At 34.8% G+C, this 57,671-nt stretch carries 61 protein-coding genes and 1 pseudogene (2 of these 62 running past the window's edge); 40 read left to right on the plus strand and 22 right to left on the minus strand.

From position 1 onward, the window contains the following. Together ffh and NBT05_RS09675 are read left to right on the plus strand one after the other, a co-directional pair. Positions 1-600, plus strand: the 3' end of a protein-coding gene (ffh, locus tag NBT05_RS09670) for a signal recognition particle protein (protein ID WP_265769662.1). It extends 729 nt beyond the left edge of the window; only the last 600 of its 1,329 coding nucleotides appear in the window; its start codon lies off the left edge, out of view; it ends in the stop codon at positions 598-600. 17 nt (positions 601-617) lie between these two features. Then, complete coding sequence (locus NBT05_RS09675) at positions 618-1,508, plus strand: bifunctional 5,10-methylenetetrahydrofolate dehydrogenase/5,10-methenyltetrahydrofolate cyclohydrolase (RefSeq protein WP_265769663.1); 891 nt, start codon at positions 618-620, stop codon at positions 1,506-1,508. A 428-nt stretch (positions 1,509-1,936) separates the two neighbouring features. Here the strand turns inward: NBT05_RS09675 and NBT05_RS09680 are convergent, their stop codons facing one another. The 3 genes from NBT05_RS09680 to rho form a co-directional block, all read right to left on the minus strand. Further along, on the minus strand, positions 1,937-3,085 hold the full coding sequence (locus tag NBT05_RS09680; RefSeq protein ID WP_265769664.1) for an SH3 domain-containing protein: 1,149 nt from the start codon (positions 3,083-3,085) through the stop codon (positions 1,937-1,939). Between the two features lie 737 nt (positions 3,086-3,822). Further along, positions 3,823-4,509: a peptide-methionine (S)-S-oxide reductase MsrA gene (msrA, locus tag NBT05_RS09685; RefSeq protein ID WP_265769665.1), complete on the minus strand. Its 687-nt coding sequence runs from the start codon at positions 4,507-4,509 to the stop codon at positions 3,823-3,825. A gap of 370 nt (positions 4,510-4,879) precedes the next feature. After that, the gene (gene rho, locus NBT05_RS09690; RefSeq protein ID WP_265769666.1) at positions 4,880-6,532 is read right to left on the minus strand and encodes a transcription termination factor Rho; all 1,653 of its coding nucleotides are present in this window, start codon (positions 6,530-6,532) and stop codon (positions 4,880-4,882) included. Positions 6,533-6,721: 189 nt separating this feature from the next. Between rho and NBT05_RS09695 the strand changes: the two genes are divergently transcribed. Then, the gene (locus NBT05_RS09695; RefSeq protein ID WP_265769667.1) at positions 6,722-7,132 is read left to right on the plus strand and encodes a DUF4293 domain-containing protein; all 411 of its coding nucleotides are present in this window, start codon (positions 6,722-6,724) and stop codon (positions 7,130-7,132) included. Between the two features lie 356 nt (positions 7,133-7,488). Here the strand turns inward: NBT05_RS09695 and NBT05_RS09700 are convergent, their stop codons facing one another. After that, a complete protein-coding gene (locus tag NBT05_RS09700) occupies positions 7,489-7,983 on the minus strand; it encodes a metallophosphoesterase family protein (protein ID WP_265769668.1) in 495 nt (164 codons plus the stop codon). Positions 7,984-8,103: 120 nt separating this feature from the next. On the opposite strand from NBT05_RS09700, the gene truA reads away from it, so the two are divergent. Together truA and NBT05_RS09710 are read left to right on the plus strand one after the other, a co-directional pair. Next, the gene (gene truA / locus NBT05_RS09705; protein ID WP_265769669.1) at positions 8,104-8,847 is read left to right on the plus strand and encodes a tRNA pseudouridine(38-40) synthase TruA; all 744 of its coding nucleotides are present in this window, start codon (positions 8,104-8,106) and stop codon (positions 8,845-8,847) included. A gap of 3 nt (positions 8,848-8,850) precedes the next feature. After that, positions 8,851-10,611, plus strand: a complete 1,761-nt coding sequence (locus NBT05_RS09710) for an ABC transporter ATP-binding protein (protein ID WP_265769670.1) — start codon at positions 8,851-8,853, stop codon at positions 10,609-10,611. An 86-nt stretch (positions 10,612-10,697) separates the two neighbouring features. Here the strand turns inward: NBT05_RS09710 and cdaA are convergent, their stop codons facing one another. Further along, positions 10,698-11,474: a diadenylate cyclase CdaA gene (cdaA, locus tag NBT05_RS09715; RefSeq protein ID WP_265773231.1), complete on the minus strand. Its 777-nt coding sequence runs from the start codon at positions 11,472-11,474 to the stop codon at positions 10,698-10,700. 264 nt (positions 11,475-11,738) lie between these two features. On the opposite strand from cdaA, the gene prmA reads away from it, so the two are divergent. From prmA to NBT05_RS09775, 12 genes are all read left to right on the plus strand, one after another. Then, positions 11,739-12,575, plus strand: a complete 837-nt coding sequence (gene prmA / locus NBT05_RS09720) for a 50S ribosomal protein L11 methyltransferase (protein ID WP_265769671.1) — start codon at positions 11,739-11,741, stop codon at positions 12,573-12,575. A gap of 56 nt (positions 12,576-12,631) precedes the next feature. Then, complete coding sequence (locus NBT05_RS09725) at positions 12,632-12,907, plus strand: ATP-dependent Clp protease adaptor ClpS (RefSeq protein ID WP_265769672.1); 276 nt, start codon at positions 12,632-12,634, stop codon at positions 12,905-12,907. A gap of 1,247 nt (positions 12,908-14,154) precedes the next feature. After that, positions 14,155-15,042, plus strand: a complete 888-nt coding sequence (locus NBT05_RS09730; RefSeq protein ID WP_265769673.1) for a M57 family metalloprotease — start codon at positions 14,155-14,157, stop codon at positions 15,040-15,042. 321 nt (positions 15,043-15,363) lie between these two features. After that, a complete protein-coding gene (gene glp / locus NBT05_RS09735) occupies positions 15,364-16,545 on the plus strand; it encodes a gephyrin-like molybdotransferase Glp (protein ID WP_265769674.1) in 1,182 nt (393 codons plus the stop codon). A gap of 6 nt (positions 16,546-16,551) precedes the next feature. Next, positions 16,552-16,893, plus strand: a complete 342-nt coding sequence (locus tag NBT05_RS09740; protein ID WP_265769675.1) for a winged helix-turn-helix domain-containing protein — start codon at positions 16,552-16,554, stop codon at positions 16,891-16,893. Beyond that, the gene (gene mobA / locus NBT05_RS09745) at positions 16,890-17,477 is read left to right on the plus strand and encodes a molybdenum cofactor guanylyltransferase (protein ID WP_265769676.1); all 588 of its coding nucleotides are present in this window, start codon (positions 16,890-16,892) and stop codon (positions 17,475-17,477) included. The genes NBT05_RS09740 and mobA overlap by 4 nt, the downstream gene beginning before the upstream one ends. Continuing rightward, positions 17,461-17,694 (plus strand): MoaD/ThiS family protein, encoded by a 234-nt coding sequence (locus NBT05_RS09750; protein ID WP_265769677.1) that lies wholly within the window; start codon positions 17,461-17,463, stop codon positions 17,692-17,694. Before mobA ends, NBT05_RS09750 begins: the two co-directional genes overlap by 17 nt. Positions 17,695-17,698: 4 nt before the next feature. Continuing rightward, entirely contained in the window at positions 17,699-18,799 is a 1,101-nt protein-coding gene (locus NBT05_RS09755) for a ThiF family adenylyltransferase (RefSeq protein ID WP_265769678.1), read from the plus strand. After that, on the plus strand, positions 18,783-19,223 hold the full coding sequence (locus NBT05_RS09760; protein WP_265769679.1) for a molybdenum cofactor biosynthesis protein MoaE: 441 nt from the start codon (positions 18,783-18,785) through the stop codon (positions 19,221-19,223). Before NBT05_RS09755 ends, NBT05_RS09760 begins: the two co-directional genes overlap by 17 nt. Before the next feature lie 30 nt (positions 19,224-19,253). Continuing rightward, positions 19,254-20,162, plus strand: coding sequence for a bifunctional molybdenum cofactor biosynthesis protein MoaC/MoaB (moaCB, locus tag NBT05_RS09765; RefSeq protein WP_265769680.1), 909 nt, complete (start codon positions 19,254-19,256; stop codon positions 20,160-20,162). Between the two features lie 6 nt (positions 20,163-20,168). Further along, positions 20,169-21,176 carry a GTP 3',8-cyclase MoaA gene (moaA, locus tag NBT05_RS09770; RefSeq protein WP_265769681.1) on the plus strand — a complete coding sequence of 336 codons (1,008 nt, stop codon included), beginning with the start codon at positions 20,169-20,171 and terminating at the stop codon, positions 21,174-21,176. A gap of 58 nt (positions 21,177-21,234) precedes the next feature. Continuing rightward, a complete protein-coding gene (locus NBT05_RS09775) occupies positions 21,235-22,080 on the plus strand; it encodes a helix-turn-helix domain-containing protein (protein ID WP_265769682.1) in 846 nt (281 codons plus the stop codon). A 113-nt stretch (positions 22,081-22,193) separates the two neighbouring features. Here the strand turns inward: NBT05_RS09775 and NBT05_RS09780 are convergent, their stop codons facing one another. Then, positions 22,194-22,742: a carboxymuconolactone decarboxylase family protein gene (locus tag NBT05_RS09780; RefSeq protein ID WP_265769683.1), complete on the minus strand. Its 549-nt coding sequence runs from the start codon at positions 22,740-22,742 to the stop codon at positions 22,194-22,196. 510 nt (positions 22,743-23,252) lie between these two features. Here NBT05_RS09780 and NBT05_RS09785 point away from each other — a divergent pair. From NBT05_RS09785 to NBT05_RS09825, 9 genes are all read left to right on the plus strand, one after another. After that, entirely contained in the window at positions 23,253-24,515 is a 1,263-nt protein-coding gene (locus NBT05_RS09785; RefSeq protein ID WP_265769684.1) for an inositol-3-phosphate synthase, read from the plus strand. Positions 24,516-24,520: 5 nt separating this feature from the next. Continuing rightward, positions 24,521-25,519, plus strand: a complete 999-nt coding sequence (locus tag NBT05_RS09790) for a hypothetical protein (protein WP_265769685.1) — start codon at positions 24,521-24,523, stop codon at positions 25,517-25,519. Next, on the plus strand, positions 25,507-26,634 hold the full coding sequence (locus tag NBT05_RS09795) for a hypothetical protein (RefSeq protein ID WP_265769686.1): 1,128 nt from the start codon (positions 25,507-25,509) through the stop codon (positions 26,632-26,634). The genes NBT05_RS09790 and NBT05_RS09795 overlap by 13 nt, the downstream gene beginning before the upstream one ends. Further along, positions 26,634-27,629: a Gfo/Idh/MocA family protein gene (locus NBT05_RS09800; RefSeq protein WP_265769687.1), complete on the plus strand. Its 996-nt coding sequence runs from the start codon at positions 26,634-26,636 to the stop codon at positions 27,627-27,629. Before NBT05_RS09795 ends, NBT05_RS09800 begins: the two co-directional genes overlap by 1 nt. Continuing rightward, the gene (locus tag NBT05_RS09805; protein WP_265769688.1) at positions 27,620-28,483 is read left to right on the plus strand and encodes a hypothetical protein; all 864 of its coding nucleotides are present in this window, start codon (positions 27,620-27,622) and stop codon (positions 28,481-28,483) included. The genes NBT05_RS09800 and NBT05_RS09805 overlap by 10 nt, the downstream gene beginning before the upstream one ends. Continuing rightward, positions 28,455-29,912, plus strand: a complete 1,458-nt coding sequence (locus tag NBT05_RS09810; protein WP_265769689.1) for a YcaO-like family protein — start codon at positions 28,455-28,457, stop codon at positions 29,910-29,912. The genes NBT05_RS09805 and NBT05_RS09810 overlap by 29 nt, the downstream gene beginning before the upstream one ends. Positions 29,913-30,242: 330 nt before the next feature. Continuing rightward, positions 30,243-31,091: a sugar phosphate isomerase/epimerase family protein gene (locus tag NBT05_RS09815; protein ID WP_265769690.1), complete on the plus strand. Its 849-nt coding sequence runs from the start codon at positions 30,243-30,245 to the stop codon at positions 31,089-31,091. Continuing rightward, positions 31,088-32,347, plus strand: coding sequence for a glycosyltransferase family 4 protein (locus tag NBT05_RS09820; RefSeq protein ID WP_265769691.1), 1,260 nt, complete (start codon positions 31,088-31,090; stop codon positions 32,345-32,347). Before NBT05_RS09815 ends, NBT05_RS09820 begins: the two co-directional genes overlap by 4 nt. 53 nt (positions 32,348-32,400) lie before the next feature. Continuing rightward, positions 32,401-32,628 (plus strand): hypothetical protein, encoded by a 228-nt coding sequence (locus NBT05_RS09825; protein WP_265769692.1) that lies wholly within the window; start codon positions 32,401-32,403, stop codon positions 32,626-32,628. A gap of 2 nt (positions 32,629-32,630) precedes the next feature. Here NBT05_RS09825 and NBT05_RS09830 read toward each other — a convergent pair whose 3' ends face one another. Beyond that, entirely contained in the window at positions 32,631-32,939 is a 309-nt protein-coding gene (locus tag NBT05_RS09830) for a helix-turn-helix domain-containing protein (RefSeq protein WP_265769693.1), read from the minus strand. A 105-nt stretch (positions 32,940-33,044) separates the two neighbouring features. Beyond that, positions 33,045-33,179 (minus strand): annotated as a pseudogene (locus NBT05_RS09835) (type II toxin-antitoxin system RelE/ParE family toxin); the annotation flags it as partial. A gap of 319 nt (positions 33,180-33,498) precedes the next feature. Between NBT05_RS09835 and NBT05_RS09840 the strand changes: the two are divergent. Continuing rightward, positions 33,499-34,266: a PIG-L deacetylase family protein gene (locus tag NBT05_RS09840; RefSeq protein ID WP_265769694.1), complete on the plus strand. Its 768-nt coding sequence runs from the start codon at positions 33,499-33,501 to the stop codon at positions 34,264-34,266. 14 nt (positions 34,267-34,280) lie between these two features. Here NBT05_RS09840 and NBT05_RS09845 read toward each other — a convergent pair whose 3' ends face one another. From NBT05_RS09845 to NBT05_RS09900, 12 genes are all read right to left on the minus strand, one after another. Continuing rightward, positions 34,281-35,621 (minus strand): DUF2130 domain-containing protein, encoded by a 1,341-nt coding sequence (locus NBT05_RS09845; RefSeq protein ID WP_265769695.1) that lies wholly within the window; start codon positions 35,619-35,621, stop codon positions 34,281-34,283. A 344-nt stretch (positions 35,622-35,965) separates the two neighbouring features. Beyond that, positions 35,966-36,682: a hypothetical protein gene (locus tag NBT05_RS09850; protein WP_265769696.1), complete on the minus strand. Its 717-nt coding sequence runs from the start codon at positions 36,680-36,682 to the stop codon at positions 35,966-35,968. Between the two features lie 96 nt (positions 36,683-36,778). Continuing rightward, on the minus strand, positions 36,779-37,540 hold the full coding sequence (gene trpA / locus NBT05_RS09855; protein ID WP_265769697.1) for a tryptophan synthase subunit alpha: 762 nt from the start codon (positions 37,538-37,540) through the stop codon (positions 36,779-36,781). Between the two features lie 70 nt (positions 37,541-37,610). Continuing rightward, positions 37,611-38,792, minus strand: a complete 1,182-nt coding sequence (trpB, locus tag NBT05_RS09860) for a tryptophan synthase subunit beta (protein ID WP_265769698.1) — start codon at positions 38,790-38,792, stop codon at positions 37,611-37,613. 3 nt (positions 38,793-38,795) lie between these two features. Then, positions 38,796-39,440, minus strand: a complete 645-nt coding sequence (locus tag NBT05_RS09865; RefSeq protein WP_265769699.1) for a hypothetical protein — start codon at positions 39,438-39,440, stop codon at positions 38,796-38,798. Positions 39,441-39,450: 10 nt separating this feature from the next. Next, positions 39,451-40,191 (minus strand): phosphoribosylanthranilate isomerase, encoded by a 741-nt coding sequence (locus tag NBT05_RS09870; RefSeq protein WP_265769700.1) that lies wholly within the window; start codon positions 40,189-40,191, stop codon positions 39,451-39,453. Between the two features lie 45 nt (positions 40,192-40,236). Beyond that, positions 40,237-40,761 carry a hypothetical protein gene (locus tag NBT05_RS09875; RefSeq protein ID WP_265769701.1) on the minus strand — a complete coding sequence of 175 codons (525 nt, stop codon included), beginning with the start codon at positions 40,759-40,761 and terminating at the stop codon, positions 40,237-40,239. Between the two features lie 14 nt (positions 40,762-40,775). Next, positions 40,776-41,558: an indole-3-glycerol phosphate synthase TrpC gene (trpC, locus tag NBT05_RS09880; protein WP_265769702.1), complete on the minus strand. Its 783-nt coding sequence runs from the start codon at positions 41,556-41,558 to the stop codon at positions 40,776-40,778. Continuing rightward, on the minus strand, positions 41,555-42,202 hold the full coding sequence (locus tag NBT05_RS09885) for a GrpB family protein (protein WP_265769703.1): 648 nt from the start codon (positions 42,200-42,202) through the stop codon (positions 41,555-41,557). Before NBT05_RS09885 ends, trpC begins: the two co-directional genes overlap by 4 nt. Positions 42,203-42,371: 169 nt before the next feature. After that, complete coding sequence (trpD, locus tag NBT05_RS09890) at positions 42,372-43,364, minus strand: anthranilate phosphoribosyltransferase (RefSeq protein WP_265769704.1); 993 nt, start codon at positions 43,362-43,364, stop codon at positions 42,372-42,374. Positions 43,365-43,767: 403 nt separating this feature from the next. Beyond that, entirely contained in the window at positions 43,768-44,394 is a 627-nt protein-coding gene (locus NBT05_RS09895; protein WP_265769705.1) for an anthranilate synthase component II, read from the minus strand. Between the two features lie 102 nt (positions 44,395-44,496). Continuing rightward, positions 44,497-45,894, minus strand: coding sequence for an anthranilate synthase component I family protein (locus NBT05_RS09900; RefSeq protein ID WP_265769706.1), 1,398 nt, complete (start codon positions 45,892-45,894; stop codon positions 44,497-44,499). Positions 45,895-46,642: 748 nt separating this feature from the next. Between NBT05_RS09900 and NBT05_RS09905 the strand changes: the two genes are divergently transcribed. From NBT05_RS09905 to NBT05_RS09940, 8 genes are all read left to right on the plus strand, one after another. Further along, entirely contained in the window at positions 46,643-47,164 is a 522-nt protein-coding gene (locus NBT05_RS09905) for a TlpA family protein disulfide reductase (RefSeq protein WP_265769707.1), read from the plus strand. Positions 47,165-47,179: 15 nt separating this feature from the next. After that, complete coding sequence (locus NBT05_RS09910; RefSeq protein ID WP_265769708.1) at positions 47,180-47,809, plus strand: thioredoxin family protein; 630 nt, start codon at positions 47,180-47,182, stop codon at positions 47,807-47,809. Between the two features lie 310 nt (positions 47,810-48,119). Then, entirely contained in the window at positions 48,120-48,434 is a 315-nt protein-coding gene (locus NBT05_RS09915; protein ID WP_265769709.1) for a rhodanese-like domain-containing protein, read from the plus strand. Between the two features lie 7 nt (positions 48,435-48,441). Next, complete coding sequence (locus tag NBT05_RS09920; RefSeq protein WP_265769710.1) at positions 48,442-48,846, plus strand: rhodanese-like domain-containing protein; 405 nt, start codon at positions 48,442-48,444, stop codon at positions 48,844-48,846. Positions 48,847-49,281: 435 nt separating this feature from the next. Continuing rightward, positions 49,282-49,641 carry a DUF1622 domain-containing protein gene (locus NBT05_RS09925; RefSeq protein WP_265769711.1) on the plus strand — a complete coding sequence of 120 codons (360 nt, stop codon included), beginning with the start codon at positions 49,282-49,284 and terminating at the stop codon, positions 49,639-49,641. Positions 49,642-49,703: 62 nt separating this feature from the next. Continuing rightward, a complete protein-coding gene (locus NBT05_RS09930) occupies positions 49,704-50,240 on the plus strand; it encodes a hypothetical protein (protein ID WP_265769712.1) in 537 nt (178 codons plus the stop codon). Between the two features lie 28 nt (positions 50,241-50,268). Next, complete coding sequence (locus NBT05_RS09935; protein WP_265769713.1) at positions 50,269-50,910, plus strand: DUF2490 domain-containing protein; 642 nt, start codon at positions 50,269-50,271, stop codon at positions 50,908-50,910. A 436-nt stretch (positions 50,911-51,346) separates the two neighbouring features. After that, positions 51,347-52,045, plus strand: coding sequence for a type 1 glutamine amidotransferase domain-containing protein (locus NBT05_RS09940; protein WP_265769714.1), 699 nt, complete (start codon positions 51,347-51,349; stop codon positions 52,043-52,045). A 295-nt stretch (positions 52,046-52,340) separates the two neighbouring features. On the opposite strand, the gene NBT05_RS09945 is transcribed toward NBT05_RS09940, so the two are convergent. After that, positions 52,341-53,858, minus strand: coding sequence for a BCCT family transporter (locus NBT05_RS09945; RefSeq protein WP_265769715.1), 1,518 nt, complete (start codon positions 53,856-53,858; stop codon positions 52,341-52,343). 254 nt (positions 53,859-54,112) lie between these two features. Here NBT05_RS09945 and NBT05_RS09950 point away from each other — a divergent pair, with 254 nt between their 5' ends. Further along, positions 54,113-54,397 carry a hypothetical protein gene (locus NBT05_RS09950; protein ID WP_265769716.1) on the plus strand — a complete coding sequence of 95 codons (285 nt, stop codon included), beginning with the start codon at positions 54,113-54,115 and terminating at the stop codon, positions 54,395-54,397. 10 nt (positions 54,398-54,407) lie between these two features. Here the strand turns inward: NBT05_RS09950 and meaB are convergent, their stop codons facing one another. Beyond that, a complete protein-coding gene (meaB, locus tag NBT05_RS09955; RefSeq protein ID WP_265769717.1) occupies positions 54,408-55,475 on the minus strand; it encodes a methylmalonyl Co-A mutase-associated GTPase MeaB in 1,068 nt (355 codons plus the stop codon). Between the two features lie 86 nt (positions 55,476-55,561). On the opposite strand from meaB, the gene NBT05_RS09960 reads away from it, so the two are divergent. From NBT05_RS09960 to NBT05_RS09975, 4 genes are all read left to right on the plus strand, one after another. Next, a complete protein-coding gene (locus tag NBT05_RS09960) occupies positions 55,562-55,987 on the plus strand; it encodes an organic hydroperoxide resistance protein (RefSeq protein WP_265769718.1) in 426 nt (141 codons plus the stop codon). A 320-nt stretch (positions 55,988-56,307) separates the two neighbouring features. Further along, complete coding sequence (locus tag NBT05_RS09965) at positions 56,308-56,799, plus strand: RNA polymerase sigma factor (RefSeq protein WP_265769719.1); 492 nt, start codon at positions 56,308-56,310, stop codon at positions 56,797-56,799. After that, positions 56,783-57,397: a hypothetical protein gene (locus NBT05_RS09970; RefSeq protein ID WP_265769720.1), complete on the plus strand. Its 615-nt coding sequence runs from the start codon at positions 56,783-56,785 to the stop codon at positions 57,395-57,397. Before NBT05_RS09965 ends, NBT05_RS09970 begins: the two co-directional genes overlap by 17 nt. Next, positions 57,369-57,671: the beginning of a hypothetical protein gene (locus NBT05_RS09975; protein WP_265769721.1), read on the plus strand. 1,086 nt of this gene lie beyond the right edge of the window; the window shows 303 of its 1,389 coding nt (coding positions 1-303); its start codon is at positions 57,369-57,371; its stop codon lies beyond the right edge, outside the window. Before NBT05_RS09970 ends, NBT05_RS09975 begins: the two co-directional genes overlap by 29 nt.

Raw genomic sequence — 57,671 nt, forward strand, 5'->3', positions numbered from 1 at the left:
GTTATTTTAACCAAGCTAGATGGGGATACTCGTGGGGGAGCCGCTATTTCTATTAAATCTGTTGTAAATAAACCTATTAAGTTTATAGGTACCGGTGAAAAAATGGAGGCTCTTGATGTTTTCTATCCTTCACGTATGGCTGACCGTATCTTAGGAATGGGGGATGTAGTATCTTTAGTAGAAAGAGCACAGGAACAATTTGATGAAGAAGAAGCTCGAAAACTACAAAAGAAAATTGCCAAAAACCAATTTGGATTTGACGACTTTCTAAAACAAATTCAGCAGGTTAAAAAAATGGGGAATATGAAAGACTTGATCGGAATGATTCCCGGGGCAGGTAAAATGATGAAGGACATTGATATTGATGATGATGCTTTTAAACATATTGAAGCCATCATTCACTCTATGACCCCTGGTGAACGATCCAAACCTCAAATTATCAACTCCAGCCGAAAGAAGCGAATCGGCAAAGGTTCAGGTACTTCTGTACAACAGGTCAACCAGTTGCTAAAACAGTTTGATCAAATGAGTAAAATGATGAAAATGATGCAAGGTGGGGGAGGAAAGCGGATGATGCAAATGATGAACAACATGCGCTAACTATACAAAAAAGATAAATGACAATTTTAGACGGTAGAAAGATAAGTAGTGATATCAAAGAAGAAATCACTCAGGCAGTAAATAAAATGAAGGACAAAGGAGAAAAAGTTCCTCATCTTGCTGCAGTACTGGTAGGAAATGACGGAGCTAGCCTTACTTATGTAGGAAGTAAAGTTAAAGCTTGTGAACAAATTGGTTTTGAATCAACTTTGGTTCAAATGCCTAGTACTACTAGCGAAATAGAATTATTATCTAAAATTAAAGAATTAAACGAAGATCAAGACATTGATGGTTTTATTGTACAGTTGCCATTACCTCCGCAGATAGATACTCAAAAAGTATTGTTAGCAGTAGATCCGGATAAAGATGTGGATGGATTTCATCCTATGAATTTTGGTAAGATGGCATTAGATATGTCTACTTTTATTCCGGCAACACCTTTTGGTATTTTAGAATTATTAGAACGGTATCAAGTGGAGACTAAAGGAAAACATACGGTAGTTATTGGTAGAAGTCATATTGTAGGACGCCCTATGAGTATTTTGATGGGAAGAAAAGGCTGGCCGGGCAATAGTACGGTAACTTTAACCCATAGCCATACTAAAAATATTACTCAGATTATATCACAGGCAGACATTGTAATTTCGGCACTCGGTATTCCTAATTTTCTTAAAGCTGAAATGGTTAAAGATGATGCTATTGTAATTGACGTAGGTATTACCAGGGTTGCGGATGATACAAAAAAACGTGGCTATAAAATTGTTGGAGATGTGGATTACGATGCGGTAAAGAAGAAAGCATCATTTATTACTCCGGTTCCTGGTGGAGTAGGTCCAATGACTATTGCAATGTTGCTTAAAAACACATTACTAGCGAGGGAAAGACATAGAGTAAATCAAGCTCTATAAAATTGTCATTGTAACATAACACTTATACTTCGGAATTAAATTGTTGATAGCTCTAATTATATATTAAATAGTAATGTTGATATATAGCTAAAATAACATTACATGAATTTTCGTGTATCCATGTATTAAATATTAAACTTCGCGTTACCTTATTTTAGTTAAGGCTATGCCTACGTTTTTTGTTTTGACCTTCTATTTTTTTTATAAATTTTCTAAGTTACTTTTACTTATTTAATTAAACCTATATATTTGGATAATTTCTATTATCATCGTACTAATCAAACAAGTGATTTACCTAGAAATAAAAGGTAATAAAAAAGACCGCCTTTTTAGACGGTCTTTTTACGTATATCAGTATTAATTTCTGATACATTAATTATGTAAGATATCTTTTTCTTTTACACTATTACTAAAATAAATTTATAATATTAGAACTTGTTAAAATCCTCAGGAGTAATATTATCCTGATAATCATTACCGTTACCTAAAGTTCCGTTAGGTAAAAGATCTAAAGAAAGGGTGTAACTGGGTAAGTTGATACCTTCTGCCGTTTTCTTAGTATTATAATCTAAAATATCCTGACCTTTTTCATATAGTGGGTTTATTGTAAATACCCCTTTTCCAGGACCATTTTCCCTCCAGTCTTTTCCGTAAGCAATCACACAATAGTACTCTCCTTCAGGAATGTTTCTGATGTATTGAGTAGTATTACTATTAATGTATACTAATCGCACTACTTTATCCTGTGCTTGTGTTTTACCCATACGAATCAACTTAATCATTACATCCGTATTTTTACCAACGTTAATTTTAAGGTAATTGTCAAGCTTATAATTAAATTCACCTTTAAACTTACTAAAGGCTGTAGGTGTAGCACCTGACTTGTAGGTTTTCTTTTTCCATGCTTTGTACTTATCTTCTCTGGTCAATTTACTAGTAGCAGACGGTCTGTTTGTGTTTTCATTACTGCCATAAGACGAGGTAGTCGACTCGATAGGTGCATTTGCAATCTTTCCGCTTCTGGAAGCTCTAAGGTTAGCTTCTTTTAATGCCTTTTCAGTTTCTGCTAATTCAGCTCTTCTTCTACGTTCTGCTGCAGAAATATTTTGATTTGCAGCGGCAGCAGCGGCAGCAGCGGCATCTGCATCAGCTTTCGCCAATGCTTTCAATCGTTCAGCTTCAGCAATAGCTTTTCTAGCAGCTTCTTCTGCTGCTCTTTTAGCACGTTCGGCATCCGCAATTGCTTTTGCAGCAGCAGCAGCAGCAGCAGATTTTTTAGCTTCCGCAGCTTTTGCAGCAGCTTCTGCCTCAGCAATACTAGTATCTTGCTTTAAAAGGTTGGTAAGAACGAATCCGTTCATACTTTTGTACTGTATTGTACTGTACTCTCCGTATCCCGAACTAATAACGTATACTGAAGTTCCTTTTGGTACTTCTGCAATTTCATTATAGTTTGCACCAGGGCCACTACGCACTACCAATTTGGCCTTAGACATCAAATACCTATCTAATTGCGTCTGTGCAAAAGAAGAAAAGGATATCGCCAAAAGTAGAATAAATGTAAAAATTGATCTCATATCTTTTGTGTTTACATAATTAAATTTAATAATCAAATTAGGAATTTATACGACCCGAAAGTAATTTCACATTCGGTTTTATTTGCGCGGTCATTCCTAATTTCAATACTTCTTCAATTTATAATAACGATTTATAGTATATATTATTACAAATCAAATTGTTAAAAGTTAACGCTTAAACCTATACTTAAAACCTCCAACGTTTTTTAAGAGTTTAAGGTTAATCTCTATACAAAAATATAATATTTTAATGTAATTCGCAACATAATTTGAAAAAAAAATACCGAGAGATTATTTTTAAAGAATGATATTTTGTGTATTTCATCGATTAAATTATATGTTACATCTATATTTTAAGATATATTTTAGATTACTATTCGGTTTGAATAATTCTGTGAAAAAGGGGAAAAATGCTAATTTTTTAAAGAAATTTTCTTCTATTTAGAATTTGCTATTTTAGGATGGGGAAATATATTTTTTCTAAGACTATTTTGTTAAATTTTTTAAATAAAAAATTAATAGTTTTCTGTAAAATACTGATTTTTAATTAATTAATCACTAATAAGAATCCGCTATATAATTCTTAATTTAACTAAATTTTAGAATAATAATATCATAAATAGATTAATTTTCCCATCTATTGAATACGTCAAAATGATTTTTTTTTGCAATAATAATAAGAATATAAATGTACGAACTTACTTAGAAAACGTATCCCAATCAACAAAAAGTGTTTATTATTGATGAGAAACCGTATTTTCATTACATTTAATTAAGTTTGGAAATTTTGTTTGAAATTTCTTTAATCTTGGTAGGGATACATTCCGAATATAAGGATTTGAAGGATGATTTTTTTCATAATCCTGATGATATTCTTCGGCTCGCCAAAATTTTTCAAAGGGAGTTATTTCTGCTGCAATATTTTTATCCAGTTTTAAAGTTAAAGCTTGTTTTTTCTCTTTGATAGTATTATATTCTTCTTTATTCTGATAAAAAATTATAGAACGGTATTGTGAGCCATGATCCGGTCCTTGTCCGTTAATTTGAGATACGTTTTGAGAACCAAAGTAAACATCTACCAATTGAGAAAAACTTATTACTTTCGGATTATAAATAACTTCTACGGCTTCTGCGTGTCCGGTTCTACCAGTATTGCTACTTTCATAAGTCGGATTTTCAGTATGTCCGCCAGCGTAACCCGAGATAACTTCTTCTACTCCTTTTACGCTTTCATAGATAGCTTCTACACACCAGAAACAACCACTGGCAAAATAAGCACGTGCCAATCCGTTTTTTGAACTGGTTTGTACCGGTTCTTTATTTTCGGCAAATGATTTTTCTGATTTTTTAATTTGTTGTCCCTGGGTATTACAACTTATTAAAAGAACCAGGAGTAGATACATTATAGTGCTAAATAATTTCATAATTTCTATTTTCTATCATTAGTGTCTGATTAAAATAAACAAAAGTTTAGAAAGCATAGTAAAATAAGATAATTCTAAACTTTAAACTGTTTGGAAGGTTGCTTTTTCACTTTTTTAAAACTAATTTATTCCTTACCGTTAATATTTATTACAATATTAAATTTCAATACTTTAATGATCAGTCTTGATTCTTGTTTCTATAAGCGATAGCGATCTTGAATCTTTACCGGACACTAATACTTTTTTATATAGTCGTTAAAGAATATAAACCTTTCTGTATTAATAGTAAGGATTTTAACTTTTTTACAATAAAAATGCCGAAAGTATACGTATTGAAGACTTTCGGCATTTTTAGATTATTATAGAGAACTTATCCGTTCATGGATATCAGGAATTCGTCGTTATTACGAGTTTGTTTAAATCGTTGATTGATAAATTCCATGGCCTCTACCGGATTCATATCCGCCAGGTATTTTCTCATAATCCACATTCTCTGGACAGTTGTGTCATCCAGAAGAATATCATCTCTACGAGTGCTACTGGATATAAGGTCAATGGCGGGGAAGATACGTTTATTTGCTATTCTTCTATCTAGTTGTAATTCCATATTTCCGGTACCTTTAAATTCCTCAAAAATTACTTCGTCCATTTTTGATCCGGTATCAGTCAGGGCGGTTGCGATTATAGATAGCGAACCACCTCCTTCAATATTTCGTGCTGCCCCAAAGAATCTTTTAGGTTTGTGCAACGCATTTGCATCTACACCACCACTTAATATCTTACCACTGGCAGGTTGTACAGTGTTATAAGCCCTGGCTAGACGCGTAATAGAATCTAGTAATATAACCACATCATGACCACATTCTACCAATCTTTTTGCTTTTTCTAAAACAATATTAGCCACTTTTACATGTTCATTTGCTTCTTTATCAAAGGTAGAAGCTACTACTTCTCCCTTTACGTTACGTTGCATGTCCGTAACTTCTTCCGGACGTTCATCAATTAAAAGGATCATTTGATAAACTTCGGGATGATTAGCAGCAATAGCATTTGCTACATCTTTTAATAACATCGTTTTACCGGTTTTGGGCTGGGACACGATCATTCCTCTTTGTCCTTTTCCGATAGGGGCAAACAAATCCATGATCCGTGTAGAAATGGTACTTTGTCTTTCTGCTAGTTTAAATTTTTCTTGTGGAAATAAAGGTGTCAAATGCTCAAATGCAACCCGGTCCCGAACTACCTGCGGATCTAAACCATTAATTTTATTCACTTTAATCAGCGGAAAATATTTTTCGCCTTCTTTAGGTGGACGTACTTGTCCCAATACCGTATCTCCGGTTTTTAATCCGAACAAGCGTATTTGAGATTGTGAAACATAAATATCATCAGGAGAAGATAAGTAGTTGTAGTCACTTGACCGTAAAAAGCCATATCCATCCTGCATGATATCAAGAACTCCTTCACTCTCTATAATAGCATCAAATTCAAAGTCCGGTTCTTTATATCGGTTCCGATTGTCTCGATTCCCATTATCCCGATTACCGTTATCCCGGTTATTATGATCCCTTTTTTGAGGGTTATTATTGTTATTATGCTTAGGTTTCGGATGGTTTTTCTCTTGTGGTTTATTTCTATGCTCCCTGTTATCGTTAGGGCTTTTATTCTCTCTTTTTACGGGAGGTCTTTTAGCTTCAGGGGTTTCTTCTTTCTCTTTTGGAGTTTCCAATTGAGTCTTCTTTTCAGAAGTTTCAGGTTTGTCTTCACTTACTTTTTTACGGGGTACCGTTTTTCTAGCTGGTTTTGGTTTACTTTCCTGCTTTTTTTCAGTAGTATCACCGATTATTGTATTTTCAGAAGAAATGACTTCTTCTATCTTTTTTGGATTAGAAGCTTGATAATCAAGTATTTGATATACCAGGTCTAATTTTTTTAAGGTACGATATTTTGGTACGTTCAAATTTTTTGCCATCTCCTGGAGTTCCGGCAGTTTTTTTGCTTTTAATTCAGAAATCTCTAACATTTAAATAGTTGTATAATTTTAATCCTGATATGAATTTTCTAAAAGAATTTTTGGGAATAGATTATTAAGAGGGTTGGCGGTTGCGTTGAAATAAAACCGTCTTATTTTGAGTTGCAAGTATACAACATTATTTTCAATATTTTTCACTTATAAAATAAAAGAAACAATTACTTTTGCTTTTTTCTAATTATGTTACAAAGAATTCAGACAATTTACCTACTACTGGCAGCAGCTGTTTCCGGGGCAATTTGCATTTTTGTACCTTACGGGATTGATGCCAATAAAGTAGAAATCTACGCTTATGAAAAACCGCTAGTGTTCGGATTATTTATAGCATCTGCTTTACTCTCGCTAATTACTGTATTTCTATATAAAAACCGAAAGCTTCAGTTTGTTCTGGGGCGGGTTAATATCTTATTAAACTTAATTTTACTAGGAGTATTTGTTTACTGGTCGCTAACTATATCTGGAGAAACTATGGTTTCTGAGAAAGGTATTGGGATGGTGATTCCTATCGTTTCTATCGTTTTATTAGTAATGGCCAATAAGGCTATTAAAAAGGATGAAGATCTTGTAAAATCTGTAGACCGTTTACGATAAACCTTAAATCTTAGTAGTATTAGTGCGTGAACCCGAAGTATGCCAACTTCGGGTTTTTTTATAGGTGACATCTATTACTTTTAAAAAATCATATGGTTTTATGTATTGTAATTATTGGTGACCGATGGAAATAAATTATAGTTTACAAAACATCGTAAAATAAGGTAATTGTAAACTTTAAAATATGTAGAGGCTACTTTTTAAAAGTAATTTGTTTTTTCTGACATAAATAATTTAATAATGTTACTTTTCTAATATTATGATGATTAGTCTTAATTCTTGAAGTGATAGCGACCTGCCCGTCTGCAGGCGGGTCTTGAATCTTTACCTCACACTAATTATATTAGTAGTTTTCTTTATTTTGAACCTAATTCAATGACTTCCATATCTTTAATTCGATCTTTATCTATAGTAAAGCGTACCATCGTTCTTTTTTTATGAAAGCCGTGTTTTCCTGCTGCACCCGGGTTAATATGTAGTATATGATTTTCCTTATCATTCATCACTTTTAAAATGTGTGAATGTCCGCATATAAATAAGCGGGGTTGATACTCCTGTAATAAGGGCTTGGTTCTTTTATTATATTTAGGGGGATATCCACCTATATGAGTCATCCAGACCGAGATTTCTTCACAATAAAAGCGCTGGTCTAACGGAAAGCTTTTTCTGATAGATGCATCATCTATATTGCCATATACTGCTTTTAAAGGTTTTAAAGCTTCAATAGCATCGGTGACTTTATTGTTTCCTATATCTCCTGCATGCCAAACTTCATCGGCTAATGAAACATAGTGTAATATTCGGTCATCAATATAACTATGCGTATCACTTAATACTAGTATATTTTTCAAAGGCTGCTATTTAAGGGATAGAACTACAAATATCTGTAATTTGAAGTATCTTTGAAATGAATCAAGAAAAAAGATAGCTTTACTTTTTAAATATTTCTGGTAATAAGTCCTACAGATCACATGCGTTATTTTATAGATATTTCTTTTAAGGGAAGTTCTTATCATGGGTGGCAAAAACAACCCAATGCTAATACGGTACAAGAAACCATTGAAGAAAAATTATCCATTTTATTTCATAGAAAGGTGGATATTATCGGAGCCGGACGAACAGATAGTGGGGTTCATGCCCGACAATTGATTGCACACCTGGACCTGGATGAGAGCGAAGACCTGACCAACATATTATATAGATTAAATTCTTTTTTACCTCAGAATATTTCGATCAACTCAATAGTCCCGGTAATTTATGAAGCACATGCGAGGTTCTCTGCCTTATCCAGGTCTTATATATATAAAGTACATACTCAAAAAAATCCTTTTTTCAACGATTTTTCTTATTTGGTTACGCATCCTTTAGATATAGCAATGATGAATAAAGCAGCTGGTATGTTATTAGATTATAAAAACTTTAAATGTTTTAGTAAAGGTAAAACAGACGTTAAAACCTATTTTTGTGATATTAAAGAGGCAGGCTGGCGAATGGAAGGAAACCAATTACAATTTTACATTAAAGCGGATCGTTTTTTACGAAATATGGTAAGGGCCATTGTAGGTACACTGCTGGAAATTGGTTCGGGTAAATTACCTATTACGGAACTCCCGGTAATTATTGAAAGCCAGAACAGAAGCAAAGCAGGATTTTCAGTACCGGCACATGGCTTATACCTGCAAGAAGTAACCTACCCCCAATCTATTTATTTATAACCTATGGCTCAAGATAATGGAAACGCTTTTGACCTTAATTTGTTTCGCAGGCTTTTAAGATATACTCGACCTTACCGGTTAGTATTTGTATTTGTAAGTTTTGCCGCAATTGTCATTTCATCACTGACTATTTTACAACCGCATTTTCTTAAGTTAATAGTAGATGATGCGATTAAAACAACAAATCAAGAGTTATTGGTATCCTATATCTCCATTTTACTATTGTTGTTGCTTGCCGAAGTGGTTTTTCAATTCTTCTTTATTTATTTCACAAACTGGCTAGGCCAGGAAGTAATTCGGGATTTAAGAGTAGAATTGTTTGAACACATGCTTGCTTTTAAAAAACAGTATTACGATCAGACCGCGGTAGGTCGCTTAGTAACCCGTGCGGTGAATGACATTGAAACGATTGCCAGTATCTTTAGTCAGGGACTATTCATGATTATCAGTGACTTGTTAAAGATGACGGCGATACTTTTATATATGTTTTACCAGAGTTGGCAACTGTCATTAATTGTTTTGGCTATTTTCCCGTTTTTACTATACGCTACCCGGGTTTTTCAGAAAAAGATGAAGATTGCTTTTGAAGAAGTTAGAATGCAGGTTTCCAATCTCAATTCCTTTGTACAGGAGCGGATTACCGGTATGAAAATAGTCCAATTGTTTACCAGGGAAAAAATTGAGTACGAAAAGTTTAAAGATATTAATAATAAACACAGAAAAGGCTGGATAAAGACAGTCTGGTATAATTCCATATTTTTTCCGATTGCTGAAATCTGTAGTTCCATCGCCATAGGCTTGATTGTTTGGTTTGGAGGATTACGAGTTTTAGAAGGAAATACTATTAGCCTTGGGTTAATTTTTGCCTTTATTCAACTGGTTTCTTTACTTTTCCGGCCATTACGTCAAATAGCAGATAAATTTAATACGTTACAAATGGGAATGGTAGCGGCTAACCGGGTGTTTGCTATTTTAGATACAAATTCTAAAATTGATAATAAGGGTACGTTGACATTACAGCATGTTTCCGGGGCTATTACTTTTAAAGATGTACGTTTTAGCTATATTAAAGGAGAAGAAGTCCTAAAGGGTATTTCGTTTAAGGTCAATCCCGGAGAAACGGTGGCCATTGTGGGCGCTACAGGTGCAGGTAAATCTACCATTATTAATCTGCTAAATCGATTCTATTCTATTGATAGCGGTGAAATCCTGGTAGATTCGAAAAATATTAATACAATTAAACTAGAATCTCTAAGAAGTCATATTGCTGTGGTATTACAAGATGTATTTCTTTTTGCAGATTCTATTCTTAATAACATTACCCTGGACCAGAAAGAAATCACCGAGCAGCAGGTAATTACAGCTGCACAAAAAATTGGTATTCATAAATTTATACAGAGCTTACCCAACGGTTATCACTATAATGTAAAAGAACGAGGGAGTATGTTGTCTTCGGGTCAGCGACAACTCATTTCTTTTTTAAGGGCGTATGTATCTAACCCTAGTATCTTAGTTTTAGATGAAGCCACATCATCCGTAGATTCTTATAGCGAGCAATTAATACAAGAGGCTACCAGTAAAATTACAAAAGGAAGAACTTCTATTGTCATTGCACACCGATTAGCTACAATTCGTAATGCGGATAAGATTATTGTAATGGATGACGGGTATATTGTTGAACAGGGAACCCATGAAGAACTACTAACAATAACCGATGGATATTACAAGAATCTGTATGAAGTTCAGTTTGCCGCGGTTTCTTAACAAATGATACCTTTAATATTCATATTAGAACAGCTGCATACAACACGGATGTAGAAAACCTAAAAGAGAGATAATAATAATTCAAATTAAGATAAATCCTTCCGTAACTTTTCTTCCAAGTCCAGCCAGTTTTTATAAGGGACAAAATTTCCGTTTTTGATATACGAAGTTTTACCGGACTCTTCACTAACTATCAAAACAACAGCATCCGTTTTTTCAGAAATTCCGATGGCGGCTCGATGCCGTAAACCGAAGCGTAACGGAATATTACGTTCGTTGGTTACTGGTAATATTGCCCGGGTGGCTACAATTTTGTTTTCTTCGATGATAATAGCACCGTCATGTAAGGGACTGTTTTTATAAAAAATACTTTCTAGAATGGGAGTGTTTAGAATAATATTCATACGATCTCCACTGGTTTTTACAAAGTCCAGCGAGGTACTTCTCTTAATAACAATCAGCGCACCAGTATGGCTTTTGCCCATTTTTTCACAAGCTTTGATAATAGCTTTAATGTCTGTTGTAGATTCTTCACCGTCGTCCCTTATAAACTTGAGTTGTTTCAAAAAAGCTCTATTTCGACCAAAATTGGTAGACCCAATCATTAATAAGAATTTTCGGATTTCCTGTTGAAACACAACAATTAAGGCAAACATACCAACCCCAATAAACTCACCTAAAACACTACTTAACATTTCCATGTTTAATAGCTGAGTCAATTTCCAGACCAGGTAAATAATAACAATACCGATAAAGATATTGATAGCGGCAGTTCCTTTTACCAATTTATAAATGTAATAAAGCAAGGTAGCCACCAGGACTATGTCAACTACATCTAAAATTCTCAGGTCAATCAGATCCAACGATAAGGGTTTATGTAAAAATATAAAATTAATAGTTGTACAGGCTTCATACATTAAATTTATACGAATATTCCTTTAAGAAGAGGGCGTGGGATAGCACCAGGCTTTGTTTTACTATTTATAAATATTATGAATAATATAACTAGATCAACATTAGATAGCACGAATCTTCTATGCCGCTTTACATACATTTAGCTATAAAAGTAAAATAAGCTTTGGCCTTAGCTTTAAAAATATTAAGTACTTTAGCCCCTTTTTTAAAATATGAAAACACCTGATTACATTGGTTACGTATTTGAAGTTACACCGGTACAACCCGGAACAGAAATATTAATTGCGCAACTAGGGCTGGTAGGATTCGAAAGTTTTGTGGAAAATGAATCTCAAGTAGAAGCCTCTATCCAAAAAGAAGATTGGTACGCTACTATTCTCGATGAGATACAAATACTGAAATCGGATGAGTTTAAGATTACGTATACCTATAAAGAGATTACTCCTGTAAATTGGAATGAAGAATGGGAGAAGAATTTTACTCCCATCATAGTTGATGATGTTTGTAGTATTCGAGCTTCCTTTCATAACAAGCCTGCCTGTTTGTATGATATAGTGATTAATCCTAAAATGTCTTTTGGAACCGGTCATCATGAGACTACGTTTATGATGGTACAGCATTTACTAGTATTAGATATGAAAGGAAAATCTTTGTTGGATATGGGTTGTGGTACTGGGGTTTTAGCCATTCTCGCAGAAAAATTAGGCGCTGGTCAGGTAGATGCTATCGATATTGATAATTGGTGTTATCTGAATACTAAAGAGAATTTACAACTAAATAATACTAGAACTATTGAAGTTTTTGAAGGAGATGCAGGAAGTATTCAAAATACGTATGATATTATCATTGCTAACATTAATCGTAATATCCTGGTAGAAGATATACCGGTATATGCTCAACACCTTCGTAAAAACGGATTACTTCTTTTAAGTGGCTTTTATAAAGAGGATATACCTTTAATTGATGAAGTATGTAATCAGAATCAATTAGTGAAAGTCAAGCAGATAGAAAGAAATAACTGGATGGCAGTAAGTTACCAGTTAAATTAAAGCAAACATGTTTTTTAATTTATTCAGTATCGACTATATTTGAAAAAAATTAGCACATGAGCGTTCAGGAAGAAGTTTTAGAAGAGGTTTTAGAACAGGTAACTGAAAAGAACAATAATCAAATTGTTCTGTTTAATGATGATTTCAATACATTTGACCATGTAATTGAAATGTTAATTGTAGCATGTGATCACTCTGCACTTCAAGCTGAACAATGCGCAATGTTAGTACATTACAAAGGAAAATGTACGGTAAAAACAGGAGGATATGAAGATCTGGTTCCCAGATGTTCTAAATTATTAGAGGCCGGACTTACCGCTGAAATTCAGTAATACATAAACGAACTTAAAACGCAATAGGTATCTATCGTACGTATCAGATGAAAAGTTATATTTCATGTTGAATATTTACCTGACTTTTAATATTCTTTATTATTAGTGTCCGGTTAAAATAAATAAAAGTTTAGAAGGCATAGTAAAATAAGGTAATTCCAAACTTTGAACTATTTGGTGGTTGCTTTTCACTTTTTAAAAGTAACTTGTTATTTAACGTAAATATTGATTTTCCATACTATAATGATTAATCTTGATTCTTGATTCTAGAAGTGATAGCGATCCTGAATATTTACCGGACATTAATGATTCTTTATTGTCAAAGTGTGTTTTAAGACTACCTGGAACGTACAACTGTACCTGTAAAGCATAAGGTTATTTTATCTTTTTATTTTAAGAACTTGATCCCTACGTAATTGTATTTCTAACTAAATCTAGTGATACCTTCTTTACTGTATGTATATATATTATAACATTAGTGTCCGGTTAAATAAATAAAAGTTTGTGAAGCCTAGTAAAAAAGTGATTCCAAACTTTGAACTATTTAGAGATTGCTTTTTACTTTTTTAAAAGTAATTTGTTATTTAACATAAATATTGATTTTCCATACTATAATGATTAGTCTTGATTCTTGATTCTAGAAGCGATAGCGATCCTGAATGTTTACCGGACATTAATGATTCTATAATATAATAAATGGCTATGATTTCAGCCTTAACTAGATTTGGGTATAAAACCCTTTAGAAAATTTGAAATTATACCTTTCAGTTTTCATTATTGAATACTTCCATAAAGCTAAATTAACTCAAGAAACTATCTGCATTGCTTTAAAAAGCACCTTACAAATGTTAAATTATTAAAATTTTTAAATTTTTTCTAAAAATTTTAATAAGTAAGAAATTTCTTATGATGTTAACATATTAACTTAGTTGAAATGTTATTGCTTTTTCTATCAGTAATTGCTAACTATCATTAGTTATTATTAATATTAGTAGGAAAATACATACAGTTTTTTATCGATAATTCTTTAATTTTACAGATTAAAAAATAAACAATGATACTGCTGTTTTGATGAATATAATCTATGGTTTTTAAGTAAACACCTTAAATAGTTCAATGTAATTGACTTTTCATTAAAAAAAATTGACATATCTTTATTTCGAATTATCGAGAAAGGGGTTACATTATTTGCATTTAAATTTTTATAATTCCATTTTCAAAATAGTAATTAAAACCAAATAATTTTTATGAAAAATTTTAAAGTTTTAGCGCTTTGTGCGTTAACAGCAGGGATTTTCTATTCTTGTGAAAAAGAAGAAAGTGTTTCAGAAGTTAGTACTGAAGCAACCACAGAATTATCTGAAAAAGATCAGATCGCATTAATAGAAGCGGGGGTTAATCCTTTGCATGCAGAGTATTATACTAAAGAAGATATTGACGGAACTTTAACAAAAGGAATTTTAGCAGGAAGTGAAAATTTCAAAGATATTTTTATTGCATTAGATGATTTAACTAATCAATCTTTATCTAAAGGGAGTGACGTTGAAACGAAACAATATAGATCTAATAATCTAGTAGCAAGAAATTCTGTAATTGACGTAGTAGGGTATACTGGGAATTGTAGTAATGGTAGGAGCTGTGCTCTTTCACCAGTAATGCAACAAGGTTTAAGACTAGCTATCAATAACTATAATGCGTTAAATATTTCTTTAAGGTTTCGTTTAACTTTTTCTTCTAACCCGAATGGTGCGGATATTATTATATTTAATCCTGGTGGCACTAATGCCGGAGGAATTGCAGAATTTCCATCTGGTGGAAGACCAGGAGATGTAATTAGAATCTTTGGGGGAATGAATAGATTTAATACAAATGTAAATGAGCACGTAATGACTCATGAAATAGGTCATGCATTAGGATTTAGACATACTGATTATGCTCGTAGAAGATGTGATGGTACTAATGAAGAGCGACCAATAAGTGGGTTTGGTGCAATTAGAATACCGGGAACTCCTAGTGGGAACCAATGGAACGGTCCCAATATTGATTCTAATTCTATAATGATCTCCTGCTTTGATAATCAAGAAGATGGTGAGTTTAGTAATTTTGATAGAATTGCCCTTCGAACCTTATATTAAGATACAAATCATTTTAATTCTGGAAAAAGCTGTTTCATTTTTTATAATGAAACAGCTTTTTTATTTTTATAATGGGTTAATTTAAATGTATAACCTAGACAACTGATTTAACCAACCTCTACTACTTTTTTTAGCTTCCCCTTATAAATTCTATATAGCTTTTCTAAAAATAAATAGGACTACTGGAAGTTTAAGTTTTGAAATTATTTTTTCTTTGGATTTAAAAATAATTTTCTTTTCAGCATTTAGTAATAGAGAACGGTATACTTTATAAGTTTCGTTATATTTGTTCGAACATAACGCTAATTTGTAACCTTCGCAATGATTTCTATCCAAGAAGCCTATCAATTTATAAAAAGCAACGTTTCTGTTACTTCTAAGACCTTAGAAATTCTTTTAACGGAAGCAACGGGATATACCTTAGCAAAACCTGTTCATTCCATTATTGATATGCCTCCGTTCAGACAATCTGCAATGGATGGATATGCTTTAAAGTTAAATAATCAAACCAATTACAAAATAATCGGTGAAGTACAAGCCGGATCTTCCTTAAACCCAAAGTTAAAACCAGGGGAAGCTGTACGTATCTTTACCGGGGCAGGCGTACCTGACGATGCGGATGCTATCATTATTCAAGAGCAGGTTGAAGTAGTAGGTGAAGAAATTCGGTTTCAACATAACCCAAAGCTAGGCGATCATATTAGGGATACGGGAGAACAAATAAAGACCGGAGAGATAGCCATTCAAGGAGGTGTAAAATTGACACCCGCTGCTATCGGATTTTTGCAAGGACTTGGAGTCGATAAGGTAACGGTCTATCAGAAACCTAATATTGCGATCATTACAACAGGTGACGAGTTAGTAACTACGGATCAAATATTACAACGAGGACAAATCTATGAAAGTAACGGTTTAATGTTACAGGAAGTATTACATCAATTGCATTACCAGAACACTTCCATATACAAAGCAATTGACACCCTGGAAGAAACCAGGTCTACTATTCGAGAAGCTTTAGACAAATACGATATAATTATTATTACCGGAGGTATTTCAGTTGGGGATTATGATCATGTGAAGAAAGCAATGGAACTGGAAAGAATTACCGAGGTGTTTTATAAGGTAAAACAAAAACCTGGCAAACCGCTTTACTTTGGTAAGAAAGAAGAAAAACTAATTTTTGCCTTACCCGGAAATCCAGCTGCGGCGTTAAGCTGTTTTTACGTACATGTACACCAGGCATTGGAATGGTTTACGGGCAACACGGAGTTTGAAGTGGCTAAATTTTTGGTTAGAAATAAATATCATTATATAAAAAAAGGAGATAGACCTCAATTTTTAAAAGCCTTTGTAGACACTACCGGGGTAAGCATTTTAGGTAGTCAGAGTTCAGCGATGTTGCGATCATTTGCTGTGACTAATTGCCTCGCTTACCTTCCTCAAGAAGTTGCAGAAGTACAAGTTGATGATACTATTCATATTATATTATTACCCCAATTATAAATAGATATGTACACGATAAAAAATAGGATTTGGATAGAAATGAATGAAGGGGGTAAGGTCTTATTAGGTCATGGCCGGGTACAGTTGTTATCAGCCATACAAGAACAAGGTTCTTTATCCCGGGCAGCAAAATCTTTACAAATGTCTTATAAAAAAGCATGGGATTTAGTCAATAGTATGAATCAGGCAGGAACCCAACCTGTAGTGATTTTACAAACTGGTGGAAAAAAAGGAGGGGGTGCTACACTTACAGTATACGGAAGTAAATTAGTTGACGTTTTTAAACAGGTAACTCTTAACAGTCAATTATTTTTAAAAGAACAGGAGAAATTAATAAATACCATATGACAATTCCGTACCAGCATATCACCGGAATACTCCTGGCAGGCGGCGCAAGCAGGCGTATGGGTACCGATAAAAGTTTATTAAAGTTTCAGAACAGTACATTTATAGAAACCAGCGTTCAAAATTTAAAAAAAGTAGTAGAAAATATACTGATTGTTGCAAATAGTAAACCGTATGACTATCTGAATATTCCAGTAGTCACAGATATTATTATAGATTCCGGGCCGTTAGCCGGATTACATTCCGGATTAACCAATAGTAAGACGGATCTCAATCTGGTAGTTACAAACGATATGCCCCTAGTAGACGCGTCATTTTTAGTCAAGTTAATTAATGTATTCGATATAAAACATGATGCATTATGGTGCTTTTCCGAAGGAAATGACATTCCGCTACTGGGAATCTATAAAAAAAGCATGGCTACAACCTGTGAAAGATTATTAAAAAACGGAGAAAAACGGGTGTTACAATTACAAAACCTTTCATCCATTCAAAAATATAAAGTAGAAGCCACGTACGTTTCTTGCCTGCAAAATATAAATACACCAGAACAATACAAGCAAATTAGCCATGGAAATCACGGTTAAATATTTAGGGATGATCGCTGAGGCAACTGGTTGTACTTCAGAAGTGATAGCTACTGATCAGACAAAGGTTACCAGTTTTTTAGAAGAATTATATAAGAAATACCCGGATTTAAAAAATATGGAATTTAAGGTTGCACAACAACAGGAGTTAGTAGAGGTTTCGGCAACCATAACCGGAGCCGAAATTGCATTACTTCCACCATTTTCAGGCGGTTAATTTTATGGAACGATATAGCAGGCATATATTACTTCCGGAAATCGGAGAGAGCGGACAACAACAGATTAACCGGGCTAAGGTTTTAGTTATTGGTGCTGGAGGTTTGGGTTGCCCGGTATTGCAGTACCTGACCGCAGCAGGAGTAGGACAAATCGGGATTGTAGATTTTGATAGGGTAGAAGTATCTAATCTACAACGACAAATCCTTTTTTCTGAAAATGATATTGGAGTAAATAAAGCACTAGTAGCAAAAGCCAGGTTAAAAGCTTTAAATAGTACTATTAGTTTTAAAACGTATTCGGAAAAGCTTTTACTTTCTAATGCATTTGATATTATTAGATCTTATGATATTGTCGTTGATGGCACCGATAATTTTGAAACCCGATACTTAATTAATGATGTCTGCATACAATTACATAAACCGGTCGTGTACGGTGCAATTTATAAGTTCGAAGGACAAGTAAGTGTTTTTAATTACCAGGATGGGCCAAGTTATCGTTGCCTCTTTCCGGAAACACCTCAAAACAGTATTCCTAACTGTAGCGAAGTAGGTGTTTTAGGTGTTTTACCAGGAATTATAGGAACGATGCAGGCAAATGAGGTACTTAAAATCATTATAGGAAACCTTCCGGTATTGTCCGGTCGATTATTAAACTATAGTGCTAAAACCGGGGAAACCTATACCTATCACTTTTCAGCAAACAAAGCACTTATTAAAGAAATAAGAATAAAAACATTGAAGTCCGAAGATTATCAGATCATTTCTCTTTGTGATACGGATATACAAGAAGTCGCAGAAATTTCTTTAAGTCAAATTGCTATAGATGATACGATTCAATGGATTGATGTTCGTAATCCTGAAGAAATTCCGGTTATAAAACATCCCGAAATTATAAAAATACCGCTTGCTTCTTTAGAAAATAAGATACCAACTTTAGATAAAAACCAAAAAACCATAGTGTTTTGTCAATCCGGGAATAGAAGTAAAAAAGCAACGGCTATTTTACAACAAGAACAGTTTAAAGAAGTGTATAGTTTTAAAGGAACAGCAACTACTATTCAATCTTTATTTAACACCAAAATTGCATATGGACAAGAAAATTAAAAACGTATTCAGGCAAGGAGCCATCTCCAGTGACTTTATTGGTAACTCCATTGCAAAACACCAGTCTAAAACCAGTATTGGGGCTCATAATATATTTCTCGGTCAGGTACGTGCAGACGTAATCGCAGATAAAACGGTAACTGCAATTGAATATACCGCTTACGAAGAAATGGCAAATCAGAAATTTCATGAAATCCGGGAGCGGACATTTAAAAAATTTGATTTGACCTGTATGCACATTTATCATAGTTTAGGTACGGTAGCTGTAGGTGAGATTTGCCTGTTCGTATTTGTTTCTTCGCCCAGGCGGAAGGTGGTTTTTGAAGCATTGGAATTTGTAGTTGAAGCAATTAAGGAAGAAGTTCCGGTTTTTGGTAAAGAGATTTTTGAAGACCAATCTCATCAATGGAAGGTGAATAGTTGATCGACATATTAAATTATAATAGAATCATTCATGGTTGATATCACCTATAAAAAAAATACACTTCGTATTGCAACTGCACAAGCAATTGTAAAAGTTGGTAGTCAAGATACGATAACGGCAATTAAAAATAATCAAGTGCCTAAAGGCGATGTTTTTGCCATGAGCAAAGCAGCAGGTTTACTAGGAGTTAAAAAAACGCCTGAACTCTTACCGGACTGCCATCCCTTGCCTATTGAATATACTGGGATAGCTTATGAAATAGAGGGTTTAGAAATAAAGGTATTAGTAACTATTAAAACAATCTATAAAACCGGGGTAGAGGTAGAAGCCATGCACGGGGCTAGTATCGTAGCATTAAATATGTACGACATGTTAAAGCCGATTGATAAGAATGTGGTTATTGAACATATCAAATTAGTTAAAAAACAGGGTGGTAAAAGCAGTTATCCTCTTCATCTCAACGAGGAAGTCAAAGCACATGTCATTGTATGTTCGGATAGTATTAGTGCTGGTAAAAAAGAAGATGCCTCCGGAAAAGCTATTGTAAAAAAGCTAAAACAACATCAGGTTCATATTAAAGAATACAAAATTATTCCGGATGAAGCAGACTTAATTCGTGAAGAAGTTGAAAATGCTAAAAGCGAAAATTGCAACCTTCTAATTTTTACCGGAGGTACCGGACTTTCTCACCGAGACGTTACTCCCGAAGCTTTACGCCCATTGCTGGAGCGTCCTGTACCAGGTATTGAAGAAGCGATACGTTCCTATGGTCAAGATCGTATGCCCTACGCTATGCTCTCCCGTAGTGTGGCCGGAATGATTGGAGAGATGTTAGTATTAGCATTACCCGGATCTACTAAGGGAGCTGCGGAATCTATGGATGCCATTTTTCCGGCGGCATTGCATATATTTAAAATTGTTCGGGGAGCACAACATTAAAAAATTATGAGTCAAACTACCAATATATTGACGGATTCCTTCGGACGGAAGCACACGTATTTACGTATATCACTTACGGAGCGTTGCAACCTGAGGTGTACCTATTGTATGCCAGCAGAAGGGATTGCCTTATCTCCGAAGAAGAATATTATGACCTATGAGGAGATTTATACGATTGCTAAGGAATTCGTAGCAAACGGGGTAACCAAAATCAGGTTAACCGGAGGAGAACCCTTGGTAAGAAAAGATGCGGATGTTATTATAAAAAAATTGGCAAGCCTTCCGGTAGAATTAACTATGACCACTAATGCGGTATTAGTAGACCGATATCTTCAGGTGTTAAAAGAGAGCAACATCAAAACGTTAAATGTAAGCCTGGATTCCCTTTCATCAACAAAAAATAAAACCATTACTCGTCGTAGTGATTTTAAAAAGGTAAAAGAAAATATTCATTTGTTACTAGAAGAAGGATTTACCGTTAAAATAAATTGCGTCTTAATGAAGGGGGTTAATGATGACGAACTTATTGATTTTATTAAATGGGGTCAATACCTGCCCTTACATATTCGTTTTATTGAATTTATGCCTTTTGACGGAAACCGGTGGAACTTAAACAAGATGGTGTCCCTTCAGGAAATTCTGGATCACGTATACAAAGAATGGGATAAAAAAGAAGTGATACGTCTTACCGATGCGCCTAATGATACAGCAAAGAATTATCAGATAAAAGGATTTCAAGGGACTTTTGCCATCATCAGTTCCGTAACTAATCCCTTTTGTGATTCCTGTAATCGGTTACGGCTTACCGCAAACGGACAGTTAAAAAACTGCCTTTTTTCTTCTTCAGAATCCGATATTTTGACTGCTTTACGAGAGGGTAAAGCGATACAACCGGTAATTCAAAAAGCGGTGCAGACTAAATTTAAAATTCGCAGCGGGATGGAAACCATCGCACAATTTGACAATATGGAAAGCCATAGCAATAATCGAAGTATGATACAAATAGGAGGTTGAGAGGTATAAGTGTATACGTCGTATATTTGATAAAATGTTCAAATAGGTTACTATCATCATGAAACTGGAATATAAAAGCATTAAAGAAGACAGTTACCTGGTACTTACTAATTTTAATTGTGAACCTTCTCAAAATATATTGGCAGACAAGGATTTATTTAAAATTATCTGGTGTCAGGAAGATTCGGTTACCGTAGAAATTGATGGATATCAGATAGTATTACAACAACAGGAACTGTTATTTTGTACGCCATCTAACCTCCTTAAGGTTCCTCAAACCACGAAGTTGTTAGCACTTGTTTTTAACCGTGAATTCTATTGTATTCGAGATCATGACCGCGAGGTTTCCTGTCACGGGCTTTTATTTTACGGATCTTCAGAACCTCCGATATTGAAGTTATCCGAAAAATACCAAAAGAGTATAAAAAACATGTTTACCATTCTAAAAGAAGAATTTGAAACTAAAGATCAGATTCAGGGTGAAATGTTAAGAGTGCTTTTAAAACGATTGTTGATCACTTCCAGCCGATTGATAAAGGCGAACTTGCCGGAGCCGGAAATTTCCAATAGTCAAATTGATATTGTACGTCAATATAATATCCTGGTAGAACAACATTTTAAGACAAAACATAAAGTTTCTGAGTATGCACAACTTTTATTTAAATCTCCCAAAACTCTTTCGAACCTATTTAGAAAGATGGGGGATAAGTCACCTCTAAAAATAATTAATGAACGTATTGCATTAGAAGCTAAGCGCCTGTTACTGGCTTCAGATAAAACCACCGAAGAAATTGCTTATGACCTGGGGTATAAAGAAGCCGGACATTTTTCTAAGTTTTTTAAAACCCAAACCGGAAGTACGCCTGCAGCTTTTAAAAAGAGTAAGAAGCGGACTAAAGTGTGATTTATTACAAATATTATAGGCAGTTTGATAAACCACTTTTAAAAAATAAAGTCGAATCTTTCAGTTAAAGTGATTCGACTTTATTGAACTAAAATAATATACAAGAAAAATTATTAAGCAGGTTCTCCACTTAAAGCAGGAGCTGCCGGGAAGTCTACAGGAACATCCGTAGTATTATGGATATAGTTAGAGATTGTTTTATCTCCCACTAGTACAATCGTATCGATTAAATTTTCTTTTGTCCATCCCGCTGCAAAGAAATTCTCAACTACTTCACTAGTAGCTTTTCCTCGATTTTCAGCAACGTTTTTAGCTAATTTAGCCAGGGCATCTAATTTACTATCAAAAGAAGCGCTACCTGATCTAAGCTCTAGAATTTGTTCTTCTTCAAAACCATTCATTTTTCCGATAGCGGTATGAGCAGCCAGGCAGTAGTTACATTCATTTACTTGACTTACCGCAAGGTTAACCACTTCTTTTTCTTTAGCTTTTAATGAAGTTGGTGCATTAGCAAAATCCAGGTAATTTTTTAAGGCATTATTAGAAAGCGCATAAGTAGCGTATAAATTAGGAACAAAACCTAAAGCTTTTTCTAAGTTGTCAAATATTTGTTGGTTGGTTTCATTTACTTCTGATCTGTTAGGTACATTAAATGTTGACATGATTTATGTTTTTAAATTATTACTATTTTTATTTGTTGATACAAAGGTGCAACCGTATGACTCTTTATCATAGGTACTTTATTCCCGAATGATGATGGATAGTTCCTTAATTTAAAAACAGATAAGCTATTCTTTTAATTTTATAAGATAAATAAAAAGGTTTTCTATGTAAGAGAATAAACCAGTTCCGTTCCTTTGGAAGATATTTGGTTTTGGACTTCATCTAAATATGTCATTTAGTATTTTTTATTCTCATAAATAATTCCTAATATTAAGATGGTTTTACCATAAAATCTATTGTTTTTAATTTTAGAAAAAATCAAAGAAAGTATATACATAAATTAAAAAAGGTACCTGAACCCTTATAAAAGGGGTAGATTTTGATCTTTTTTAGATAAATGGTGAGTGTTATCCGATTAATGCTAAGATTGTACCGGATAGTTTCCGGTGTAATGTGAAGCATCCAGTACCTTGACATTCACAAATGTTATAAACTCTAATTTCAACCATATGAAGAAGAAGGAACAAACAGCACCTCAAAAAATGGGTGTAGCTATTATTGGACTAGGAGGTGCGGTAGCAACCACTGCCATTGCAGGATCTTTATTACTAAAAAAAGGGATTCACTCTAAAGCAGGCTTACCCCTGGCAGAATTTGATCATTTTGACCTTGCCGAATATGAAAATATAGTATTCAGAGGCTGGGATTTATATGACTTGAACCTGCATGAAGCAGCATGTCATCATGGGGTATTGAGTAAAGAACAATTAAAAGAAGTAGAAAGTGAACTGTCCGGGATCAAACCATGGCCTGCCATTTCAAACAAGGAGTTTTGTGAAGGTGTTGCCCTGGAAGATGAAGACACTTCCAGATCCTTATCAAAACAGGTAGAATGTATCATTGAAGACATTCAATCATTTGAAGCAGAATTAGGTGCACCGGTTGTAATTATCAACCTGGCATCTACGGAACATGCTATTGATATGGAAAATCCTGCGTTTCAGACCTTAAAAAGTTTTGAGACCGCCCTGGAAGAGGATAGTAAAGAAATCTCTCCGGCTATGTTATATGCCTATGCAGCAATTAAAAACGGAAATCCGTACGCTAACTTTACACCTAGCGTAGCGGTAGATATTCCTGCATTAATTGAATTTGCAGAAACTAAAAATGTACCAGTAGGAGGTAAGGACGGTAAAACCGGTCAAACCTATATTAAAACAGTAATCGCACCTTCGTTAAGAGCAAGGGCGCTTAAAGTAGACGGTTGGTTCTCTACCAATATTTTGGGTAACCGTGATGGAAAAGCATTGGATAAACCAAAATCCTTACAATCCAAACTGAACACCAAAGGAACCGTGCTGGATTCTTGTTTAAATTACCCGGTAGAAAATCATGTAGTACATATCCATTACTACAAGCCTAGAGGAGACAACAAAGAAGCCTGGGATAATATTGATGTAAGCGGTTTCTTAGATCATAAAATGCAGATCAAAGTAAACTTTTTATGTAAAGACTCCATTCTTGCCGCACCTTTAGTGATTGAAATCGCAAGATGTCTCGAACTTGCTCAAAGAAAAGAAGAAGGCGGTATTTTAAAAGAACTGGGTGTATTCTTTAAATCCCCATTAACTCCCGAAGGTGAAGAGATAGAACACAGATTTGACATTCAACAACAAGAATTGCTTACCTGGTTAGAATATTTACAAACCAGGGAATCTATTAGTGTGGATCAAAAAAAAGAAGAAGATGTAACTAACGAAGTATTAGTATAAGCGCTATGAATATAGATGCTACATCAACAGTTGTAGCTAAGGAAGAGGTTTTAGATCATTTTAAAATTTCTTCCTTGTTCATACAACTACAGGACTTAAAACGACAACAGCCTTTAGGATATTCTTATTCTATTACCGAGCACCTTTTTATTGAGGGCTGGAACAGGATCATCAAAGGAGAAAATATAGAACAAGTAGCAGGCATCATTACTGCAAAGGCATTATTATCCATCACCTTCCCCGGGTTTGAATCAGGTTTCTTTAAAGAACTGGATCTAGAAAAAGACAAGGTAACTAATATTCTATATGGTGCCTTATACCAGTATATTAAAGAATATGAGATCAATAAAAACCTGGCGAATCTTTTAATTGATAGTTTACATCATGAATTAGGTTCAATTACCGAAGGAAGTATTACCGGATTTACTAAAAAATTAAAGACCGAAGCGTTTCAAGAGCAAGCGCCCTTTGTATATCAGCTAGTGAAACAACCCAGGGCAGGGGCAACTAACCCTAATTCCAGTAGAATGCTATTGCTACCACCAGAGTCGCATGCGGATCATTGCCTGGTCACAGCGGTATATTCAGTTTTATTAGCTCCTACGTATGAAGCTGATTTTGGTACATCCTTTTTAATTGCGATGAGCCATCATTTGCATAACGCAAGTTTACCGGACATGGGATATGCCGGAGAAATGGCGTTAGGAGATCATTTACAATTTATCCTGGATCAAAGCCGTAGAAAAGCATTGGCTGTGTTTCCTATGGAATTTCAGTTGAAAATCCTGGATGCCATTTATAAACATGAAGATATTTCGTTACCAGAAGGACAGGCAAGTGCCGCAGCAGATGTTTCGGATAGGGTTTTAGATATTTATTGGCGAATTAAAGCTACGAAGATTGATAAAAAACAGCTGTTGGACGACCTGGAATTAATTCATCCGGGACCCATACAACATTTTCAAAATAGCTTTATCCGGAGTTTGCAGTTATGGAACAGATAATCCATATTAAAAGCCCTAAAACAGGAAAAGAGCTCTGGCAAGTTAGCGCCAATCTATTTACTGATGGAGAAGTGGAGTATCCTTATATTGACCGTATTTTATACATCCGGGATCAACCAAAATACAGGGATCAGGCAGTTGCACTATTAAAAGAAGATAAAATAACCGAGGCAACTGCTCTTTTACTAAGGGATCAAGATGCTTTTTCAAAACAAACGGCTCCAGATGTAAAAACGATTTGTGGTTTTTTAAAGGAAACCCCAACTTCACTGGCAGATGCTATGCAGTTCCTTAATTATGGACCAGTCGCTGATTATTTTAACGCTCGGTGGAGTAGCCCGACCTTTGTTTCAGGTTTGGCATTGATGCAACATATTTTAGATAAAAATAAAAAACACGTAGAGGTTGCTTGTGGTATCGGGCAGTTTTTAAAAATTGCTGAAAATAACCAGGTTCAGACGGTAGGAATGGATGTAGTTTTCTCTAAACTTTGGTTAGGGCGAAACTATCTAGGGCTAAAAGGAATATTAATTTGTACGGATATCAATGAAAATTATGAAATTACGATTGATCAACCCGTTTCTGCTCTCTGTCAGGATGCTTTATACTTTTTAGAACATAAAAATCAGGTTTTACAAAAAATCCGAAGCTTTTCCCAGTATACAACGGTAGCGGTAGGGCATTGCCATACGGATAAAGAGTTGGAGTACCCGAATGGTTTTCCGTTATCTTATGAACAGTACAAAGCCTTGATAACCAGAGAAAGTATTTGGATTACGGATCAAACCCTAATTAAAGCCTGGTTACAGGATTTAAAAATTGAAGAAAGTAACCATCCGGAAGTCTTGCAAAACGCAAAAGCTTTATCCTGGATAGAAGGAAGGATAAACGAAACTATTTTTCCGCTAACTCCGCCAGAAGCTCTACGGGTGAACCCATTATTGTCTTCTTCGGATTTTAAAGTAGAATGGCCTTCTGAAAGTTATAAAAAAGAATATGTTAAAGACTACGCTTACTTACTGGATACAGCTTCAAAACTGGATACGGCGGTAGATCTTTTTCAAGATAAACAACATTATTATAAAAATCGAATTTTAATAGAAACCACAGTATAATGAATACTTCTGTACGATTAGCAATTATTGGTTTCGGCTGGGTGGCACAGGATTATTTTTATCCGGCATTACAGCAAGTAGACGGTATGCAATTGGTTGCTATTTGTGATCCGTATACCCCTAAAGATTTAATTCCTGAAGGGGTCAATCTATACCGAAGTTTAGACCAAATGTTGGAAGATGAAAAGTTAGATGCTGTTTATATTGCTACCCCTAATAATCTACACGCCCGGCAGATTGCAGCCTGTACGCAACGACAACTTGCTATTTTATGCGAAAAACCTTTGGCGGCTAGCCTGGAAGACGCTTACCGAATATTAGAAAACGTTTCAAATGCTTCTATAACCTATCTATCCGCTTTTGATCAACGCTACCATCCGGCACATATTGCCATCAGGGATTTGATACAAAAAGGTAAAATAGGACAAGTTATCCAGGTACGTATTGATTATGCTTGCTGGTTAGATAAGGAATGGGCAGCTAACAACTGGCGTATCGATATGAACCAGGCTGGGGGTGGCGCTATAATTGACTTAGCTCCCCACGGAATGGATTTGGTTGAATATATCTTAAATCAGGAAATTGAAAAAATACAGGTATTGTTCCAAAGTTTGATTCAGGATTATGAAGTAGATGATGGCGGAGTGTTGAATTTCCAAACAGACGGGGGCGTGATCGGAAACTCACTAGTTGCTTATAACCGTAAAGAATCACTTCCGCGAAGACGGCTGGAATTTATAGGCACTCAAGGCATTTTATTAGCTGAAAATACGATGGGTCAGGATCCGGGTGGCACTTTACATTATATCAATGCAGAAGATGGTTCTCAAACACAAATTGAGTTTGATCAGCAGGCATCTCCTTTTACCCGTCAGGTTGAACATTTTAGGGATTGTATTTTAGAAAAAGAAGAAGTATGTAAAACCGTAGCACAAGATGTCAGGTTATTTGAACTGGTCATGAATTCGTTAAAAAAGGAGAATATATGTCTTTAACCCATTATGCATGTACCCACTGTGGAGGTTGGATTTTATGGTTTGATACTCAGGAACCTTTGTATTGTGCTAATTGTATGGACGTACGGAACGCCTTACCTAATGAAGCCTTTAGTTATATTCATATTGATCAGGCTAAGGGTAATTATAAAACCTATCATAGAAAACATAATGACCAATTTTACGAATTCTGGACTGAACCTCAATTGGGCTTAGGTTCGCACGGATGGCTGATCTTACATCCGCAAGGAAATATTGCCTACGAAGCTGCTCCGTTTTATGATCAGGAGTCCTTACAATTTACACAATCTTTGGGCGGAATTAAATATCTGGCTGCCTCACATCCGCACGGATATGGTGCCTTATGGCAACTACAGGAAGCTTTTGATCCTATGCTGATGATTCATAAAGATGATTTACAACATACCAAAGCTTTCAAGGTGACCCAACCTATGGATGACCATTTGGAACTGAACGGTAATTTTATTTTTGATCGGTTAGGCGGACATTATGACGGGCAAACTTCGCTGTATGTAAAAGATCAGCAGTTATTTTTTATCGGGGATGCCTTAAAAATTGAATTCGAAAATGAGAAACCAGTAGCTTTAAGTTGTCATAAGGGTTTTCATTATAGCATCCCACTAACCCTTGAAGAACTAAAAAAATACATCGAAATCTTTAGCCGGTATGATTTTCAAAGTGTCATCACCCCTTTTGAGCTGGGACATCCGATCGACCAACAGACCGCAGTTTTATTATTTAAACATTTGATTGAAATCGGGCCACATACCCAACCCGTACCTATTCACACATTAAAAGAAAAATATGTTAGAAAAAGCACTACAACTATATAAAGAACATTTACCCGAAGGCTATCTGGAAAACTTTAGGATCGATAGCATAGACCATTTAGGGGTTCCTATTTATGATACCACTCTATATACCGATCAGGGGAAAGATATGTTTAACGGAGTGGGTTACGGTAAAACTCCGGTCGAAGCCGAAATCGGAGCCTTTGGAGAATTATATGAAGGATATTACAACACCAAAAACGTAAAAAATCTTTCTAAAAAAGAAGCTTCATATCGTGAAATGATTACTGAATTTGGAGAGAAAAATATAATTGATCCGCTTACCCTGGTTTTGTCAGCAGGTTCTACCTATAGTCCTGAATTACCTCTGCAATGGACACAAATCCAGCATTGGACAACAAAGAAAAGTGTGTGGGTTCCCGTAGAATTTATAAGTAATCGAAACGGCGATACGTATTATGACAATCAGTTAATCCGATCGATTACCAATGGTTGCGGAGCAGGAGATACCTGGGAAAGAGCCGTTTTACATGGAGTATTGGAATTACTACAACGGGATGGGAATGCAGACAGTTTTAGGGCTTTGGATAAAGGAAAAGTGATTGAACTGGATCAGGTAGATGAAGAAGTTAAAGAATTATTACAAGATTTACGTAGCAAAGGATTAGAAGTTATCCCAAAATTGGCCCGGATTACTGCAGGTTGCATAAGTGTATATGCCGTAGGCCTAGATTCTTCTCAGGAAGACTTTTCCTTAAGTGCAGCGGCTTGCGGAGAAGCGGCAGACCCAAGTTATAACGTAGCCCTACGAAAAGCCATTCTGGAATGTGCTTCTTCACATACCCGAAAATTATTTGCCCATAGTCCGTACCAGCGTAAAAAGCAAATTGTACCAGAAGGGTACTGGGAACGTAATGTGGAAGCAATTAATTTGGACAGCGAAGAAAATCGGGCTTTAAAAGCAATGACCAACTGGATTTCTTCGGATAAAAAATATATTGAAGAATTACTTCAAGATACAGTGTATAGCCAAAAAGAAACCGTAAAAGCCTCTTCTTTACCTGATTTTAAATTTGATAATTTAAAAGATAAACTGGAATATGTTATTTCTAAATTAAAAGAAGAAGATTTGGAAGTGTACTATTTACCTTGTACTTCTGAAGATGCCCCTATCAAAGTGGCAAAAGTAGTAATTCCAGGTATCGAAATGGAATTGGGGAGTTACCATCGTATTGGATATCGGGGTATCAAACGACTATTAGAAGAGAATAGTGAATTGATTAGTAATACACCGGGAGAAGGAAAGTTACAAATACTAGTATCGCAAGAACAGCAAATTGCATTAGGGCAACCGTATTTCCTGGAAGTAAATAAACTAGACGAAATCATTGATCCATTATATCCTTTGTATCGCGAACCTACGGCAAACGCTGCACCTTTAGCATTGGAGACTAATTATTTTGATAATTAAAACGAGTTTGGTAAAAATGATGTGTAAAGTAACAGTTGAACGTTCCAAAGCAGCGCTTTGAAATCTTTTTTCATAAGTGTAAGATTTATTTTGCGTTAAAAATTTTTGAAGCCTTGGAAAAAATTTAGCAAAATGAATCTGGTTTTTGGTGAAGCCAAAAAACACCTTGAAAAAAGCGTCTTTTCTTTTGTTTCGATTTCTCTTGTATCCGACGAACGGAGTGAGAGGAATACATAGCAAAGAAAATGATAAAATGTTCTAGGTACTGAAACTTTTAATCTATTGAAAATGAAGATTTTAATTAAAAATTAGATTTAAAAAAATTAAACTATGGCGTTACGCTATGCATATAATACTAACGGATGTAACAATCACCGGCTTTATGATGCTTTGGATTTAATTGCCGAAGCAGGCTACAGCGGTATTGCCTTAACCCTAGACTGGCATCATTTGGATCCGTTTGCTGATAATTGGGAAATTCAAACGCAAAAATTAAAGAGACGCCTGGACGAATTAGGATTAGGAAGTGTGATTGAAACCGGTGCACGGTTTCTACTAAACCCAAAACAAAAACATGAACCAACGCTGATCAACCCAACTCAAGAGGGAAGAGCTTACCGGGTTCGGTTTTTAAAAAGGGCTGTATACATTGCAAAAATATTAGAAAGTGAAACCGTTTCCTTTTGGGCAGGAGTTTTATCTGATGATGTTAGTAAAGAAGAGGGCTTAAGTTACTTAAAAGAAGGAATTACCGAAGTAGCCAAGTATGCATCAGAACAAGGTGTAGTAATTTCTGTAGAACCAGAACCAGGAATGTTAGTAGAAACCATTGCAGATTATCATCAGCTAATCAAAGACATCCCATACCCTATAAAATTAGCTTTGGATATCGGACATGTTTGGGTGACCGGAGAAATGGAACCTATAGAAGTTATTAAAGAACACGCAGCAAACGCAGGTACCATTAGTATTGAAGGAATGCAAAAAGGAATTCACGTACACCTTCCTTTAAACCAAGGCGATATGGATGTAGTAGGAATTGTAAAAAAATTAGAAGAAATGAAGTACCCAAACCTGGTTTGTGTAGAATTATCCCGTGAAGGTCATCGTGCACATTTGGCTATCACTGAAAGTATGCAGTTTTTAATGGAAATAGCATCTAAACAAATAGAGGTATGAGAATATGTTTTGTATCCCGAAGGTATTTTCCGGCTATTTCCGGAATGAGTATTTATGCCCAAAATTTGACAAAACACCTGGCGGAACTGGGACACGAAGTCGTGATGATCAGTCAGTACCGCGAAGATAAAGAGGGGGTTTATATCTACGGGGGCGGACCTCCACCGGTAGAAAACTGGATGAAAACCTATGGCTTACGTTCGCTAGGCGAAGAAGTTACCGGGCAGGACGAACCGGCAGATTTTGAACGGGATATGAAAGAAATGATCGATACTGCGCTTAAACTACATCAAGAAGAACCCTTTGACCTAGTACACGCCCAATATATGTATCCAACGGGCCTGGCAGCCCTAGAAATCAGCAAACAATTAGATATCCCAAATGTAGTTTCGATTCAAGGGGGTGACGGGCATTGGGTAGGTACCTGTTGCAGTACCCATAAGCATGCGATTGATGCGGTATTACAACACGCGATGAGTTTAATTATTGGGTGTGATAGTTTCGCCAGAGAGGTTAGCGAACGTCATGACATTCCGATAGACCGTTTTACCATTATTTCCGGGGCAGTGGATTTGGATCGATTTACTACGGTAGCAAAAGATCCGGATCGTAAACGAAATAAATTGTTATACCATGGTCGAGTTGATAGCCGTAAAGGAGCCTTGGACTTAGTGTACGCCTGTGATATTTTACGAAAGCGAAACATTGATTTTCATCTGACTATTTCCGGTATCGGACCGGATTTGGATGCCTCCCGAGAGTTGGTTGAAAAATTAAAAATGAACGATCAGGTTTCCTTTTTAGGTAGGGTAGGATATAGCGAAGTAAATAAAGTATACCAGGATCAGGATATTTTTGTATCCCCCTCGTATGCCGAAGGATTCTCCAATACAATTCTGGAAGCTATGGCCACCAAACTTCCTATTGTTGCTACGGAGGTAGTAGGTATCCAGGATTGCCTGGAACACAATGTGAATGCACTTCTTTGCCAACCTGGAAATCACAAGGCTCTGGCAGATTGTATCGAGAAATTATTAAAAGATCATCAATTACAGGATCGATTATTAGAAAGAGCTTATACGGATGTGATGGAGAAATATTCCTGGAAGGTGGTGGTCAAGAAAGTCGAAAAAGAGTACCAACGGGTACTAACCCAAAAAGTAGATACGAATTGGGATCAGCTTTACGAAATTGCAGACGAACGTGAAGATGCGGATTTAAGTTGTCGTTTTAGGAAAGTGCCGCATTTGTTGTAGGATGTATAAAGAATATAACGGAATATTTGTAAATTTAAATAAATTATAGGATTATGAAATCTGTTACAGTTCAACTTTCAGACTTTGAATATAGTCAATTAGGATTAAGTAAAAGTACTATACCTTTTTCTGAACTGATTGAAATTATCGGAAAGAAAATTACAAAACAAACCTTGGAAAAAAGTGTTCAATTAGCGAATCAATACGGACTTTCAAAAATGACAATGGAAGAGATTGACAAAGAAGTTAGAACTGTCCGGAATGCAAATAATAATACTTAATATTACTCAAAGCGTATAGAGATATCTAACTGACCGCCTAAACCTTTATCAATAATACGTTGTAAGGTAGAAAATCTAATATCTTTTAAATTTCTTTCTAGTTTTGAAATATATGATTTATTTGTTCCCGCCAGTTCTGCCAGTTGTTCCTGAGTAAGTCCTTGTTTCTCTCTCGCTTGCTGAATTAATACGCCAATTTTAAAAGTTTTATAATCAGTTTCAAAATCTTTTCTTGCTTCTGTTCCTTTTACACCTACTTCTTCATTTATAAATTGATCAAGACTGGTCAAATTTTTATTCTCTATCTTCATAATATTCTCTTTTAATTCGTTCTGCACGTTCGATCTCTTTTTTACTGGTTTTTTGGTTTTCTTTTGATAACCCTGACAAATAACTACTATGTTGTCCAAGTCGAAAAAGCAAAAAACTCTAAAAATATTATTTCCTACTTGCACTTTGATTTCATATAGTCCACTAGTGTTTTTAAGGTGCTTTAAATAGGTCTCAGGAATTTTATCTAGTTCCTCAATTACTTGTAAGGTCCAGAGTATTTTGTATTTTACTTTCTCATTTTATGCTTTATAAAATACTTTGAAATAATCTTTGAAAAAATAAAGTTCCCTTTTTTTAATCATATAGTAAATATAATAAATGTAGTCTTATTGGACTACATTTTAAAGTTAATTATAAGAGTAGAACGGTATAGGTTTAATGTTAAATACTTTGTATAAGTAGTATTTATACCATTTCATTTACGGAAAAAATAACCGATATATTCTTAAGTTTTTAATTGTTTAATAAAGTACATCCCCTAAAAACAATTCAACTATATTTTGCAAGTAAATAATTTTATCAAAAGTTAAACTTACAATGAATATTCTTGCTATTTCTCCTCATTTGGATGATGCGGTATTTTCCGTTGGGGGTCTTTTACATAAAGCAGTAAAGAAAGGCTGGGATTGTTCGGTAATTACTTGTTTTACGGAATCTGTTTTACATCCTACTGGTTTTGCTTTACAGTGTCAAACGGATAAAGGTTTGGCCATAGAAGTGGATTATATGAAATTGCGAAGGCAAGAGGATAAAGAAGCCTGTAAACTTTTAGGTTTGGATTATCAATGGTTGTCATTTAAGGAAGCCCCACACCGGGGTTATATGGAACCGAAAGCTTTATTTCAACAACTATTACCAGAAGATACCATTCATCATGATTTGGAGAAGAAACTTAATACTATAATTTGTGAGAAAAAGCCGGACATAATTTTATTTCCTTACGGAATTGGAAATCATGTAGATCACCAACAGGTGGTGAAAGCTGTTAAAAACCTTAAACAGGAATTTCCCAAAATCCGTTTTTACCAGTGGTTTGATGAACCATATTATTCAAAAGTCACCAATTCTAAGGAATTTAAAGAACAAACTACACGATTTGAAATGGATAAAGAATTACTAAATATAAAAGCTTTAGAATTTAATGTAACCTCTGAATTTGAAGAGAAAGCCTTAGCTTGTAAAGCCTATACGTCTCAATTTAACTTTCAGTTTAAAGAAGAACGTTTACTGTATGAAGTTTTTGACTTCGCTAGAAATGATACTGGTTCAGGTTCAAGATATGTAGAACGTTTGGTTCAAAGTTAATAATATCTTTAACTTCAATCCATATCCAACGATAAGACCTCATCATCACCTTCATCTAATTCTAAAGCGGGAATACTTTGAATGGCACTTCCGGCAATTCCTTTAATGGAAGCGTGCATTCCGATGGCGTTGTTGATGACTTTGTCGATTTGTTTTTCACGCTGTTTCCAGATACGATTCATCGCGTTTTTTTCTTTTTGAAGGTCTAATTGCATTTGGGTAAAGCCTTCAACAATCCCTTCCATTTGCAAACGAAATTCGCTACTGGTTAAAAAATCGTACAATAACCCCATTTTATCCCCACGATTTTCCTGATTTTGTTTAATTCTACTCCATTGTACGATAGATTGGCGTAGGACAGCGCATAGACCTTTAAATTCTTCATAAGTACAAATCCAGATACCTTCCCTAAGTTCCATTCGATCCATATCTGACGGAGTTGCTTGAGTAACCAGAACCCCAATCGTTGCATTACGTTCCCGAAGGTCATTTTTAAACTTGTCAATCCAGCTGAATTGAAAGGTTTTGGTTCGTTTACTTTCATAGTAAATGATACCACAATTTACCTGTTCTCTAGTATTTACAACTTGTAAACAATCCGCGCCATTAACTCCCTTTTTAATTTCGTTAATAGTATCCAGAGGGAACTGAGAGGTTAGCCACTCTTCAATAGCTAATTCCATGGCTTCCCCTTGTAATTGCGTAGAGCCTTGTTCTTGTTTACGGCGCATTTCTTCCGTCAGGCTTTTTTGTTGGTCTAATTGTATTTGAAGTTCCTTTATTTTTAATTCGTGGCTTGCTGCTTCCTGTCGTTTGATCTTTTCTTTTGCTTCTTGTAATTGTAGGCTTAGTTCTTTTTGAGCTTCTAGTTTGGCAACCTCTGCAGCTTCGTTTTTTTCTCTTTTTAAACGTTCAATTTCGGCTTCCTTTTTTAATAAATCTTTTACCTTTTCGGATTTTTCTGCCAACTCTTCCTGCATTTCCCTTAATTGCTCCCGGCTATCTTCTGCTAATTTTGTTTTGATACGCAGCTCGATCTCTTCTCGATCTTTTTTACGTTGGTCTTCTAATTTTTGAGTAAATTCTGCGTACGCTTTTTTCTTACGCTCCTCAAATTCTTGTTGTTGTTTAAAGAAAGTAGCTTCCCGTAATTCCTGTTCTTTTTGTAATTCTTGTTCTTTTTCCTGCTGTTTTTTAGCAAGTGCAACTTCTTTCTCCCTTTGTTGCTGAATCAAAAGGTTTTTTTCTTTGATAAATTCTTGCCGCATACCTTCTTCAATCTGATGTTTCAGAATGTCATTGACATCAATTTGCGTAGCACAGTTCGGGCATTGTATCGTGGTACTATTATTCATAGCAAAACAAAATTCGGTTAAAACTACAAGATACTACGGCTCATTTAAAAAGCATAGTTTTTCCTGAAATTTCTGGAAAGATTCCGAATACTAACAATTAGAAATTAGTGGTGAAATTTTTGTGAAGATGATGTGGGAAAGGAATTTACGGTTTAGCTATGAACAGTACGAAAGTAAATTGGCGTTTACTTTCTGCTACGTATAAAGCAAAATCTTTTTATTTTTTCTTTTCCTTGTTTAAAGCTAAATCCCAAAGATTTTGCGGAAATCATAAAAATACACAAACCCTGCGATTAAGCCAGAAGTCCGTATTATTTATAGGTTGTATTGTGAGCAGTTTTTATTTAGAATTTGCTTATTACAAAAGGAAATTCTCTAATCCCTATCATTTCAGGATTTTGAGTATTATTAGTTTTTGCCAAAACTTCAATAGTAGTCAAAAACATTAATTCATTTATTTTCATTGTTTGTAGATGGTTTTGCCTACTCAAATGCCAATTTTTGCCAATTTGTAATAATGAACTAGAATAAATAAAATTCGATGCTTCTTCATTTAAACCACAAGCCAGACAAATTACTAATCCATTATCACAGTTTTTAACCTGCTCTAGGTAAAGTTCTTTTGACTTTTCCCGACTCAATGGGTTTCTAAAAGTTCCTCCATCACGAAATGTGGGTACTTTATTAGATAAATCTACCGTTTCAATATTTGATATTTTGCTTCTACAACTTTCAAGGATAATTATCTGTTTTTTAAAACTGAAATCCAACTGTCCCGCTTTAATGATTTCATTTTCATTTATTTGAAAAAGTTGATTATTTTCCTTAGTAGCACCATGACCAATAAGAACAACAACTCCAAATTCTTTTTCAGAATTTTTGGTTGCGGATTTTAAATCTTCGGTAGTAGGTTGGTTAAGAACTATAATTTCTTCTTTTTCGTAAGCTCCCCCGGATTTATCATTAAAAAAAGTCCAATATAATTTAGAAAACCTTTTAAAAAGTTCTGTTTGTACATCATTATGTGGGTGTCCAGTTATTATAAAAACTTTTCTTTCCATTTAGTCTATTCTGATTGATTCTGTAAATTGCTCACAACAAGTAAATAAACTTTACTAAGTGACAAATATCACTTTAGATATAATAGTAATCAAGTCTTATCGTATAGTTTCAATAAACTGTTTAATACTAGCTACCCCGTTATCTGTTAGATTTTTTATAAATGCCGAACCTATAATAGCTCCTTTTCCGGTTTTAGTGGCTTGCCGAAAGGTTTCGGCATCTTTAATACCAAAACCTACTACTTGTGGAGCTTTTAAATTCATATTGGCAATACGTTTAAAATAGGTCTCCTGGGTATTTCCAAAACCGGACGTACCACCAGTGACACTTGCTGAACTCACCATATAAATAAATCCGTTAGAAACACTATCAATAAATCGAATACGTTCTTCGGAAGTTTGTGGAGTGATCAGAAATACATTAATCAAACCGTATTTCTCAAAAGTGTCCTGGTAGTGTTCGTGATATTCATTTACTGGAAGGTCGGGGATAATTAGTCCGTCAATACCAATTTCCTGACATTTTTTACAAAAAGCTTCTACACCATATTGCATCATGGGATTAAAGTAGCCCATCATGATAAGCGGGATGGAAACTGTTTTCCGGATATCTTTTAATTGCTCAAAAAGAAGTTGGGTTGTCATTCCGTTTTTTAAAGCAGCGGTTGAACTTTCCTGAATGGTAGGCCCGTCAGCTAAGGGATCACTAAAAGGCAATCCGATTTCAATCATATCTACCCCGTTTTCTTCCAGGTCTTCAATAATTTTTTTGGTATCATGTAACGAAGGATATCCGGCGGTAAAATAAATGGATAATAACTTTTTGTCTTCGTTTAATTTTGTGTTTATTCTGTTCATTTGTCTTTGGTACAAAGTGTCAAGAATTAAGTACAAAGTATCATCTTAATATTTTGTACTTAATACATTATCAGAGTTTAAAATAATCAATATACGTATTCAAATCTTTATCTCCCCGTCCGGATAGGTTGATGACTACGATATCCTCAGGTTTAAATTTCTTGTCTTCAAAAATAGCCAGGGCATGAGAGGTTTCGATGGCTGGGATGATCCCTTCTAATTGCGATAATTCTAATCCGGCGGTCATAGCATCATCATCTGTTACCGAAAAGAACTCCCCACGCCCGGAACGGTGTAAATGCGAATGTAGCGGCCCTACACCCGGGTAATCCAATCCAGCTGAAATGGAATAGGGTTCGGTAATTTGTCCGTCAGGCGTTTGCATTAATAAGGTTTTGCATCCGTGGATAATCCCTTCTTTTCCTAATTGTGAAGTAGCGGCACTTTCGCCACTATCCACTCCTTTTCCAGCAGCTTCTACAGCAATAATCACAACGCTCGGCTCTTCTAAGAAATGGTAATAGGTGCCGGCAGCGTTACTACCTCCACCAATACAGGCTACCACGTAATCGGGTAGTTCTCTTCCTTCTTTTTCTTGTAACTGCCATTTAATCTCTTTAGATATAATAGACTGAAAACGGGTAACCATATCTGGGTAAGGATGCGGGCCAATGGCCGAACCGATAATATAATGTGTATCTACCGGGTTGTTAATCCAGTCCCGGATAGCTTCATTTGTAGCATCTTTAAGCGTTCTGCTTCCGGACATAGCCGGGCGAACTTCAGCACCAAGCATTTTCATTCGGGCGACATTGGGGGCTTGACGTTTGATATCAATAGCGCCCATATATACAATACATTCAATACCCATTAATGCGCAAACGGTAGCAGTGGCAACTCCGTGCTGACCCGCCCCGGTTTCGGCAATAATGCGGTTTTTACCTAGTTTTTTTGCCATTAAGATTTGACCAATCGTATTGTTGACTTTATGTGCTCCGGTATGGCAAAGGTCTTCACGTTTTAGGTATACTTTTGTCTTGTATTTTTCGGATAATCGTTTTGCGAAATATAATGGGGTGGGGCGGCCCACGTAATCTTTTAATAACTGATCGAACTCTTCCTGAAACGAAGGTTCGTTCATAATACGCAAATAATTAGCCCGTAATTCTTCTACATTAGGATATAACATTTCAGGAATATAGGCTCCGCCAAAATCCCCGTAATATCCTTTTTCATTTACATTATATGTCATAGCTTATTTTTTTAGATAGGGTTTTAAGTATTTACCAATACCAAATAAAATTCTGTCGGTATAATAGAGATAATCTTCGGGATTAGGTTTATTAGCAAGTACGTTTTCAGTAATCCAATCTTTATAATCTGAGATGGCTTTTGAATTCTGTTTACTAAAATGTTCGGAATAGGCATATTCTCCAGTGTTAGAAGTGTTTTGGTAATATTTAAAAGCCCTAAGAATATGTTGATCGATAATGGGCTCTTTATCAGGTGATTTCAGTTTTCTTCCGAATTGGTGAAAAATCTGCCCTGTTTTTTTACTTTTTTCATGATCCTTATTTAACAACCCGTTTATAATATGTTTTTCTTTTCCTAAATCCCCATTTTTCCATAACATAGAAAGCATCAGTTTTTCTCTTGGTGTCAATTTAAGATCATTACTCGAACCAATTAAAGAAGCTAGTTCCTGATTACTTTCATCTCTAAAGTAATCCAAATCTTCGTCATTAAATCGAAATGCAATCCTGGGGTATTTTTTGATATCGATAAAGTTTTTTTTGTCTAATTTATTCTTTAATTCTTTTTCCCAATCTTCTAACTGTTCGCAATTTGTAGATTTTTCTATAATCTTAAAAGATTCAATAATACATTCTTTAAATTCCATAGCTATCAAATCAAACCAAATCCCTACGAATATGGATATTAGTTAAAAAGTGTTTTACTTTATCTATATTTTTTAATCCGGGTTCGTCTTCCAGTTTACTATTTACATCAATGGCATAAATAGGTAAATTGGTTTTTAGTAACAATCGGATTTGGTCAATTTCATCTAATCCTATCCCACCACTTAGAATAAATGGAGTAGAAGACGGGTACTTGTTTAAAACCGTCCAGTCAAAGGTATATCCATTCCCTCCTTTTTCTTTGCCCTTGGTATCAAATAGAAAATAATCGACAATCCCTTCGTAAGCTTGTAAGCGGTCGAAGTTGAATTCATCTTTGATGGAGAAGACTTTCCACACTTCGACAGGCTCAGTGCTAGTACTTTCGACAGGTTTAGTACTAGTTTCTTTAACAAGGTTTGAGTAAATTGTTTTTGGGTGATTCGGTGGAGACCCCAAAGGTTTTGAAAACCTTTGGGGTCTTTTTAAATTACCATTTAATTTTTCTTTAAGTTGCTTGCAGTATTCTGGGGATTCGTTACCATGTAGTTGTACTGCAGCAAACTGATGTTTTTTTACTTTCTCTACAATAAATTCTATGGTTGCATCTACAAAAACTCCAACTTTTTTAATGTAAGCAGGGACATCAAGAATATTACCATCAAAATTTCTGGCGGATTTTTTATAGAAAATAAAACCCATATAATCTGGCTGTAGACTTGCTACGGCTTTGATATTTTCCGAATCTTTCATTCCGCAGATTTTGATTTTCATACTGGATAAACTAGGATATTAATTTTATTTAATAGAGTCTTTCTTAGCAATAAAACTATTTTTTTCGTCCTTTAATTTTAAAACATTATTCTCGATTACTTTCATGTTTTTACTTAAATATGCAACAGATTCTTTTAGTTTTTCAACTTCATCCTGTTCAATATAGTTTTTGTTCTGAGCTATAGTTATTACGGCAATTAAGGAAAGAACTGGTATTAGCGTTTGAATCCAGTTCTTTATTGTATTCCAAAGAATGTTATAATACTCTTTTAAATACTTATTACTTAATAGAGATGAATTTGCTTTGTCATGTGCTATGTAACCTTTAAAATTAACATCATAAAAGCTAATTTCCTTTTCCTCAATAAGTCTAGACGATAAAGCATACAATTCTACTTCTGTGCAGTTTAATTGTTTACACAAGTTATCAAAACTACAGGCATAGTTGTAATTATCAATAGGTTTGTTCGTAATGCTAGAAACTAATATTGGATTTATTTGTTTACATAAAATTGATAATAATTTATGTTGCTTTTTCAAAGTATTCATAATTAACCGCATGATTATTCCAATTCTTTTATAAATTGAGAAGCACTTGCTCCGGGATTTTCGGTTTTCATGAAGTTTTCACCAATTAAAAACCCCTGATAACCATAGGGTTTTAGTTCTTTAATAGCCTCAACACTGCTAATTCCACTTTCAGATACCTTTACAAAGTCATCCGGGATATGCGTGCTTAAATTTTTACTGACCTCAATACTAACTTCAAAAGTCTTTAGGTTCCGGTTATTGACACCTAACATATCTAATGAAGGCATTATAGATTTTTCTAGTTCTTCTAAATTATGAACTTCTAACAAAACATCTAGCGAAAGGCTTTTAGCAAACTCCGAAAACTTCTTGATTTCCTCACGAGTTAATACTGTGGCAATGAGTAGAATGACATCTGCTCCGTATGCTTTAGCCTCCAAAATTTGGTAAGTGTCTACGATAAATTCCTTACGTAGTAGTGGCATTTGGGTAGCAGCTCGAGCCAGCAGTAAATCGTCCAGCGAACCGCCAAAATACTTTCCATCGGTTAACACCGACATTCCGCATGCACCAGCAGTTTCATAATCCAGTGCTACATCCTGTACGCTTACTTTTTGGTTGATTACGGATTTAGAGGGAGACCTACGTTTATGTTCTGCGATAATACCCGTATCACTGTTTCGTAAAGCTTGTGCAAGTGAAGTTGTCTCTCTGTCAAATAAAACCGACTGCTCCAATTGTTTTACAGGTATCAAACTTTTCCGAAGGGCTACTTCTTTACGTTTATCTATTATTATTTTGTCTAGTATGTTCATTTATTTAATTCTGAATTCTGAATTCTGAATTCAGAATTATTTTGTTTTGCTAATTCGGTTACCTTTATGACAAAATCAGTTTTTCCTTTCTGAAAACTTCTTTTATCTTTAGAAAATCGAGAGGCTAATCTTAATTTTAAATCTTCGTACTCTCTTGCTATCTTTTCATTTTTTCTAAGATAATCCCTAAAATAGATTCTATCCCAAATTTGTGAATGAGTTTTAGGTGTCATGTGTACAAAGAACTTTTGACTATTCTTTCCATCCCTACAAAACCCTTTAGCAAAGATCATATATATAGGACCATATCCATCTTGCATACAATACTCATAACCTAAGGATTGCATATCTTTAATAACGGTCTCGTCGAAAAGTCGTTCTTCAGGTATATCAATTAGAATATCAATATAACCTTTTGAACTTAAGTTGGGTATGGAAGTACTACCAATATGTTCAATATCTAAAGCAATATCTTTACCTAATTTTTTTTCAATTATTAATTTTTCAGTTGAGAAAATAGTTACCCATTCGGATTGATAAGGTACCATTTTGATAGGAAATAAAGTTCCCCACTCTTCTACTGTTAATTCTTCTATTTTTTTTTCAGAGACATTCATTTTCGACGTATAAAATTCTGAATTCATAATTTATAATTCCGAATTGCTAAACTTCCAACTCCTTATAATTCATAATTTTTATCTTCAACTACCAACTACCAACTACCAACTACCAACTACCAACTACCAACTACCAACTACCAACTACCAACTACCAACTACCAATTACCAACTACCAACTACCAACTACCAACAACTATCTACTCAACTCCTGCACTCGCTGTAAAGCTTTTAATCCTTTTCCGGATAGCAGGGATTCTTTTGCTTTTTCGAAGCCTTGTTTTGGGGTTAAGCCTTCTACGGTTGCAATGGCAATACCAGCATTGGCACAAACTACATTGTTCTGTGCCTCCGTACCTTTTCCTTCTAAGATATTTAGAAAAATTCCGGCAGAGGCTTCAATGGTAGTTCCTCCGGCAATATCTTCCATTTGTAAAACCGGTACGCCAAAATCCTGAGGGGTTAACATCCCTTCGGTATGATTAGATATGGTTTTAGTACTTCCTGTCAAAGATATTTCATCATAGCCATCCAGCGCATGAACAATTGTGAAATTTTTATCCGTATTCTGATACAGGTATCCGTACATTCTGGCTAGTTCAAGGTTAAAAACACCTACCATCTGATTTTTTGGGAAAGCGGGATTCACCATAGGTCCCAGCATATTAAAAAACGTCTTAACCCCCAGTTCCCGCCGAATGGGGGCTACGTTTTTCATCGCCGGGTGAAACAATGGAGCGTGCAGTACACAAATTCCGGCTTTATCCATACTTCGTTTTAGAAATTCTTTATCATTACTAAATTTAATCCCTAAAAATTCCATTACATTTGAACTACCACAGGTTGAAGAAACCCCGTAATTACCATGCTTAGTCACCTTAACGCCCGCCCCGGCAGTTATAAAAGAAGACAAAGTGGAAATATTAAAAGTATCTTTTCCGTCACCACCCGTACCACAGAGGTCAATCGGATTGTATTCGTTTAAATCTACGGCCACACAAAGTTCTAACAACGCATCACGAAAGCCTTCTAATTCTTCAATCGTAATACTACGCATCATGTATACGGTAAGAAAAGATGCGATTTGACTTTGGTTATAGTCTCCTTTTGAAATATTAACCAAAACCTGTTTTGCTTCTTCTTTATCAATCGTTTCGTGGTTGATTAACCTGTTTAATAATTGTTTCATAATGCTTGTTTCTAAAATCTTTCCGCTTAAAGCGAAAGGAATTTTTACTTGGGTGTGATTGTGTTTTATTTTTTATTTAAGTTGTAAAGGTTCAAAGTTGCAAAGACTCAAAGTTACAAAGACTCAGAGGTTCAAAGATGCAAAGGTTCAAAGCTGCAAAGTTACAAAGACTCAAAGTTGCAAAAAATCTGAGACTCAAAGGCTCGAAGAATCTAAAATTAAAGACTCATAGTTTCAAAACTTCTTAACTTTTTATAATTTATCATCGTTCTAATTTTTTTACTTCGTATCCCAACTCAAACTTCCCACTTCATACTTTATACATAATACTTCCCACTTCATACTTTTTAAATAAAACTTTCGGCCTCGGACTTTATACCTAATACTTCCCACTTCATACTTTTTAGGAGCTCACCCAATTCTCTAACATCTTTTTTCCATTTGGGGTTAAAACGGATTCCGGGTGAAATTGTACGCTACGAACGTCCAGTTCTTTATGGCGTAAGGACATAATTTGTCCGTTTTCATCATAAGAAGTTACTTGTAAGCTTTCAGGAAAATCCGATTCGGATACGACCCATGAATGGTAACGACCTACTTTAAATTCCTGGTTTAATCCCTGGAACAATACTTCATCTGTTACCGAAAGGTTTATTTTTGTTGCTACTCCGTGATATACTTCGTTTAAATTAATTAAACTACCGCCAAAAACCTCTCCAATGGCTTGCTGACCCAGACAAACTCCAAAAATACTTTTGGTAGGGGCATAGGTTTTAATTATTTCTTTTAGCAATCCGGCTTCATCCGGTATGCCCGGACCGGGAGATAATAATATTTTATCAAAGGGAGCTACTTCTTCTAATTGCAGTTGGTCGTTACGCTTTACAGTTACAGTACAACCTAAATCTTCAAGATAATGTACCAGATTATAAACAAACGAGTCATAGTTGTCAATAACTAAAACGCTAACCCCGTCCTTTTTGGAAAGAGAAGGAGTAATGTCCGGTTCTGTTGTATTTTTAGTGTTCATTTTTAATTTTTAAATTCAGCTACTTCTTGATTAAAAAATGCTGTAAAAGATTATAAAATTGAAATTATAGTATCTAATTTCTACTAAAATAGTTTGAGCAGACTAAATACTTTCAGCCAACTTTAACGCTTTGGTCAAGGCTCCCAGTTTATTATAGACTTCCTGTAATTCATTCTCTTCGTTAGATTCGTTGACTAATCCGGCTCCGGCTTGCCAATGCAATTCGTGATTTTTACTTAAAAAAGTTCGGATCATAATAGCGTGGTTAAAATTGCCCGAAAAATCCATAAACCCAATGGCACCTCCGTAGAAATCCCGATTGACCGTTTCATATTTTTCTATAAGTTGCATGGCTTTATGTTTTGGTGCACCGCTAAGCGTACCTGCCGGGAAGGTGTCCGCAACAACCTGCATAGTATTAGTATCTTTATCTTTCTTTCCGGTCACCTTACTAACCAGATGTATAACATGCGAATAAAACTGAACTTCGCGATACGTATCTACGGTAACTCCGCTTCCGTTTCTACTTAAATCATTACGTGCCAGGTCAACAAGCATGACGTGTTCTGCATTTTCTTTTTCATCGACTGCTAATTTTTTAGCAAGTTCGGCATCTTGTTCGTCATTTCCGGTTCGTTTAAAGGTTCCGGCAATTGGATGAATTTCGGCAATACCTTCTTTAACTACCAATTGTGCTTCCGGAGAGCTCCCGAAGATTTTAAAATCCCCGTAATCAAAGTAGAATAGGTAAGGGGATGGGTTTACGCTTCGTAAAGCCCGATACACATTAAATTCATCTCCTTTAAAAGCTTGCGAAAAACGTTTGGATAATACCAGTTGAAAAACATCTCCCCGTAAACAATGCTTTTTGGCTAATGCCACATGCTCTTTATACTGGTCATCGTCCAGGTTTGAGGTAGTAGGTCCTGTAGTGGTAAAGTTATATGTGGCAAAGTTTTTTACCTGTAATAAAGATTCTATTTCGGCAATATTGCTTTCGCAATCATAGCAGTGTGCAAAAATATAAGCTTCGTTATTAAAATGATTAATAGCAATAATGTTCTGGTAAACACTGTATTGAATATCCGGTATTTGCAACGAACCTTTTTTCTTTGAAATGTCAATATCTTCAAAATAACGTACGGCATCATAAGCGATATACCCAAAAAGCCCGTTACTGATGAACTTAAACTCTTTTGAAGAAGCTTTAAAATTACCAGCAAACTGATTGACTATTTCCGGGATATTTGTACTTGTTGTAATTGCTGTTTCTCTTTCGGTTTTATCCGGAAATTTTTCCAGAATAGTCTCATTTTCTATACGAATGCTGGCAATCGGGTTACAGCAGATGTATGAAAAACTATTTTCATTTCCTCGATAATCGCTACTTTCTAATAACAAACTATTAGGAAATCGATCCCGGATTTTTAAATAGACACTGACCGGCGTAATAGTGTCCGCCAGGATTTGTTTATAATGTGTAGTTAATTTATAACTCATTTTATTATTCTTTTTTTGGCTTTAAACCTTAGAACCGATCGATTTAATTACTGATAAATTTATTATTCGGGCGTCTCATCTTAACTAATCTATTACCAACATACTACTGTCTTGGTTAAAAACGATTACAGCAGTTTTATTTATAAAAAAAAGGCTTGTCGTGAGTTGACAAGCCTTTTTATGTTTATGCATAATATAGCAGTTACCTCACGAATTTTGAATTTCGAAAGACCACCACCAAATATTTTGTAACGTATTTTTCATTGATTTTATTAACGCCTCAAATATAGAATTTATTACAGATTTTTTCAATAAAAATTAATTATTTTAAAATAATACTTACTTAAAAGTCAATATCATTTTATCTATATAGATGATTATCAACATTATATTAAAGAATCTTAGTCTTTAAAGGTTTAGGAATAGTTAAGAAATATCTTTTACTCAGCACTACAGTATTCTTGTTATAATATACTACCTTAATTTTTTTAGAAGAACCTTTCAATTTCTAGTTAAGAATAATAAAGGAAGCAGCTATTCTTAGGATACTACATCTATTTATATGATAAGGAAATCAAATTAAAACTTTTAAGTTCAATTAGCTACCAGGTGATGATTGTTAATTTAAGGTAAGATTTTAACACATAAAGGTCGAAAACTTTTTTATATCCTAAAGTTGTGTTTAATTTAAACTTAAATGTTGTTAATTATTAAAAATACAAGGTAGGTTTTTAATAATTTTAGCTTTATGAATAGATTTTTTTGCTTTATTGCTGCACTTACTTTTTTTGGTTGTGCTCACAATGAGAAAAAAATAGCCCTAAATGCAACAGAGGTTATAAAGAAAAATGGGGTAGAAGTACCGGTCTATGATTTTGAAGCGTTTGAAAATTTACTGCATCAAAATGATAATAAAGCTCGAATTATCAACTTCTGGGCGACTTGGTGTAAACCTTGTATAGCTGAATTACCCTATTTTGAATTAATTAACAATCAATATAGAGATAAAGAAGTTGAGGTAATTCTAGTAAGTCTGGATATTCCGTCTGATATTGAGACAAAACTTATACCTTTTCTTAAAAAACAAAAAATCGATAGTAAAGTACTGGTATTAGATGATCCGGATGCAAATTCGTGGATTCCAAAAGTAAATTCCACGTGGTCAGGAGCTATTCCAGCTACTATAATTTATAAAGGGAATACGGCTCATTTTTATGAGCAGTCATTTACCTATAATGAATTAGAAAAACAGTTAAAAAGAGTTTTGTAATTTTTATTTTAAACTATGAAAACATTAAAATTATTGGTAAGTCTTACCTTCATTATTGTAGTAAGTGCTTTTGCGGTTGAAAATGTTTCCTTTAAAAAAGTAGTTACAAGTGGTTATACTATCGGATCAGAAGCAACCGATTTTTTACTTCAGAATGTAGATGAAACTATGGTTTCGTTATCAGACTACAAAGATGCAAAAGGGTTTATTGTTATTTTTACGTGTAACCACTGTCCGTATTCCGTTGCTTATGAGGATCGTATTATATCATTAAACGCAGAGTTTGCATCAAAAGGGTATCCGGTAGTTGCTATTAATCCGAATAATCCTAAATCTTATCCGGATGACAGTTTTGAAAATATGAAAGTAAGAGCTAAAGAAAAAGGCTTTACTTTTCCTTATCTTTTTGACAAAGGACAGAAAATATATCCGCAATATGGTGCTACTAAAACTCCTCATGTGTATGTGTTACAAAAATCGGGAGATAAACATATTGTCCGCTATATAGGAGCCATTGATAACAACTATAAGGATAAGGAGAAAGCAGATAAAAAATATGTGGAAGATGCGGTAAATGCTCTGTTAGAAGGGAAACCGGTACCTGTAGAAACTACAAAAGCAATAGGTTGTAGTATCAAAGCATAAATCTTGTTGTTAGATAATAGTATATTATCAGTAGTAGTTCTTTAACTCAGATAAGAACGGTTAGATTTAGTTATATATAGTGATTATTGTCTGAACAATAAGTTGTAAACCATTAGCTATCTTCTTCAACTAATATTTTCTTCTCTAAGTATGAGTGGTTTATTTTATGCTATTCGCACTTTGTTAGGTACTTCGATTTTGAAATTTTGATTCCGTAGTAATTTAATATTGTAGTACTTCGTTTAGCTTTAAAATGTTATTTTCGTAATAAATTTGAATACATTGCGACAATAGCATTAAAACACTTATTATGATTAAAGATATTACCCAGGATGAGTGGGTAGAAATGATTGAAAATGATAAAGACGCTGTTATTCTGGATGTAAGAACAGATGATGAAGTAGCAGAGGGTTACATACCGGGCATGATTAACTACGATATCCATGGCGGACAAGAATTTATGGATCAGTTGAATACTTTGGATAAAAGTAAAAATTACTACGTCTACTGTCGTTCCGGCGCAAGAAGTGGTCAAGCTTGTCAAATCATGGATCAAAATGGTTTTGCAAATGCGTATAACCTCATAGGCGGGTTTATGAACTGGGATGGTGATATAGAAGAATAGTAAAATTATGAAGATAAAGCTGCTAAGTATTATTTCCATTCTTTTGGTTTTATCCGTGAGTTGCGCACAAACTACGGAAACTACTGAAAAAAGTACAATAGAACTCCTTTCTCCCGAAGAAATGAATACCTTATTATCCTTGGAAAACGTACAGCTTATTGATGTGCGAACCCCGAAGGAATTTCAAGGGGGACATATTAAGGGAGCTATTAATATTGATTATAGAGATGCTAATTTTCTGGAAATGCTTGCTAAAGTAGATAAATCCAAACCAGTTGCCGTGTATTGTAAAAAGGGTGGGAGAAGCGGTGCTTGTTCAAACATTATGCAAAAAGAAGGTTTTCAAAAGATCTATGACCTGGATGGGGGAATTACGAGTTGGATCTATGAAGGGAAACCGGTTTCTAAGTGATTTGTGGGTGATCTTTTAGTAATGTGTTTCAGATCAAACATGAATTAATTCAAAAGAATAGTTGTAATCTATTAATCTTTTACTTTTTTCGTTGTCAATCCAGGCTTTTTCTTCATGACTTTTTTTCATAATTTGAGTTGCATTTTATTTTTAATGAACTTTAAAGTAAAATCCCATGTCATTAAAGATAAGAAGAAGTACCATAGCTAAGAACTATCTAAAAAACTAAATCAATCAGCTAATAGGTAACCAAAAGATATAAAAGAAACACTAAATAGGTAAAAATAAAACCTAGATTTATTAACAATATTAAATACTAGTCAATCAAAAGAATTTAATTACCAACGCTTTCAGGTATTTTAAAAAGTTTTAGCGTTAGTTGGCTATAAGTAGATAATGTACTTTGTTCCGGTTAAATCTTAGTATAAATCATACGTGGAACATATTTCCGAATACATTGAATATGCTGCTAAAGGCATAGAAATCATAGGTATATTAGTCATTATAGTGGGTACGTTACTAGCGTTACTACAGTATGTAAGCCATCTTTTTAGTGCAAAAGAAAAATCTTATTTAAAATTAAGACACCAATTGGGAAAAGCTATTTTACTAGGATTAGAAATCCTGGTTGCGGCTGATATTATCGCTACGGTAGTTACTGAGCCTACGATGAATAAGGTACTTACCCTGGGGGTTGTCGTATTGATACGAACCTTTCTAAGTTTATCCTTACAGGTAGAAATTGAAGGTAAGTTTCCGTGGCAATCTTCTAAAACTAATAATCTAAAAGAATGAAGCTAAAATATATATATGCACCCTTTCTGTATGTTTTCTTTATAATGTGTTTTTATATCAATATGAATGGACAGAAGAAATATGAAAGGGAATATCGAATTCAGAAAACAGAATTTCCGGTATCTGCTATTGATTATTTAAAACAAAACAATTTTACTACCTGTAAAATCAAATACTACCTGGAATCTGACAGCACCAATCAAAGTTATGAAGCCAAATTTAAATATAAAGATCACAGGTATAGCGTAGAATTTAATACCAACGGAATTCTAGAAGATATTGAAGTGAACGTAGATTTAGACTGGTTGGATAAAAGCTTACAGGAACAAATAGCTACACGACTAGATTCGTTGTTTAAAAAGCATCGAATTTTAAAAGTTCAGGTGCAATACCCTAATACGGAGGTTGAGAACACTACAGTTATTGCCAAAGCTGCAAAAACCTTGGATACCTCAATACTACATAACTATGAATTATTAGTTGCAGCAAGAAAAGAAGATGAAGGGTATAGCGATTATGAATTACTTTTTGATAAAAAGGGAAACGTGCTAAAAATCAGAAAATCGGTACCACCAGCTTATGGATATATTTTGTATTAGGTTTTTTCTGATCATAGCATCCTGCTTTATGCTACAAGGAGTCGCAGCTCAAAGCAACTTCGGGGGTTTTATGCAACCTCAGGTGACCCTGGAATATAAAATAACTCCAATGTATTCTCATACGAACGGAATTGAAGAGCGAAATTCTTTCAGCCGAGAGGCTAAATCATTTTGGGAGGTACAACAATTAGATCTTTTTCATTTCTCCCAGCTTCGGATTTTGGATAACCAAACCCTGGCAATCGGAATTCAGTATCGATTCCGACAGCTTTTTTCCGAAGATAAAGAAGACGAATTGCGATTTACCGAGCAGTATTCTTTGACTAAAAGAGGATTTTCAGTACGTTACGGACATCGGCTACGCACCGAACAACGAATTAGCAAGGAAGAAACTATTCATAGATTTCGTTATCGATTTATGTTAGATTTTCCTCTAAAAGGACAGGTCTTAGATATACATGAGCTTTATATTGCTTTCGGAACGGAAAGTTTATGGAGTGTGGCTTCTTCAACGCAACCGGAATTTGATCAACGACTTCTTATGGATTTCGGATGGGTTGTCACTAAAAGTATCAGTTTAGAATTAGGTATTGAACACCGAATTGAAAACTACACGAATGACGTAGCGCAAAATCTTTTTATCAACTCAAGTTTAAACTTTTCATTGTAAAAAAGCAAAGTACTTTAAGGGTTCTTCCCTTCAATTTTTCAAGAGTGCTATTCTTTATTCTTAAATGAATCAAATCACTTTCCCTTCTACCAATTGTTTTATCAAATAAAAAAATAGCATGATACATAGTATAATATCTCCTTAGGCAGGTGCCATACTGGGTAAGCTAAAAGTCCTATAATATCCTTTTAAAATTATGTAAGATAAAATCGATGCTATTTTAAGAATTTTGCCAGGTACAAATTACAAGAAATTATTAATTCATTTAAAAAGCTATTTTATGAACACGTATGCTAAAATAACAGAACAAAAATTAAAGCCAATCAAATTTAACCGAACTTATACTTCAAATTGTGATACGATTGTTTGTAGAAAAAATACCAGGAAGTTAAGTAAAGCGTATAATATTGTTTAAATAATTAAAGTAAAATGTGCTATGAAGAACATACTGATTATAACAACATCACACAGTGAGTTACTGAATACAGATACTACCACAGGACTGTGGCTCGGAGAATTCACAGAGCCTTACTACTATTTTATTGACAAAGGATATACGATAACCATTGCGAACCCTAAAGGAGGCTATCCACCGATTGATCCGGTAAGTGAATTAACCGAGAATATTACCAGTTCAAACCGACGTTTTCAAGAAGATCCGGAAGTGAAACAACGATTACAGAATGCTATTACCCTCGATGAAGTAGATGTGTCAAAATTTGACGGCGTATTTTTTCCGGGAGGACATGGACCTATGTTTGATTTGGCTAATAACCAAACCTCCGCAAGCATCATCAACCAAATGCTAGTACAGGGAAAACCTGTAGCTTCGGTGTGTCATGGGCCAGCAGCACTGATAAAAGCTGCCGAAGAAAATCCTGCATTGTTGGTAAATAAGAAAGTAACCGGATTCTCAAACGCCGAAGAAAAGTTGGTTTTAAAAGATGATACAATTCCTTTTTTCTTAGAAGATGCTTTAAAAGAAAAAGGAGGTAACTATACCTCAGCAGCCCTACCTTTTACAACTCATGTAGAAGTGGACGGACTGCTAATCACCGGTCAGAACCCAATGTCTTCTAGTAAAGTTGCCGAAGAACTGGATACTATTTTAATAGAACAAACCGTAATTGTATAAATAAATAAGCGTAAGAGAGTTAGTTGAAGAAATGGTAAGCTAGGATTATATTTTACAGTAGTGCGTTTGAATAATAAATTTTATTAAATCAGTAAAAAACTAGCAATAACAAAAGTTTTTATTAGAAAAGTTAAATTATTCTGAGTTCAACTGAAGAGTTCAATATCCTAAATAAAATTCAGGACAGGCTACTTTTCTTTATTTTATCACAAAAAGCGTTAACCCGCCCTGCCCGTCCGACCAGGGCGGGTTAACGCTTTTTCTTGAATGTATTTTAAGTATTTAGATACAACTTTCAACTGCATTTAGTTGATCGTGTAGTATAAAGCGTTTTAAAAAATAACACAATCATCACGATCATTAGCAAAGAGAATGGTAGCGAAGTAATAATTAATAACTTTTGCATGGCAATCAGGACATCTACCTGATCATTACTATTCCCTAAAAAGATGATGCCGATGGTACATAAAGTTAATAGTAATGTCCAGATCAACCTGTGCTTCTTCCCAGGTTCTTTCTTTCCTCCATCGGTAAACATACTTAATACAAAAATGGCTGAATCCAATGAGGTCACCAGAAAACTTACCAGGAGCAGAAGGATAACCGAGTTAACGAAGCTAGCGTAGGGGTAGTACGAAAAGAACTGGTAAACAGAGGTGAAAACATTGTCAAACTCTCCGGTGTAGGCTAAGCTATTTTTTATAATTTCAAAAGCAGCAGTTCCAAAAGTGGTAAACCAGAAAAACGTTCCTAAGGATGGGATTAATAAAACACCTAATACTAGTTCTCGTATAGTTCTTCCCCTGGAAATACGGGCAATAAAAATTCCGGTAAAAGGTGCCCAGGCCAACCAGAAAGCCCAGTAGTAATAGGTCCAATCGGTTAAAAAAGAGGTTCCCGGATTAAAGTTACCTAGGGCCAGGCTTAAGGGTATAAAATCTATAATATAGTGATATAGTGCAATAAAAAAACGGGATATAATTTGAAGTACGTTTTCCTGAAAAAGAACAAACAGTAAAAGAAGTACCGTACAATAGATATTAATTTTTGAGATCAATTTAATTCCCCTTGATATTCCCGCATAAGCAGATATCCCGGCAATTATAGAAATACCTAGTACAATATATACGGTTTGGGATATGGAGATAGTGGTATCAAATAAATAGGCTAAACCTCCTTCAATTTGTGTTGTACCTAGTCCAATAGCTGCTACCAACCCGAAGATAGTGGTAAAAATACATAAGAGGTCAATAATCGATAGATAAGCTTTGTTTATAAAAGTAGGTTGACGTACCGCTTTCGAACTATAAAAGGTACTACTCATCTTTACCGGGGTATCCCTAACAAAAATGGCGTAACCAAATATGATGGCAAACAGTGCGTAAAATGCCCATGCAGTAAACCCCCAGTGATAGAACACATATTCGAGTGCGATAATATCAGTACTTGCACCGTTTACAATCGGAGGGTTGTTTTTCATAAATACGGGTTCTTGTACAGCACGCAGTAGAATCCCTGCACCCATCCCTGCGCTGTATAACATAGAAACCCATTCTAAACGTGAATAGGAAGGTTTTTCAAAACTCTTACCTAATTTTTGCTTACCTGCAGGTAATAGTGCCACTCCTATTACTATGAATACACTTAAAAATCCCAGGTACAAATAATAATGCCCGAAGTAATTACGGACTTCTATTGAAAGTTTTTCAATAAAGTAGTAAGTAGCTTCGGTTTTAAAAACAAAAAAGTAAGATATTGTACAAAACAAAAGACTTATACTTATCAATAAACCGTACCGCTTTAAATAATACATAAAAGGCATTTTATAACACTATCGATGAAAGATACTATTATAAACGGATAGGATTAAAATTTAACAGTTCAATTCCACTTTTTTTTGCTTTTCATTAAAATTTTTATTTTAACTTGTAATAACTTAAGGGTAGAATACATGTATAATATTTTGACTAAACCGTAATGATGTTTTTGTAAAGCGTATGTAAATCTATTATTACAAAATCATTTATTGAGGTTGTTTTTTAATAACTAACTTTTAAATAAATACTTATGAAAAGAGTAATAGTAGATTACAAAAAATTGAACGAAGACATTCTAAACCTTCTTATCAATAAATTTCCTGACGGTTACAACGACGGAGATATTATTTCTTTTAGAAATCAGCACAACGAAACGGTCGAAGCGGTCGAAGTAAGAACAGAAGAAACGATCTACCTGGTTAAAATTAGTAAACGCTTGTCAGATACCATGGCAAACTTTATGGATGAGGAAGATACTAGTGTAGAAACTACCAATCAATCCGAAGAACTGGACGTAGTGATTTCAGACGAATAGATTTTAACTTTTATGTAAACTTCTTTAAAAGGGTTTCCGCAGCTTGAAAGGGGGACAGTTTTTTATTAACTACTAATTTTTCAAGAGAGGCAATTTCGGATTGTAATTGTTTATTTTGATAGAATTGTGATAATAACCTGTTTTCTATAGTCTTATGTAGCCAGTTTATATCCTGTTGTTTTCTTCTCCGATCAAAAGATTTATTTTGCTTGGTAAATTGAACATACTGCGCTATCATTAGGTTTGCTTCGGCGATACCTTTGTTGTGCAGTGCGCTACAACTAAGAACCTTAGGTTGCCAGTCATTTTCTTTAACTGATAATAAATGTAGTGCTTTGCTGAAGTGATTTTTAGCTTTTTTAGTTGCCAGTTGATTATCACCATCATCTTTATTAATTAAAATGGCGTCGGCTAATTCAATAATACCTCTTTTAATACCTTGTAATTCATCACCGGCTCCGGCTAGTTTTAATAATAGAAATATATCAGTCATATGGTAAACGGCAGTTTCGCTTTGTCCTACCCCCACCGTCTCAACAATGATACGTTCATATCCAGCGGCTTCACAAAGTATGATGGTCTCACGGGTCATTTGCGTAACACCACCTAACGACGTTCCGGCGGCAGACGGTCGTATAAAAACTTGATCTGAGGCAGCCAGCTTTTCCATTCTGGTTTTATCCCCCATAATACTCCCTTTGGTCATAGAGCTGGAAGGATCAACTGCCAGAACAGCCAGTTTTTTATGCTGTGTCATCCAGTAAGTGCCTAAGGTTTCAATAAATGTACTTTTGCCTACTCCGGGCACTCCCGTAATTCCGATCCGGACGGAATTGCCACTGTAGGGCAAACATTTTTGAATTAACTCTTGTGCAAGTATGTTGTCTTGTTCTTTTTTGCTTTCAACCAGTGTAATTCCCTGGCTTAAGGCAACAATACTACCTTTACGAATTTCTTCAAATAAAAAAGGAACAATATCCGGAGATAGCCTGCTCTTTTGAAAAGAAGTTGCCAGTTTTCTATTAATATGAGAGGGCACTTTAGGTATGCTTTCTGTCGATTTTTCCTTTCCGGACACGGGATAGCTTTATTATAATTTTAAGAAACCTAATGTTTAAACTTTAGGTAAGATACACTATATTGAATTTAAAATAAACGTAAAATATGAAAACATTGTATACTGCAGAGGCGACAACGAAAGGTGGTCGGGCAGGTAAAGTAACTTCAAGTTCAAAAGCTATTGATAATCAATTGAGTGTACCTAAAGAACTTGGAGGTGAGGGAGGTAATAATACCAATCCGGAAGAATTGTTTGCAGCCGGATATTCTGCTTGTTATGGAAGTGCCTTACAACATGTGGCAGATAAACACAAAATAGACCTTGGTGATTTTTCAGTAACCGCTTCGGTTTCTATAGGTAAAACCGAAGAAGAAGATTTTCAACTATCCGTAATATTGGATTCATATTTACCTACGGTAGATATTGAAACCGGTGAAAAACTGGTAAATGAAGCGCATAAAGTATGCCCGTACTCCAAGGCTACCCGGGACAATATTGATGTAACTTTAAATATTTTATTGGACGAATAAAAGTCTTCTATAAAAGGTAAGAAAGGTTGTTTGGTCTTAAGTTAAGTATGCTACGTAAAATGGGTACTTTCGTAAATAGACCAAACAACCTTTTTTTTAATACTCATCAAGAAGTATACATTCGTTCATTAAATCCGAAGATCAACTGTTTTTTTAAAGTTCGGTATGATTTTTATGTATATTTTGTAACATCACTAAAAAATTATAGTTTTATAGGTATCTATAAAAAGGAGACAGCTGTTTTTTAACCATTAATATAAGAAGTTTTGCTACAGATTGAATTGATAGACAAGTGCAGGAAAAACGACCGAAAGGCGCAAATGGAATTGTATAAAAAATACTGCGATGGTATGTATTACGTTGCCCTGCGTTTTCTTAAAGATCCTTTTGAAGCGGAAGAAGCCATGCAGGAGTCTTTTATCAAAGCTTTTACAAAACTGCATCAGTTTAATGGTGATGTCACTTTTGGAGCCTGGTTAAAGCGTATTGTGATTAATAAGAGTATTGATATGCTAAAGGCTAAAAAACTGCAAACTATTGCGCTTAACGAACAAATTATGACTTCGGTTGAAGAACAGGAAAATTGGGTGGTTGAAGACTCGGTTACGCTGGAAGAAGTTAAAAAAGCTATCGAACAGTTACCGGAGAAATACAGATATGCCGTCATGCTCTTTTTAGTAGAAGGCTACGATCATAAAGAAATTAGCGAAATCTTAAATATTACCCCGGTCTCTTCTCGTACCTTAGTACATCGAGGAAAAAAACAACTACAGGAACAACTTAAACATTTACGATATGGGACAGGATCTTAGAGAGTTGTTAAAAAAAGATAGGGGATTACCAATAAATCAGTTATCTGATAACCATGAGTTAAACTTTTTATCAAAACTGGAGCAGGAGTTACCTGTTCAGGAAAAAAATACGAAACGATTTTGGAATACCAATTGGATACGAATTACGGCGGGACTGATTATGGTATTGTCAATTAGCCTTTCTTACCTTTTTATGGGAAATTCGAATAATAAAGCTGATTTTATACCGGGTGTAAGTGATGTGCAAAATGCTAAAGTGATTTTACCCAAACAAACCTCATCGCTGGCTTCCATATCTCCCGAATACGAAAAGGCAGAACAGTATTTTCTTAAAAATATAAAATTAGGTATATCAGAAATCACTATTGATAGCAATAATCAGGAATTGGTACAAAGTTTTATGCGTAGGTTAAAAGAACTAGATGAGGAGTATCAAAGTCTCAATATAGAATTAATGGAATTGGGACCTAATCCTCAAAGTATTGAGGCTATGATGGAAAACCTGACCCTTCGTTTATCACTTTTAAATCGTTTAAACAGTAAACTTAAAGAACTGGATACTCTTGAAAATGAAAACTATATTGATTTACAGGCTTAGTATACTACTGCTGTTTTTAGCATGTATCTCCAACCTTGTAGCTCAAAAAAGACTTGACAAGTTTGTAAAAACTTTTAAAGTTGAAGATAATTTAACCTTACAGGTAAATAGTAATTATTCTAAAATAATCATAAAACCTTCTGAAAAAAACGAAGTAGCCGTTCACGCATATTTTGAAGGTGATATTCAAAAAGAAACAAAAAAAGAATTGTTGGCTGACTGGGAGGTGACCGCTAGTAAGGATTTAAATAGAATTGTAATTCAAACCACTACG

Origin of the sequence: Aquimarina sp. ERC-38, assembly GCF_026222555.1 — a bacterium.
Classification (GTDB): Bacteria; Bacteroidota; Bacteroidia; order Flavobacteriales; family Flavobacteriaceae; genus Aquimarina.

Excerpts from the sequence above, each read along its gene's own strand:
- NBT05_RS09780 (WP_265769683.1), bottom strand. The coding sequence starts at position 22,742 with ATGTCAACATTTAATGTACCTAACAGATCAGAAGTAAATGAAACCAAC.
- NBT05_RS09905 (WP_265769707.1), top strand. The coding sequence starts at position 46,643 with ATGAATAGATTTTTTTGCTTTATTGCTGCACTTACTTTTTTTGGTTGT.
- msrA (WP_265769665.1), bottom strand. The coding sequence starts at position 4,509 with ATGAAATTATTTAGCACTATAATGTATCTACTCCTGGTTCTTTTAATA.
- NBT05_RS09910 (WP_265769708.1), top strand. The coding sequence starts at position 47,180 with ATGAAAACATTAAAATTATTGGTAAGTCTTACCTTCATTATTGTAGTA.
- NBT05_RS09940 (WP_265769714.1), top strand. The coding sequence starts at position 51,347 with ATGAAGAACATACTGATTATAACAACATCACACAGTGAGTTACTGAAT.
- glp (WP_265769674.1), top strand. The coding sequence starts at position 15,364 with ATGATTTCTATCCAAGAAGCCTATCAATTTATAAAAAGCAACGTTTCT.
- NBT05_RS09915 (WP_265769709.1), top strand. The coding sequence starts at position 48,120 with ATGATTAAAGATATTACCCAGGATGAGTGGGTAGAAATGATTGAAAAT.
- NBT05_RS09785 (WP_265769684.1), top strand. The coding sequence starts at position 23,253 with ATGAAGAAGAAGGAACAAACAGCACCTCAAAAAATGGGTGTAGCTATT.
- NBT05_RS09805 (WP_265769688.1), top strand. The coding sequence starts at position 27,620 with ATGTCTTTAACCCATTATGCATGTACCCACTGTGGAGGTTGGATTTTA.
- NBT05_RS09740 (WP_265769675.1), top strand. The coding sequence starts at position 16,552 with ATGTACACGATAAAAAATAGGATTTGGATAGAAATGAATGAAGGGGGT.
- NBT05_RS09730 (WP_265769673.1), top strand. The coding sequence starts at position 14,155 with ATGAAAAATTTTAAAGTTTTAGCGCTTTGTGCGTTAACAGCAGGGATT.
- NBT05_RS09820 (WP_265769691.1), top strand. The coding sequence starts at position 31,088 with ATGAGAATATGTTTTGTATCCCGAAGGTATTTTCCGGCTATTTCCGGA.
- NBT05_RS09680 (WP_265769664.1), bottom strand. The coding sequence starts at position 3,085 with ATGAGATCAATTTTTACATTTATTCTACTTTTGGCGATATCCTTTTCT.
- moaCB (WP_265769680.1), top strand. The coding sequence starts at position 19,254 with ATGGTTGATATCACCTATAAAAAAAATACACTTCGTATTGCAACTGCA.
- NBT05_RS09725 (WP_265769672.1), top strand. The coding sequence starts at position 12,632 with ATGAGCGTTCAGGAAGAAGTTTTAGAAGAGGTTTTAGAACAGGTAACT.
- NBT05_RS09750 (WP_265769677.1), top strand. The coding sequence starts at position 17,461 with ATGGAAATCACGGTTAAATATTTAGGGATGATCGCTGAGGCAACTGGT.
- NBT05_RS09930 (WP_265769712.1), top strand. The coding sequence starts at position 49,704 with ATGAATGGACAGAAGAAATATGAAAGGGAATATCGAATTCAGAAAACA.
- NBT05_RS09935 (WP_265769713.1), top strand. The coding sequence starts at position 50,269 with ATGCTACAAGGAGTCGCAGCTCAAAGCAACTTCGGGGGTTTTATGCAA.
- NBT05_RS09800 (WP_265769687.1), top strand. The coding sequence starts at position 26,634 with ATGAATACTTCTGTACGATTAGCAATTATTGGTTTCGGCTGGGTGGCA.
- NBT05_RS09755 (WP_265769678.1), top strand. The coding sequence starts at position 17,699 with ATGGAACGATATAGCAGGCATATATTACTTCCGGAAATCGGAGAGAGC.
- NBT05_RS09945 (WP_265769715.1), bottom strand. The coding sequence starts at position 53,858 with ATGTATTATTTAAAGCGGTACGGTTTATTGATAAGTATAAGTCTTTTG.
- trpC (WP_265769702.1), bottom strand. The coding sequence starts at position 41,558 with ATGAACATACTAGACAAAATAATAATAGATAAACGTAAAGAAGTAGCC.
- NBT05_RS09895 (WP_265769705.1), bottom strand. The coding sequence starts at position 44,394 with ATGAACACTAAAAATACAACAGAACCGGACATTACTCCTTCTCTTTCC.
- NBT05_RS09675 (WP_265769663.1), top strand. The coding sequence starts at position 618 with ATGACAATTTTAGACGGTAGAAAGATAAGTAGTGATATCAAAGAAGAA.
- NBT05_RS09710 (WP_265769670.1), top strand. The coding sequence starts at position 8,851 with ATGGCTCAAGATAATGGAAACGCTTTTGACCTTAATTTGTTTCGCAGG.
- truA (WP_265769669.1), top strand. The coding sequence starts at position 8,104 with ATGCGTTATTTTATAGATATTTCTTTTAAGGGAAGTTCTTATCATGGG.
- NBT05_RS09825 (WP_265769692.1), top strand. The coding sequence starts at position 32,401 with ATGAAATCTGTTACAGTTCAACTTTCAGACTTTGAATATAGTCAATTA.
- NBT05_RS09960 (WP_265769718.1), top strand. The coding sequence starts at position 55,562 with ATGAAAACATTGTATACTGCAGAGGCGACAACGAAAGGTGGTCGGGCA.
- NBT05_RS09760 (WP_265769679.1), top strand. The coding sequence starts at position 18,783 with ATGGACAAGAAAATTAAAAACGTATTCAGGCAAGGAGCCATCTCCAGT.
- NBT05_RS09870 (WP_265769700.1), bottom strand. The coding sequence starts at position 40,191 with ATGAAAGATTCGGAAAATATCAAAGCCGTAGCAAGTCTACAGCCAGAT.
- NBT05_RS09900 (WP_265769706.1), bottom strand. The coding sequence starts at position 45,894 with ATGAGTTATAAATTAACTACACATTATAAACAAATCCTGGCGGACACT.
- NBT05_RS09965 (WP_265769719.1), top strand. The coding sequence starts at position 56,308 with ATGGAATTGTATAAAAAATACTGCGATGGTATGTATTACGTTGCCCTG.
- trpA (WP_265769697.1), bottom strand. The coding sequence starts at position 37,540 with ATGAACAGAATAAACACAAAATTAAACGAAGACAAAAAGTTATTATCC.
- NBT05_RS09845 (WP_265769695.1), bottom strand. The coding sequence starts at position 35,621 with ATGAATAATAGTACCACGATACAATGCCCGAACTGTGCTACGCAAATT.
- NBT05_RS09790 (WP_265769685.1), top strand. The coding sequence starts at position 24,521 with ATGAATATAGATGCTACATCAACAGTTGTAGCTAAGGAAGAGGTTTTA.
- NBT05_RS09850 (WP_265769696.1), bottom strand. The coding sequence starts at position 36,682 with ATGGAAAGAAAAGTTTTTATAATAACTGGACACCCACATAATGATGTA.
- trpD (WP_265769704.1), bottom strand. The coding sequence starts at position 43,364 with ATGAAACAATTATTAAACAGGTTAATCAACCACGAAACGATTGATAAA.
- trpB (WP_265769698.1), bottom strand. The coding sequence starts at position 38,792 with ATGACATATAATGTAAATGAAAAAGGATATTACGGGGATTTTGGCGGA.
- NBT05_RS09885 (WP_265769703.1), bottom strand. The coding sequence starts at position 42,202 with ATGAATTCAGAATTTTATACGTCGAAAATGAATGTCTCTGAAAAAAAA.
- NBT05_RS09970 (WP_265769720.1), top strand. The coding sequence starts at position 56,783 with ATGGGACAGGATCTTAGAGAGTTGTTAAAAAAAGATAGGGGATTACCA.
- NBT05_RS09695 (WP_265769667.1), top strand. The coding sequence starts at position 6,722 with ATGTTACAAAGAATTCAGACAATTTACCTACTACTGGCAGCAGCTGTT.
- rho (WP_265769666.1), bottom strand. The coding sequence starts at position 6,532 with ATGTTAGAGATTTCTGAATTAAAAGCAAAAAAACTGCCGGAACTCCAG.
- moaA (WP_265769681.1), top strand. The coding sequence starts at position 20,169 with ATGAGTCAAACTACCAATATATTGACGGATTCCTTCGGACGGAAGCAC.
- NBT05_RS09795 (WP_265769686.1), top strand. The coding sequence starts at position 25,507 with ATGGAACAGATAATCCATATTAAAAGCCCTAAAACAGGAAAAGAGCTC.
- NBT05_RS09950 (WP_265769716.1), top strand. The coding sequence starts at position 54,113 with ATGAAAAGAGTAATAGTAGATTACAAAAAATTGAACGAAGACATTCTA.
- NBT05_RS09875 (WP_265769701.1), bottom strand. The coding sequence starts at position 40,761 with ATGAATACTTTGAAAAAGCAACATAAATTATTATCAATTTTATGTAAA.
- NBT05_RS09865 (WP_265769699.1), bottom strand. The coding sequence starts at position 39,440 with ATGGAATTTAAAGAATGTATTATTGAATCTTTTAAGATTATAGAAAAA.
- mobA (WP_265769676.1), top strand. The coding sequence starts at position 16,890 with ATGACAATTCCGTACCAGCATATCACCGGAATACTCCTGGCAGGCGGC.
- NBT05_RS09810 (WP_265769689.1), top strand. The coding sequence starts at position 28,455 with ATGTTAGAAAAAGCACTACAACTATATAAAGAACATTTACCCGAAGGC.
- prmA (WP_265769671.1), top strand. The coding sequence starts at position 11,739 with ATGAAAACACCTGATTACATTGGTTACGTATTTGAAGTTACACCGGTA.
- NBT05_RS09815 (WP_265769690.1), top strand. The coding sequence starts at position 30,243 with ATGGCGTTACGCTATGCATATAATACTAACGGATGTAACAATCACCGG.
- NBT05_RS09920 (WP_265769710.1), top strand. The coding sequence starts at position 48,442 with ATGAAGATAAAGCTGCTAAGTATTATTTCCATTCTTTTGGTTTTATCC.
- NBT05_RS09840 (WP_265769694.1), top strand. The coding sequence starts at position 33,499 with ATGAATATTCTTGCTATTTCTCCTCATTTGGATGATGCGGTATTTTCC.
- NBT05_RS09830 (WP_265769693.1), bottom strand. The coding sequence starts at position 32,939 with ATGAAGATAGAGAATAAAAATTTGACCAGTCTTGATCAATTTATAAAT.
- NBT05_RS09775 (WP_265769682.1), top strand. The coding sequence starts at position 21,235 with ATGAAACTGGAATATAAAAGCATTAAAGAAGACAGTTACCTGGTACTT.